The following is a 56,674-nucleotide window of genomic DNA, read 5'->3' as shown; positions in this document are numbered from 1 at the left end:
CGAGCCCGACCAGCGTGACCGAAACCTGGACGCTGACCTGTACCGCAGCGGCGGCGAACGGCGGCACGTTCAGCGTCAGCGGGTCGGTGTCCGGGGCGCAGGTAGCGGCCACGGTCGGCGTGGCGTACAGCGTCGCGCGTATCAAGTTCACGATCAACGACGGCGCGACCGATTACGCGGTGAACGATACGTTCACGCTCCCCGTCACACAAGGCCCGGCGGCGGCGGCGGGCATTGCCTACGATGTGCTGCGCTATACCACGGTCGACGGCACGCTCAGCGGGCATGAGTTAATCATGAAAGCCAAGGGGCTGGATGGGTTGCAGGAAATCTACTGGGGCATCCGCACCTATCACGACGTCGGCGCGGATTACTACAACCTGCTGGCGGGCGTGTTTACTGGGTATATCGCTGGCAACACATTCGATACCCAGCCCGGCGCGGCGCTGGTGGGCTGCCCGGCGCACAATAACCGCATCGACTACTGGTTGACGATGAACGGCCAGCGCATCGCCCTGGCGATGAAAGTTGGCACGCCGGTGTACGAGCATCTGTACCTGGGCAAGATGCTGCCCTATTCGCGGCCCAGCCAGTTTCCCTACCCGGTCGTCGCCGGCGGCATGCTGGTCGGCGCGGCGGCCACGCGGTTCAGCGAAATCACCCACGATTTCTATTTGCGCGGCGCCAGCGCGCGCGGGCAGCTACGCACGCCGGGCGGGTATGTCAACATGTACTGCTATCCGTGGGGGAATACCTACATCACCGGGAATTCGAGCGCCGCCGCGCAACTACAGGCGCGCGACACCGAGGGCCAGTACCCGCTGCTGCCGGTGGAGTTGCACGACAACAGCGCCAACCTGTACGGCCAGCTCGACGGCATTTTTCACGTCAGCGGTTTCAACAGCGCTGTGGAAAACACCCTCGTGATCGGCGGCGTGACCTACGTGGTAATGCAGAGCGTGGCGCGCACCGGCCATGCCGACTACTACGCGCTGCGGCTCGACGTTTAAAGGAATCACAACATGGCCTATTACTCCGGCACCGCCGCCAGCCTCTCCGCCCTGCGCACCAACCTGCTCACCCATGCCCAGGCCGACGGATGGGCGCTGGTGTCCACATCCGTTACCGGCTCGATCAGCGGCACGACCCTGACGGTCAGCGCTGTTGCGGCGGGGTCGTTGTCGATTGGCGAGGTGATCAGCGGCACCGGCATCACAGCCGGGACCACGATCACCGCCCTCGGCACCGGAACCGGCGGCGTCGGGACTTACACCGTCAGTGTGTCCCAGACCGTCGCCAGCACCACCATTACCACCGTCGGGGGGGTGCTGTCCAAGGCGGGCGTATTTTTCAAAATCTCGGAGACGGCGATCAACATCATCTGCCTCGGCTGCGAGAGCAACGCCGTTTTAAACCCTGCGCCGGGCGTCGTGTCGATCGGGCGTATTTACGAGTTAAGCGGCTACCCGACACGCGAGATTTCATTCCCTTGCAATTACGAGGTGTTCGGATTCGCCCAGGAACTATACATGGTTGCCAATTACGACGTCGATGCCTATCAGTGGATGGCGTTCGGCAAAAGCACCGTGCCGGGACTGATCGGGCAGGGTGGATGGTGCGCGGCGACCATCGGCGTGTTTGGCATTTCAAGTGCCGCAGACGCAATTGAGATTGCCCAGACTGGTGGTGGCAGTTATTCAACTACCGCTGCAGCGTTCTGGAAAACGCAATATGGCGGATACATAATTTCTAACAATGCGTGGGTAAACAGCGGCTTGGACGCGCATGGATGGACATATAACGGTTCGATCCTTGATTTTCCGATCGGAATCCTACATTCGACTACATTGATTACTTTACAGCCGAGTGTGTGGAATAGCGAGTCTGTGCTTTTACCGTTGCGCTGCTTTAAAGCGCGCCCATCTTATAAATCCAGCCTGATTGCCGATCTGGCAAACGCACGGCATTTCCGCATCGACAATTTCACGCCGGGCGATATTCTGATTATCGGGTCTGACAAGTGGAAAGTTTTCCCGTGGTACCGCAAGAACGTGACTGCACGCAACGGCGGCAACTACATCAACCACACCGGCACCTTCGGCTGGGCGATTCGCTACCAGGGACCGTAAATGGCGCTGCTCACCGGCTTTCTCGCCGCATCCTCGGTTTACGGCTACGACCGGCTCTATCTCACCGGCGATCTGGACGATTACGCCGCCACGTGGATCAACAATCTCGTTTATTGGGCCGCCGTACCCAGCCCAGGCGCCGCGCTGCTCGCCAGCAATCTGCCGGTCTCGACCACGCCCTATGCCAAGTCCGGCGCCATCGCACGCAGCTACTTCGACGATTTTTACAACCGCGTCCATGTCGCGCCTGCGGTGCTCAACATCGGCAATCTGCTGTCAGTTCAAACGCGCCAGGTGACGGTGTGGAACGCCTATTTCACCAGCCAGGCGCTGGCCAGCATCGGCGAATCCGGCACCGTCGGGCTGACCGAATCGGGCATCGTCGCCCCCACCACCTTCGCCCCGCTCGAGGAGCGCACCTATTCGGTTACGGTGGCGACCGAAGGCCCGGCCACCATCGGGGCGCTCTACACGTTTGCGTTTCCGCTGGAATCGCCCACGCTGGCCGTCACCGGCCGCCGCGTGGTGATATTCGGCCATGCGCCGAACTGGGCCGCGCCGGTGACGGAAAAACTCAACTGGCTGACCGATGTGATGCTCGCCCAGGGCGGCATCGAGCAGCGGGTGGGCTTGCGCGATGCGCCGCGCCGCGCGCTGGCCTACGATCTGGCGACGCTCGACCGGCATCAGACCAATGTACTGGAAACCATGCTACTGGGCTGGCAGGCGCGGCTGTGGGCGGTGCCGGTATGGACCGATGCGCAGAATCTGGCGGCCGACCTCGCCGCCGGCAGCCTGGCCATCCCTGCAACGACCAGCGACTATGAGTTTGCCGCCGATGGCCTGGCGCTGCTGTGGGCAGCGCACGACCGGCACGAGGCGGTCGAGGTCGCCAGCGTCGGCGGGGCATCGCTCACGCTCAAGACCGCCACCGTGGCCGCGTGGCCGGCCGGCACCCGGCTCTACCCGATCCTCCTTGGCCGCATGCCGCCGCGCCAGAAATTTACCCGCGAAACCGGGCACCACCTGAGCGGCGGGGTTGAGTTCTCGTTCGACGACAACGTGGCCATCGTCGCTGCCGACAGCGGCGACCTGTACGCTGGCTACTATGTCTATGCAGGCCGCACCAACTGGGCCGATCCGACCGAGGTGGAATTCGTGCGCCAGGTGGACGAGCTGGACTACGAAACCAGCCATGCCTGGGTGGATGATCTGTCCGGCCTGGCGGCGATCCTGAAAAGCTGGCACTGGCTATTCAAAAACCGCGCCGAGATCGTGGCGTTTCGCGGATGGCTGGCGGCCCGCGCCGGGCGGCGGGTGCCGTTCTGGTCGATTTCGCAGGCGGTGGACATGGAAGTGCTCACCGCCATCGGCGCCAGCGCCACGACTATCACCGTGCGCAACATCGGCTATGCAAGATACCTCAACGGCCGAGCCGACCGGCGCCACATCGTCATCCGCACCACCAGCGGGACGCTGTACTACCGTAGCATCACCGCATCGTCCGAGATCGACGCCGGCAGCGAGGATCTGGCGATTGACAGCGCGCTGGGCGTCACCCTGCAACCCGCCGATATCGAGTCGGTGCGTTTCATGCACCTGACCCGGCTGGATGGCGACGCCATCGAGATCGACTGGCAGCACCTCGGCGTCGCCGAGTGCTCAACGATGTTGAGGAGCTTGCCGCAATGACCTATGCAGCGGTTGAGACCAGTACTCACGGCGGCCAGCCGGTCGAGCTGTACCGGTTTAGCCAGGGCACGCGCAAGTGGCTGTATACCAGCGCCGACGCGGCGTTCGTCTACGCCGGTGAAACCTACGAGCCCTGGCCGCTCAAGCGCAGCGCGTTTCGCCAGACGCAGGAGCTGGCCAAGGCCGGACTGGAGATCAACACCGCGCGCGATCTGCCGTTTGTGGCCGACAGCATGGCCAGCCCGCTGATCGGCGTGATCGCGCTGACCGTTTATCGCCGCCATCGCAGCGATGGCGAGGTTCAGCAGTGGTGGAAGGGCCGTGTCAAGGGTGTGCGCTTCGCCGGCAGCGAGGCGATCATCAGTTGCGATCCGCGCGGCACCTCGGTGCGCCGCATTGGCCTGCACCGCCCGGCGCAGCGGCAGTGCCCGCATGCGCTATACGAAATCGGCTGCAACGTGGCCGGGGCGAGCTTTTCTGCAGCCGGCACGCTGTTGAGCCATACCGGCGCGGTGGTCACTTCCGGCGTATTCGCCACCCAGCCCAACGGCTGGTGGGTGGGCGGCAAGATTGTGCTGGATGGCGTGCTGCGCTTCATCATCGCCGACGCGACCGATACGGTAACGCTGTCGTCCGGCATCCCCGGGCTGGCGCAAAACGCCGGGTTTGTGGTGTATCCGGGCTGCGACCATACGCCGGGGACCTGCAATATCAAGTTCGGCAACATCCTCAACAACGGTGGCGCGCCGTGGTGGCCGAAGAAAAATCCCTTCACCGGAGACAGCGCCTTCTAATATGTGGGTTCAACTTATCCTATTCGTTATTTCGGCTGTCATCAGCTACCTGCTGACGCCGAAACCGCCGCAGGCCAAACCGGGCAAAGTCGAGATCCCCACGGTGCAGGAAGGCCGCAAGCTGGGCGTGCTGTTCGGCTCGCGCTGGATCAAGGGCCCGCATGTTTACTGGTGGGGCGACGTGGCCACCACGCCGATCAAGAAGTGATCATCACCCGCAGCCACATGGATGAGCTGGGCTACTGCGCCCGGGGCGCGCGCCGCTGGTTTGCCCGCATGGGACTGGACTGGGCGGTATTCGTACGCGACGGCATCGATGCCGATGTGTTGCTGGCCACCGGCGACGCGATGGCGCTGCGGCTGATCGACCATATCAAGGATAAGAAATGAGCTTTGGCAGCAAGCAGACCGTCGGCTTTCGCTACTACATCGGCATGCACCATGTGTACGGCCTGTCTCCCTCGGCCAATCCGGTCACCGCGGTCAAGAAGATCAAGGTGGGCGAGAAGGAAGCCTGGAGCGGCAACATCACCAGCAACGCCACCATCAGCATCAACCAGCCCGATCTGTTCGGCGGCGAGGACAAGGAGGGCGGCATTGTCGGCGACATCGACATCGAGTTCGGCGGCATCGCGCAGGGCGTGAACACCTATCTGGCGGCCGTGCTGACCGGCATGCCGGTGCCGGCGTTCCGTGGCCTGCTGGGGCTGGTGCTGCGCCGCCCGATGGTGAGCGCGATGTCGCCCTACATCAAGCCCTGGAGCATTTACGCCAGCCGCATCAACGGCGGGTTTTACCCGGCCAAGGCGGCCATCGGCGACAACCTGAACCCGGCGCACATGATCTATGAGCTGCTCACACTGCCCGAGTTCAGCATCCGCGCGGCCTCATCCGACATCAATGTGGCCAGCTTTACCGCGGTGGCCGCCGCCCTGTATGCCGAGGGCCTGATGCTGAGTTTCTATTGGGAGGACGAGCGCCCAACAGAGGAATTCATCGGCGAAATCCTGCAGCACATCGACGGCAGCCTGTACCCCGACCCGGCCACCGGCCAGCTCACGCTGAGGCTGGCGCGGGATGATTACACCATCGCCAGCCTGCCGATTCTGGACGCCTCCAACATCCTGCGCGTCGATGGCTTCAGCCAGCCGCTGCCGGGCGAGCTGACCAGCGAGGTACAGGTCAAATACGAGGATCAGGCAACCGGCGCGGCCGCCAGCGTGACAGTGCAGGACATCGCCATCCAGGAAATGCAGGGCGGCGGCAGCGTGCCGGTGGTGCGTGACTATCAGGGCATCCCCAACGACACCATCGCCAGCAAGATCGCGCTGCGCGAACTGCGCACCCTGGCGGCGCCGCTGGCACGCGGCGAGATCATCTGCAACCGCACCGTTTACGATGCCCATATCGGCAAACTTTACCGCCTGCAATGGCCGCCGCTTGGGATTGCGGACATGGTGGTGCGCGTAGCCGAGATCGACTACGGCACACTCACCAGCGGAAAAATCACCCTGGTGGTGATGCAGGACGTGTTCAAGGCCGCCAGCACCGTGATTGGCGTGCCGAGCGCAAGCGGCTGGGCCAATCCGGTCAGCGCCCCCGCGCCCAGCCCGCAACGGCTGGCAATGGAAGCGCCCTACTGGGTCGTGGCGCGCGAGCTGCTCTCCGATTCGGACGCCCTGATCGATGCCGTCGACCCGCTCAACGGCATTTTGCTGGCCACCGGCAACCGCCCCAGCGGCGATGCCTATGAATACCGGCTCAATACCCGTACCGGTGCGGCCGCCTATGTCGACCGCGCTGCCGGTGCGTTCAGCCCGACCGCCGTGCTGGTGGGTGCGGTGGGGCGCACCGATACCGCATTTTCGATCACCAGCGGGGTGGATCTGGGTTTTGTCGAGCCTGATACCTGGGCGCACATCGATGGCGAGCTGGTCAAGATCGTGGCAGTCAGCAGCAGCGCCGTCACCGTCAAGCGCGGCGTGCTGGATACCGTGCCTGCCCCGCACGCGGATGGCGTGGTGATCCACTTCGCCGATGATTTCAAGGCGCTCGACCCGACCGAATGGAGCAGCGGCCAGACTGTAAACGCCAAACTGCTCACCCGTACCGGCCTCGGCAACCTGCTCGAAGCCGCCGCCCCAGCCGACAGCGTCGTCATGGCGCAGCGCTTCATCCGCCCCTATGCCCCCGGCAAGGTCCTGATCAACACCGTCAGCTATCCCACTACCGCCACCGGCGACCTCACCATCACCTGGGCGCACCGCGACCGCCGCCTGCAAACCGCCTACCTCGTCGAGCAGTCCGAGGCCAACATCGGCCCCGAGGTCGGCACTACATACACCGTCCGCATCTATAACGCCCAGACTGGCGGCACCCTGATTCGCACCTATAGTGCGCTTACCGGCACCAGCCAGATTTACACCGCAGCCCAGGCCGCCACCGACAACGGCGGAACTGCGCCTGCGAATATCCGAATCGAGATCGAATCGGTGCGCGATGGGTATCTGAGCTGGCAGCTGCAGGTGGTGCCGTTTGCGTGGAGTTGATAAAAACCGCCCGTGGGGTGTGAAATAGTAGATACCTGTCTACTATTCTGTCTAATAAGCCTGAGAAATGAAACGGGGCATTCGTCTGAATGCCCCGTATTTATTGGCTCCCCGACCTGGGCTCGAACCAGGGACCTGCGGATTCGGGCGGGGTTGATGCCCGGCTGCGGCTGGGGTTCGCGTTCTAGGAAAACTGGCCCGCCAGAATTGGCGAAGTGAGGCGTTCTCGGGGTGGCCTATACTGCGCACATCCAAAAAATAGAACAGCACAGCGGCCCGTTAAATCGCCCTGTGCAATCCCGGTGTAAAACACTGCCGATTTACACCCGTTCACGCTCATCAGCTCACGCAGCGGCGCGGGTTTGCGGCTCGCCTGGACCGTTCACACGCCTTCACACGGCGGAGGTCACAGGTTCAAGCCCTGTACTGCCCACCAGCCCGAACACTGCGTCATGCAAACAAAAAGCCCCGATTTTTTCGGGGCTTTTTGTTTTGGGGCGATGGCGACCGTCGCCTGGTCAAAGTCATTTTATTCTGCTTCGCCAGCGTGAGCCGGGCGGCCACCCGGCTCGATCAGCACCGCCGCGCCGACGTTGCGGCCTTCGGCGATCAGAATGTTGTAGGTGCGGCAGAGCGCGCCGATGTCCATCACTTCCAGCCCGATGCGGGATTCCGTCAGCGCCCGCGTCAGCGAAGGGTGGGGGAAGCGCAGCCGGGTGCCGGTGCCCAGCAGCAGGATATCCAGTTCGCGCAGCGCGACCCACTCGAAATGGGCGGCGGTCATCGCCTCGAAACCGAGGCCGGCCCAGGGGGCAATCTCGACGCCGCGCGGGGTCAGCAGCAGGCTGGATTCGTGGCGATGGCCGTTGATGAGGACGTGATCGTCGCCATAGCCGGTGAACAGCCGCTGATTGGCGTCGTTGTTTAGGTGCAGTTTCATGATGAAACCATAGCAGATTCAATGAAATCCCGGTGTGCCTGCCGCAACGGCGTTTGCCGGGGCAGGGCGGCTCCGGTAAAATCGCGCGCTTTCCAAGGCATTGTTTTGCCTTGATTGTTGCCCTGTTTTTTCTTTTGCCCACCGGGAAAATATTGTGACGGCTGACACGCCATGCTTACGCACCCTCCGCAAATCGTCGAAGCTCGACAACGTCTGCTACGACATCCGCGGCCCGGTGATGGCGCGCGCGCGGCAGATGGAGGAAGAGGGCCATCGCATCATCAAGCTGAACATCGGCAACCCGGCGCCGTTCGGCTTCGAAGCACCGGAAGAAATCGTGCAGGATGTGATCCTGAACCTGCCGAACGCCTCGGGCTACAGCGATTCCAAGGGGCTGTTCTCGGCGCGCAAGGCGATCATGCACGAGACCCAGCGCAAGGGCATCCCCGGGGTGCAGATCGACGATATCTTCATCGGCAACGGCGCCTCCGAGCTGATCGTGATGGCGATGCAGGCGCTCTTGAACAACGGCGACGAGGTGCTGGTGCCGGCGCCCGACTACCCGCTGTGGACGGCGGCGGTGAGCCTCGGCGGCGGCAAGCCGCGCCACTACCTGTGCGACGAGGGCGCCGGCTGGCTGCCCGATCTGGACGACATCCGCGCCAAGATCACTTCCAGCACGCGCGCCATCGTCATCATCAACCCCAACAACCCGACCGGCGCGCTGTATCCGACCGAGCTGCTGCTGGAAATCCTGGAGATCGCACGCCAGCACCAGTTGATCGTGTATGCCGACGAGATCTACGACAAGGTGCTGTTCGACGGCGTGGTGCATACCTCGATCGGCTCGCTGGCCGAGGATGTGCTGATCGTCACCTTCAACGGCCTGTCGAAAAACTACCGCGCCTGCGGCTACCGCTCGGGCTGGCTGATCGTGTCGGGCGACAAGCGTCACGCCCGGGATTATCTGGAAGGCCTCAACATGCTGGCGTCGATGCGCCTGTGTTCCAACGTGCCGGGGCAGTATGCGATCCAGACCGCGCTGGGCGGCTACCAGAGCATCAACGACCTGGTCGCGCCGAGCGGGCGGCTGACGCGCCAGCGCGACCTGGCGCACGAGCTGCTGACCCTGATTCCCGGTGTGACATGTGTCAAACCCAAGGCGGCGATGTACCTGTTCCCGCGGCTCGACCCCAAGCTGTATCACATCAGCAACGACCAGAAGTTCATCCTCAACCTGCTGGAAGAGGAGCGCGTGCTGGTGGTGCAGGGCAGCGGCTTCAACTGGCCGCATCCCGACCACATCCGCGTGGTGTTCCTGCCGCACGAAGAAGATTTGACCGAGGCGATTTCACGCATCAGCCGCTTTCTCGATCGCCAGCGCGCGCATCGTTAAGAACTGTATGAAAATGCATTTCACCACAGAGACACAGAGACACAGAGACACAGAGACACAGAGACACAGAGACACAGAGAAATTCAGTTAGCTCAAGGTTGGTTTTTCTCTGTGCCTCTGTGTCTCTGTGGTGAAGATTTTAGGTTTTTGTCTGAGACTAAAAAATGAAACCCATCAACGTCGGCCTGCTGGGCCTGGGAACAGTCGGTGGCGGTACGCTCACCGTGCTGCGCCGTAATGCCGAAGAAATCACCCGTCGCGCCGGGCGCGAAATCCGCGTGGTCCGTGCGGCGGTGCGCGACCTGGAAAAAGCCAAATTGCTGGCTGGTGATCTGCCGCTGACGACCAATCCGTTCGATGTGGTCGACGATCCCGACATCGACATCGTGGTCGAACTCATCGGCGGCCTGGAGCCGGCGCGCGAACTGGTAATGCAGGCGATTGCCAACGGCAAGCACGTGGTCACCGCCAACAAGCACCTGGTCGCCAAATACGGCAACGAAATTTTCGCGGCGGCACAGGCCAAGGGCGTAATGGTCGCGTTCGAGGCGGCGGTCGGCGGCGGCATTCCCATCATCAAGGCGCTGCGCGAAGGCCTCACCGCCAACCGCATCGAGTGGCTGGCCGGCATCATCAACGGCACCAGCAACTTCATCCTCACCGAGATGCGCGACAAGGGCGCGGCCTTCGAGGACGTGCTGAAGGAAGCGCAGCGACTGGGTTACGCCGAGGCCGACCCCACCTTCGACATCGAGGGCATCGACGCCGCGCACAAGCTCACCATCCTATCGGCGATCGCCTTCGGCATCCCGATGCAGTTCGACCGCGCCTACACCGAGGGCATCTCGAAACTGACGCGCGAGGACGTGCAGTACGCCGAGGAGCTGGGCTACCGCATCAAGCTGCTGGGCATCGCGCGGCGCGCTGAAAACGGCATCGAGCTGCGCGTGCATCCGACGCTGATTCCCGAGCGCCGCCTGATCGCCAACGTCGACGGCGCGATGAACGCGGTGCTGGTGAAGGGCGACGCGGTCGGGCCGACGCTGTATTACGGCGCCGGCGCCGGTGCCGAGCCGACCGCCTCCGCGGTGATCGCCGATCTGGTCGACGTCACCCGCCTGCACACTGCCGACCCGCACCACCGCGTGCCGCATCTGGCGTTCCAGCCGGATCAGTTGTCCGATACACCGATCCTGCCGATGGACGAAGTGCGCACCGCGTATTACCTGCGCTTGCGTGCCTTCGACCGCCCCGGCGTGCTGGCCGACATCACCCGCATCCTGGCCGACGGTGATATCTCCATCGACGCCATGGTGCAGAAGGAACCCGCCGAGGGCGAGGAGCAGGTGACCATCATTCTGCTGACCCACATCACGGTGGAAAAGAACATCAACGCCGCGATCGCTAAAATCGAGGCGCTCGATACCGTAGCGGGGCAGGTGATGCGCATCCGCCTCGAAGAACTGGCGGCCAAATGACCTACCTCAGCACGCGCGGTCTGGCGCCGCAACTCCGCTTCTCCGAAATCCTGCTCGGCGGACTGGCCAGCGACGGCGGCCTGTACGTGCCGGAAAGCTACCCGCGCTTGACCGCAGCCGAACTCGAAGCGATGCGCGGCATGAATTACCGCGAACTCGCCTTCGCCGTGCTGTCGCGCCTGATCGATGACATCCCGCATGATGACCTCGCCAAGCTGATCGACAAGACCTATACCGCCGACGTCTATCGCTATACCAACCCGGGCGAGAACGCCGAGGACATCACCCCGCTGAAAACGCTGGAGCCCGGCCTGCACGTGCTGGCGCTGTCGAACGGCCCGACGCTGGCATTCAAGGACATGGCGATGCAGCTGCTCGGCAATCTGTTCGAGTACGTGCTGGCGAAAACCGGCGGCGAGCTCAACATCCTCGGCGCCACCTCGGGCGACACCGGTTCTGCCGCCGAATACGCGATGCGCGGCAAGCGCGGCATCCGCGTCTTCATGCTGTCGCCCGAGCACGGCATGACGCGCTTCCAGCAGGCGCAGATGTATGCGCTCACGGACGCCAACATCCACAACCTGGTGATTCGTGGCGTGTTCGACCAGTGCCAGGACATCGTCAAGGCCGTTTCCAACGACCTCGATTTCAAGGCCAAACACCACATTGGCGCGGTCAACTCGATCAACTGGGCGCGCGTCGCGGCGCAGAGCGTGTACTACTTCAAGGCCTATTTCTCGGCGACGCACAGCAACGACCAGAGCGTGTCGTTCTCGGTGCCGTCTGGCAACTTCGGCAACGTCTGCGCCGGCCACATCGCGCGCCAGATGGGCCTGCCGATCAAGAAGCTGATCGTCGCCACCAACGAAAACGACGTGCTCGACGAGTTTTTCAAGACCGGCGTCTACCGCCCGCGCCCGGAAACCAGGCACACCTCCAGCCCGTCAATGGACATTTCCAAGGCATCAAACTTCGAGCGCTTCGTGTTCGATCTGGCGGGGCGCGACGCGGCCAAAGTCCGCAGCCTGTGGGCTGCGGTGGAATCCGGCGGTAGTTTCGATCTCAACGCAGACGGCCTGTTCGACCGCGTCGCCGGTTTCGGCGTGGTGTCGGGTTCGAGCAATCATGCCAACCGCATGGACACCATCCGCACCGTATACGAGGTGTACGGCACGATGATCGACCCGCACACCTCCGACGGCCTCAAGGTCGGACTCGAGCACCGCGAGCCCGGCGTGCCGCTGATCTGCATGGAAACCGCGCAGCCCGCCAAATTCGAGGATGCGATCCGCGAGGCGCTCGGCATCGAGCCGGTACGCCCGGCCGAACTGGTCAATCTCGAAGCGCAGCCGCAGAAAAAACACGTCATGGATGCTGACGTCAATGCGGTCAAGCAGTTCATCGTTGACCACGCCCGCTGACCCGACCGGCGCATTTGCCGACCTGCTGGCGCGGGTGCAGGCCTGCACGGTCTGCGCCGCCCATCTGCCGCATCCGCCGCGCCCCATCCTTCGTGCCTCGCCCACTGCGCGCCTGCTGATCGTTGGCCAGGCGCCGGGACGGCGCGTGCACGAGACCGGCATCCCCTGGAACGACCCGTCGGGCGACCTGCTGCGGCAATGGCTGGAAATGTCCCGCGAGCAGTTCTACGATGCCTCGCGCATCGCCATCGTCCCCACCGGCCTGTGCTACCCCGGCACGGTGAACGGCAGCGACCTGCTGCCGCGTCCGGAATGCGCGCCGCTGTGGCATCTGCCGCTGCGCGCGGCGATGCCGGACATCCGGCTGACCCTCCTGATCGGCGCCTATGCGCAGGCCTATTACCTGGGCAAACGCCGTGGCCGCACGCTGGCCGACACCGTTGCCGCCTGGCGCGATTTCGCCCCGGAATTTGTACCGCTGCCGCATCCCAGCCCGCGCAATCGTCTATGGTTCAAGCAGCATTCCTGGTTCGAGGCCGAAGTCATCCCCATGATGCGCGAACGGGTTGGAGCCGCGCTGGCAACAGGCGATAATGGCGGCGCTCGATAACCAGATCAGACAAGACAGGACTTCAGGGAACCCGTATGAAACTCGTCACCTCGCTCACCAGCCCCTACGGCCGCAAGGTCCGTGTGGTGCTGCTTGAAAAGAAAATTCCGTTCCGGCTTCAGGTGGAAAACCCCTGGCTACCCGACAGTCCCGTTTCCAGCCTCAATCCACTCGGCAAGGTTCCAGTGCTGGTGCTGGAAGATGGCGAATCCGTATTCGACTCACGCGTCATCGTCGAGTACCTCGACCACGTCAGCCCGGTCGCGCACCTCATTCCTGGCGAACCGAAAAGTCGCATGATGGTGCGCGGTGTCGAAGCGCTGGCAGATGGCATCACCGACGCCGCGGTGGCGGTTTATCTGGAGAAGAAACGCTCGTCCGAACAGCAGAGCCGTGACTGGCTGGTGCTGCAGGAAAAAACCCTGTTCCGCGGGCTGGAAGCCCTGTCGGAAGCACTCGGCGAAAAGCCTTGGTATCTCGGCAACAGCATGACGCTGGCCGATGTCGCCTGCGGCTGTACGCTCGGCTACCTGAATCTGCGCTTCCCTGAAATCGACTGGCGTACCGCGCACCCCAATCTGGCGAGGCTCGCCGACAAGCTGGCGACGCGCCCATCGTTCATGGAAACGGTACCCGTCATCTGACCGGAGAAATGACATGACCCACGCGGTAGCGACCCTCGCAGGCGGCTGTTTCTGGTGCATCGAAACGGTGTTCAACCGGCTGCACGGCGTCGAATCCGCGGTGTCGGGCTACATGGGTGGCCACACGGCGAGCCCCACTTACAAGGATATCTGCAACGGCGACACCGGCCATGCCGAAGTGGTGCAGGTGAGCTTCGATCCGGCCGTGATCCCGTATCGAGACCTGCTTGAAATCTTCTTTAGCCTGCACGATCCCACCCAGCTCAATCGTCAGGGCAACGACGTCGGCACCCAGTATCGCTCGGCGATTTTTTGGCACACCCCGGAGCAGAAGGCCGAAGCACAAGCGGCAATCGCCGAACTCACGGCGACCAAACAATTCGGCGCGCCCATCGTCACTGAAGTGACCGCGGCGACAACGTTCTATCCCGCCGAGGATTACCACCAGGCCTACTTCGATCAGAATCCAAACCAGCCCTACTGCCAGTTCGTGGTGGCGCCCAAGGTAGCCAAAGCGCGCGAGAAATACGCCGCGCACCTCAAGGAAAGTCGACCTTCTCCCGAATAAGCTTGCCGCATCCCCGCTCCGGTAAACAACGGGAATAGCCTGTTGATGGGATGGGGTGCTATTTGGCGCACCCCCGGGGGGGCGCTATCAGCCGGTTCGCGGCCTTGCCTGATTCAAGCTTGGCGGCTTTTTGCCGATACATCCTTTACGTATCAAAATCACCTCCGGCCTGCTGAAACCATGAATCGGAATCCCGCCCTGTTGCTGGCCGCGCTGGCCTGTTGGCTGATCGCCTTGCCATCATTCGCGAGCCAGAGTGGCCTGGTCGAAGCCAGGCTCCCTTCCGGCAAGATCGCCAGCGCAAACTTTCAAGCGGGAAAAAGTGGTCAGCCTGCTGTGCTCATCCTGCACGGCTTCCTTCAAACCCACACGTTTCCAACCATTGTCAGCACGATGGATGCGTTGTCCACGGCCGGCTATACCGTGGTGGCCCCCACGCTTTCACTGGGCATTTCGCGACGCAACAAAAGCTTGCCTTGTGAGGCGGTGCATCTGCATGCGCTGGACGATGACGTGGCAGAGGTCGCGTTCTGGGTTCGCTGGCTGATGCAGAAAGGGCATACACGCATCGTTCTGGTGGGCCACAGCTTCGGCAATCTGCAGTTGCTGGCTTACCTGGGCCGCAGCCCGGCGCCTGCCGTGAAACAGGTCCTGATGATCAGCCTGACCGACGTGGAAGTGAAGCAGAACGCCCAGCAGCGTGCCGGGCTTGCGCAGGATTTGCGCGATCGCGTGTCCCGTCGGGACCACGCGCTGGCCGAAGTTGAATTCGGACATTGCAAGAAATACGTCAGTCCGCCCGCGGGCCTGCTTTCCTACATGCGGATCAGCCGTCAAACCATACTCGATTCCCTCGCAAAATCCGCAGTGCCGATCGAAGTGATCATGGGGGGCAAGGATGACCGCATGGGGGCTGACTGGGTGGAAAAACTGGTTTCGCGCGGCATCGCGGTACGTGTGATTCCCGGCGCCTCGCACTTTTTCGATAACCAGTATGAATTTGATTTGCAGGAAGCCGTGTTGCAGGCTTTGCCAGGGCGCTGACGCATGCTGTTTTCGTTAATGCGAGCACGACTTTCGCCGCGTCCCATTGCCCACTACGCCCTGCTGCTCTTGTTCGTGCTGGTGGCGGCGTTGGCGGGGCTTGCGGCCTTTGTCTTTCAAGACACCGCCCGTCTCAAGGAGCAGGTCGCGCAATCCGACCAGACGCTTGCCCATCAGGAACTGGAAGGGGTGATTGCGCTGCTCACCCAGCAGGCGGAAAGCGCTGCTCAGGCCTTGATGCAGTGGGACGAGGCGCGGCAGCAACTGGAAAATCCGGTTTATTACGGCTACTGGCGACATTCGCGCGCGCTGACAGCCGGCGTGCTTCCGGAAAGCCTCGATGCAGTCGACCTTTATGACCTCCAGGGGCGAAATCTGGCGGCCGTCAGCCCAGGCAAAGCCGGCATGCCGGCACAGGTCGTCACGCAGAACATGCGGCCTTTTCTGGTGCGGGAAAACGGGAATAATTACCTGTATTACTTTTTCCCGTTTTATCAGAATACCGACCAGACCCATTTGATCGGCTATGTGGGTTTCAGATTCGATTTCATGAGACAACTCATGCAGCTGCGCAAATTCCGCTATGTGGATATGGCGAGCGTGCGTGTCGAAGCCCGCGAGGGGGAGCGCATCCTGCTCCAGGACGTCGTGCCTGCCCTGCAATTCCGCACCACCGCCAATCCGGAAATTCGTGCGCTCGAAAAGCTCATCATTCGCTCGTTCTATGAAATCGCCATCCTCATTGCGGCCATTTCTCTGCTTGGCTATCTGGCGCTGATATCTTTTGTCATCAAACCGCTGCGGCGGCTGTCGGGGCACATCGGCGCCATGGGGCGTGGGCAAGGGGAACTGCTCGACGAGTCTTATCGGGGCGCGCTGGCGGTGACGGAACTCGAGAATATCCGCCAATCGTTGAACGACTATCAGCAGCAGCTCGATGACATGCATGTCAGCCTGGTGCACAAGAATCAGGAGCTTTGGACCCTGGCGCACCATGACCCGTTGACGGGCTTATTCAATCGCCGCGCCTTTGACGACGACTGGCGTGCCATGCACCGCGCGCATCGCGATGTCCCCTTCGGGGTGGTTCTCCTGCTGTTCGATTGCGATCACTTCAAGGCCATCAACGATACCTACGGACACCAGGTCGGCGACCAGGTGATTCAGGGGCTGGCCGAGTCGCTGCATGGCGCACTGAGGGCAGACGACCGTCTTTATCGCCTGGGCGGCGACGAGTTTGCGACCATCCTGTTTTCCGCAGACATCGAGCGCGCCAGACAAGTGGCGGAGCGCTGTTTGGAACACGTTCTCCGTTATGATTTTTCGGCCTATGGGGTCAAGGAGCCGGTCCGCATCAGCGTCGGCATCGCGCACCTCGATGACGCCACCGACGATGCACTGCAACAGGTGCATCGCCAGGCCGATATCGCCATGTATTACGCCAAGCGGCCGGGACAGAGCAAGATCGCGATTTATTCGCCGGAGATGGGCACAGGTCAGGAGGCCCTGGTGTCCAACGCCGAAACCAGCGCGATCTACGATGCGATGGCCGACCCCGACCGGCTGGAGATGCATTACCAGCCAGTGCTGGCATTGTCCACGTCGCGGATCGAATACTACGAAGCCCTGGTGCGTATCCCCGGCGAGCATGGCCTGATCATGCCGGCAAGCATTTTCCCGGTCGTCGAACTGCGCGGGCTGGAATGCGAATTCGATCTGGCCGTGCTGGAACGGGTGCGGCGCGATCTGGCTTCGGGCCGCGTTCCTGCGGGCGCAGGCGTATCGCTCAACGTGTCAGGACCGGGTATCGTCAATGCTCGCGTCAACGAAAAACTGATGCAATACGTGCCCTTGCTGTCAACGCACAAACTGGTTCTGGAAGTCACTGAAACCGCACTGATTACCCAGATCGCTCAGGCCTCGGCCAACCTCAAACGGCTGCGCAAGCAAGGCTTCATCATCGCGCTCGACGATTTCGGCAGCGGTTACTCTTCCCTGGGCTATCTGTCGAGCATGCCGGTGGATCTGGTGAAATTCGACATTTCCCTGGTGCGCAGTCTTGAGGAATCGGGGCGCCAGGCGGTGTTCGTCGGGGACCTGGCACGCATGATCAAGGATGCGGGCTACCAACTGGTGGCCGAGGGGATCGAGTCCGAGGCCTTGCTGCAAAGGGTGACTGCACTGGGTTTCTCGCATGCCCAGGGTTTCCATATCGGTCGCCCCGCGCCGCTGGCAAGTCTGCGAACGGTCAGCTTGCGCGCTGTAAACTGATTGATGCCAAGGCACCAACATGGGCGCTTCGACGTCAGTCCAGGCTGTTTGAAGTATTTGCTTAGTGCACGACATCATGGCGATGCCGCAGCCAGATCGCGGTCATCACGCTGCTGATGAACAGGCCGAATATCCAGATGATGGTGTGGATGTGCCAGTCGGCGCGCACCATCAGGGCGTAGGCGCCGGTCAGCAGCAGGATGCTGATGTTCTCGTTGAAATTTTGCTGGGCAATGGAGTGCCCCGCGCCCATCAGCAGGTGACCGCGATGCTGCAGCAGGGCGTTCATCGGCACCACGAAATAGCCCGCCAGCGCCCCCGCCAGCACCAACAGCAAGAGGGCGGGGATCAGGCTTTCCACCCAGATCAGCGCAATCGGGACAAAGCCCAGGAGGATGCCGGCGGGCAGGACGCTGACTGCGCGCTGCAGGCTGACGAACTTGCCGGCCAGCACCGAACCGATGGCAATGCCAAATGCGGTGGCGGCGGTGAGCTGGGTCGCCTGGTCGAGCCCGTATTTAAGGTTGAGCGCGGCCCAGGCGATGATGAGCAGACGCAGGGTGGCGCCGACGCCCCAGAACAGCGTGGTGACGGCGAGTGAAACCTGGCCGAGCGGGTCGCACCACAGGAGTTTGAAGCTGTGCCAGAAGTCATGCAGGATGAACAGCGGCGATCGGTTGGGGAGCTTGTGATCGATCGGCAGGCGCGGGATGAACAGGTTGACGATGGCGGCGCCGAGATACAGGCTGGTGATGGCGACGATGGCAAATTTCGGCGCGATCAGCCGGCTGTCCAGGCCGATGTTGAACAGAATGCCTTCAGCCAGTTGCGGGTTGATGAGTGCGCCGCCGATAATGGCGCCAAGCACGATGGCGGCAACGGTGGTGCCCTCCATCCAGCTGTTGGCGACGATGAGTTTTTCGGGCGGCAGCAGCTCGGTGAGGATGCCGTATTTGGCGGGCGAATACATGGCCGCGCCGATGCCGACAATGGCGTAGGCCAGCAGCGGGTGCAGACCGGCTAGCATAATGAGGCAGCCGGCGAACTTGACCGTGTTGGCGATCAGCATGACGCGGCCTTTGGGCAGGGCGTCGGCGAATGGCCCGACCAGCGGCGCCAGCACAATGTAGGCAACGACGAAAACCGTCTGCAGCAGCGGTGAGAACCATTCCGGCGCCGAGAAGAACAGCAGCAGGCCGATGGCTGCGAAGAGCAGGGCATTGTCAGCCAGCGCCGACAGGAACTGCGCCGACAGGATGATGTAGAACGCGCGGTTCACAGGGTGGCCAGGTCAGAAGCGGCGGGGCGGGGCATCGGGCTAGTGCTCGCGCGCTGACGAAAGATCTGCGAATACAGGGAGTTGGTGATGGGAATGTTTCAACACGGGCGGGTTTGTGGTTGAATAAAAATCTTTTTTGACCCCGGAACGGGAATTTATGGCCGACCGCAGACTTCAAGTATTCTACACCGTCGCCAAGCAGCTCAGCTTCACCAAAGCCGCGGATGTCCTCTATATGACCCAGCCTGCGGTGACCTTTCAGGTCAAGCAACTGGAAGAGCATTTCAACACCCGTTTGTTCGAGCGCAGCCACGGCAAGATTTCGATGACGCCCGTAGGCGATCTGGTGCTGGGCTACGCCGAGCGCATTCTGGACCTGACCGCCGAGATGGAGGCGCGCGTAGGCGAGCTGACCGGGCAGGTGACGGGCCCCTTGATGATCGGTGCCTCCACCACCATTGCCGAATATTTGCTGCCGCGCATCCTGGGCGAATTCAAGGAGCGTTTCCCACAGGTGCAGGCGCGTCTGACCGTTGCCAACTCGGAAACCGTGGCGGCGAAAGTGAGCGACCATTCGCTCGATGTCGGCTTGATCGAAGCGCCGTCACACAACCCCAACCTGACCACGCTGGCGTGCTGCGAGGACGAACTGGTGATGATCTGTTCGCCCAATCATGCGCTGGCCTCGCGTTCGAGCGTGAACGCCCGCGATATCGCCGACCAGCCCTACGTGTCGCGCGAGCACGGCTCGGGCACGCGCGAGGTGGTGGACGATTTCTTCAAGAACCATGGCGTCAACCCAGACGACCTGCACATCGAAATGGAGCTCGGCAGCCGCGAGGCGATCAAGGGCGCGGTCGAGGCCAATCTCGGCGTCGCCATCATGTCAGCCTCCACCGTCACCAAGGAAATCCAGCTCGGCACGCTGGTCGCGGTGCCGCTGAATCCCCGGCTGACGCGGGAGCTGACCATGGTCTACGCACCGGAAAAATTCCGCAGCAAGCTGCTCGATGCCTTCATCAGCTTTGTCGACAACAAGTTTCAGCAGTGCAATGTCGATGTCGTTGCGCTGAAACGCCCGCTCAAGGGGCGCAGCCGCTGATGCGCGACAGCAAGCGCCTGCTGTCCATTTTCAGAAATTTGTCGGAAACGCGGCAACAGGCCTTGCTCGAATACGCAGCGTTTCTGGCGGGCAAGGAAGGCGCCGAGATCGCAGCGGCGCCCCCCACCGAGCCGCTGCCGATTCCGCGTCCCGAGCAGGAAAACGTGGTCAAGGCGATTCGGCGCCTGATGCAGACCTACCCCATGCTGGAGCGCAACCGGATTTTCCATGAGGCCTCGGCGCAGATGACCCGACACCTGATCCATGGCGTGGCGGCGGTCGAGGTAATCGACGAACTGGAGCAGATTTTTGCGCGCCAGTATCAGCAGCACCTTGACGCGCTGAAACAAGACCTGCTGTCGTCCTGACCTCGAGCGGCTCAGTCAGGCAACGCGCGCCCACACTGCCAGCAACTCAGAAAATTCCCGGGATTGGGCTCGCCGCAATGGGCGCAGGTTTTCTCGTCGCGCGGCGGTGCGTCGCGCAGTCCAGCCAATGCCTCGCACGCACGCGCTTCCTGCGCATCGTCGTCGACCCACACTTCGGGCTGCACCTGCATGAACGGCACTTCGCCCAGTGCGCCGGCGGCATTGACGTTGAAGATGTGGGTGACGATGCCGAGGCTGGACAGCGCATCGACAGCCAGCTTGGCGTCAAGCAGGGAGGGGGCGATGAAAACCCGTTTCATCGACGGGCGGGGACGTCAGCGGGTGCGGCGGACGCGCACGATGAGGTCGATGCCTTCGGTCACCATGCCGGCAGGCAGCGGCGGCAGGCCGGAAATGACGACATGCTCGGCATCGATGTCGGACAACTTGCCGCTGTCGACTTCGTAGAGGTGATGGTGCGGGCTGGTGTTGGGGTCGAAGAACACCTTGCTGGGATCGACGATGACTTCGCGCACCAGGCCTTTTTCGAGAAACAGCTTGAGTGTGTTGTAGACCGTGGCCTTGGAGGTCTCGGAGTGACGGGTGTTGACGACCGCCATCACCTGGTCGGCCGAGAGGTGTTCCTGCCGCGAAAACAGCGCATGCGCAATCTCGATCCGCTGGTGGGTCGGATTGATGTCGTGGCTGCGCAAAAGGCCGGCCATGTTGTCGCGCGTGTAATGCATGCGCACATGATAATCGTCGATCTGGACTTTGTCTAATATCCGGAATCAGTATGACTTTCAACCGGGAAGCCTCTACGGGGCGCGATCAGGCACCAAAAACCGGTACAATTAAAACCATACTCTGTCCTATTTTTGAAGCAGGAATCCCGTGGTTACGCTCACCCGCCTCGATAGCGCGCAGCCTGATTTTCAGGCCCGCCTTGCCCGCCTGTTGCAATTCGATGATGCCGCCGATGCTGCCATCGAGCAGACGGTGGCCGCGATCCTGCATGACGTCAAAAAGCGCGGCGACGCTGCTGTGCTTGAATACACCGAGCGTTTCGACCGCCTGCCCGCGGCCTCGCTGGCAAGCCTTGAGATCAACGCCGCGCAACTCCAGGCCGCGCTCGAACACTTGCCCGCCGACACCCGCCAGGCACTGGAAGCCGCGGCGGAACGCGTGCGCCGCTATCACGAGAAGCAAACCCTGGCGTCGTGGACTTACACCGAGGACGACGGCACCGTGCTGGGGCAGAAGATCACCCCGCTCGACCGTGTCGGGCTCTACGTGCCGGGCGGCAAGGCCGCGTATCCCTCGTCGGTGCTGATGAACGCGATTCCGGCCAAGGTCGCCGGCGTCGGCGAACTCATCATGGTGGTGCCGACACCGGGCGGCGATCAGAATCAACTGGTGCTGGCGGCCGCGGCGATTGCCGGGGTCGATCGCGTGTTCACCATCGGCGGCGCGCAGGCGGTGGCGGCGCTCGCATATGGAACAGCGACCGTGCCGCAGGTCGACAAGATCGTCGGCCCCGGCAACGCCTATGTGGCGGCGGCCAAACGCCGCGTGTTCGGCACCGTGGGCATCGACATGATCGCCGGCCCGTCCGAAATCCTGGTGATTGCCGACGGCAACACGCCGCCGGAATGGGTGGCGATGGACCTGTTCTCGCAGGCCGAGCACGACGAAATGGCGCAGTCGATCCTGCTGTCGCCCGACGCGGCTTACCTCGATGCGGTGGCGGCGGCGATCGACAAGCTGATCGACGAGATGCCGCGCAGCGAAGTGATCCGCACCTCGCTCACCAACCGCGGCGCGCTGATCAAGACGCGCGATCTTGACGACGCGGTGGCGATCTCGAACACCATCGCGCCGGAACACCTGGAACTGTCGGTGACCGATCCCGATGCGCTGTTGCCCGGGCTGCGCCACGCCGGCGCGATCTTCATGGGCAAGCACACCTGCGAGGCGCTGGGCGATTACTGCGCCGGGCCGAATCATGTTTTACCCACCTCGCGCACCGCACGCTTCTCGTCGCCGCTGGGCGTGTACGACTTCCAGAAGCGCAGCAGCCTGATCAACGTGTCGCAGGCCGGCGCGCAGACGCTGGGGCAGATCGCCGCCACGCTGGCCTACGGTGAAGGCCTGCAGGCACACGCGCGTTCTGCCGAATATCGCCTGGTCCATAAGTGAGCCCGCTATTCCAATGAATCGCTATTGGAGTGCCGTGGTACACGGCCTGACGCCCTATGTGCCGGGCGAGCAGCCGAAGCTGGCCAATCTGGTCAAGCTTAACACCAATGAAAATCCCTACGGCCCCAGCCCGCGGGTGCTCGATGCCGTGCGCGCCGAGGCCGCCGACACCCTGCGTCTGTATCCTGATCCGGGTTCCAACCGGCTGCGCGCCGGCATTGCCGCATTGCACGGCGTCGCGGCCGATCAGGTGTTCGTCGGCAATGGCTCCGACGAAGTGTTGGCGCACGCGTTTCTGGCCTTGCTGAAGCACGAGCGGCCGATCCTGTTTCCCGACATCACCTACAGCTTTTATCCGGTCTATTGCGGTCTGTACGAGATCGCCTTCCGCACGGTTCCGCTCACCGAAGCATTCGAGATCTGTGTCGACGATTACCTGACGCCCAACGGCGGGGTGATTTTCCCCAACCCCAACGCGCCCACCGGGCGCCTGCTGGAACTGGCGGAAATCGAGCGCCTGCTGGCCGGCAATCCGGACTCGGTCGTCGTCATCGACGAGGCCTACATCGACTTCGGCGGCGAATCGGCGGTGAGTCTGGTGGCGCGCTACCCGCAGCTGCTGGTCACCCGCACCCTGTCTAAATCGCACGCGCTGGCCGGCCTGCGCGTCGGCTACGCCATCGGACAGGCGCACCTGATCGAGGCGCTCAACCGGGTGAAGGACAGCTTCAACTCCTACCCGCTCGACCGCTTTGCCCAGGCCGGCGCGCTGGCGTCGATCGAAGACCGTGACTATTTCGAATCCATCTGCGCGAAGGTGGTGGCAACCCGCACCCGGCTGGTGGCTGAAATGGAAGCACTCGGCTTCGAGGTGCTGCCATCAAGTGCCAATTTCATTTTGGCCCGCCATCCGGTACATGACGGCGCAGAACTGGCCGCCGCGTTGCGCGAACGCAGCATCGTCGTGCGCCATTTCAAGAATCCGGCCCGCATCGCGCCGTTCCTGCGTATCACCGTTGGCACCGATGCGCAATGCGATGCGCTGCTTGCCGCGTTGAAAGCGCTGTGCTGAAAACGATAGCGGCCTGCTAGAATCCGTTTACAGCCTTATTTTTAGACGCCATGCGCACCGCCCAAGTCACCCGCAACACCCTCGAGACCCGGATCACGGTCACCCTCAACCTCGATGGCACCGGCATATCCAAGCTCGCCACCGGCGTGCCGTTTCTCGACCACATGCTCGACCAGATTGCGCGTCATGGCCTGATCGATCTCGATATCCAGGCCGAGGGTGACCTGCACATCGATGCCCACCACACGGTGGAAGATACGGGCATTACGCTGGGGCAGGCCTTCGCGCAGGCGCTCGGCGACAAGAAGGGCATACGCCGCTACGGCCATGCCTACGTGCCGCTCGACGAGGCGCTGTCGCGCGTGGTGATCGACCTGTCGGGACGCCCCGGGCTGGAGTACCACGTCGACTACACCCGGGCACGCATCGGCGAGTTCGACGTCGACCTGTTCCTCGAATTTTTCCGCGGCTTCATCAACCATGCCGGGGTGACGCTGCACATCGACAACCTGCGCGGTATCAACGCGCACCATCAGGCCGAGACGATTTTCAAGGCCTTTGGTCGCGCGCTGCGCATGGCGGTGGAAGCCGACCTGCGCATGGGTGACATACTGCCGTCGACAAAAGGCGCCTTATGAATTCCGACGAGAGGGCTGCGCGGTGAGCGTCGACATCGCCGTTATCGACTATGGCATGGGCAATCTGCGTTCGGTGTCCAAGGCCATCGAGCACGTTGCGCCGGCGGCGAGCGTGGTCGCCACTTCCGACCCCGCGGTGATTGCCGCAGCAGGCCGCGTGGTGTTTCCGGGGCAGGGCGCCGCGCCCGACTGCATGCGCGAAATCGAGGCGCGCGGCCTGCGCCAGGCGATTGTCGACGCCGCCCGCAGCAAGCCTTTTCTGGGCATCTGCATGGGGATGCAGGTGCTGTTCGAACACAGCGAGGAAGGCGATACCGCGTGCCTCGGCATATTGCCCGGTACGGTGCAGCGCTTCCCGCACGAGGCGATGCACGACGATCAGGGAAATAAACTGAAAGTGCCGCACATGGGCTGGAACAACGTCCATCAGGCGGCCCCGCATCCGCTATGGGTGGGAATTGAGGAGGGCGCGCGCTTCTACTTCGTCCACAGCTACTTTGTGCAGCCGACCTCGCCCGACGTGATTGCGGGGTTTTCGCATTACCCCTTCCCGTTCACCTGTGCGGTGGCCTCCGGGAATATCTTTGCGGTCCAGTTTCATCCGGAAAAAAGTCAGAATGACGGTTTGACGCTGCTGGGCAATTTTTTAACCTGGAATCCGGGCGAACGCGACACCGCCTGCGATATGTCTGGCGCTGCCTGCGCCTAATTTCTCATCTGTACGCCCCTGCTGATCAGCCATGTTAATTATTCCTGCGATCGACCTTAAAGACGGCCACTGTGTGCGCCTGGAACAAGGCGAGATGGACACTGCCACCGTGTTTTCCGAGGATCCGGCAGCAACCGCCCGCCACTGGAAGGAACTCGGCGCGCGCCGCCTGCATCTGGTCGACCTCAACGGCGCCTTTGCCGGCAAGCCGGTCAACGACGCGGCGATCCGTTCGATCGTCGATGCGGTGGGCGACGACATGCCGGTGCAGCTGGGCGGCGGCATCCGCGACCTCGCCACCATCGAGCGCTATCTCGACGATGGCGTGCGCTACGTCATCATCGGCACCGCCGCGGTGAAAAACCCCGGCTTCCTGCATGAGGCCTGCGACGCCTTCCCCGGCCACGTGATGGTCGGGCTCGACGCCCGTGACGGCAAGATTGCAGTCGAAGGCTGGTCCAAGATCACCGGCCACGACGTCATCGATCTGGCCAAGCGTTTCGAAGGTTACGGCGTCGAAGCCATCATCTACACCGACATCGGGCGTGACGGCATGCTGACCGGCGTCAACATCGAAGCCACCCAAAGACTGGCGCAGGCGCTCTCCATTCCGGTCATCGCCAGCGGCGGCGTCACCAACCTCGACGACGTCAGGGCGCTGTCCACCGTCGCCAAGGACGGCATCATCGGCGCGATCACCGGCCGCGCGATTTATCAGGGCACGCTTGATTTTGTCGAGGCACAAAAACTCGCCGACGATCTGGCGGGCGGTGTGTTCGGAGTCTGATCTCAGACTGACCATGCTTGCAAAACGCATCATTCCCTGTCTCGATGTCACCCATGGCCGCGTGGTCAAGGGAATCAATTTCGTCGAACTGAAAGACGCCGGCGATCCGGTCGAAATCGCGCGGCGCTACAACGAGGCGGGCGCCGATGAACTGACCTTTCTTGATATCACCGCGTCGTCCGACGACCGCGATCTGATTCTGCACATCATCGAGGACGTTGCCGCCGAGGTATTCATTCCGCTCACGGTCGGTGGCGGTGTGCGCGAAGTGGGCGATGTGCAGCGTCTGCTCAACGCCGGCGCCGACAAGGTCAGCATCAATACTTCGGCGGTGATGAACCCGCAGCTGGTGAAGGATGCCTCCGACCGCTACGGTAGTCAGTGCATCGTCGTTGCCATCGATTCCAAGCGGGTGGGTGACCACTGGGAAGTCTTCACCCACGGCGGCCGCAAGGCCACCGGCCTCGACGCCATCGAATGGGCGAAGAAAATGGAAAGCCTCGGCGCGGGCGAACTGCTGCTGACCTCGATGGATCGCGACGGCACCAAGAGCGGCTTCGACCTGGAGCTGACCCGCGCGATATCCGACGCGGTCGACATTCCCATCATCGCAAGCGGCGGCGTCGGCAACCTGCAGCATCTGGTCGATGGCGTCAAGGAAGGCCGCGCCGATGCGGTGCTGGCTGCAAGCATTTTTCACTTCGGCGAATACGGCGTGGATGAAGCCAAGCGATACATGAAGCAGCACGGCATCGAGGTTAGGCTGTGAGCGACTGGCTCGACGCCGTGAAGTGGGACGCGCAGGGCCTGGTGCCGGCGATCGCCCAGGACGCCGCCAGCGGCGAAATCTTCATGGTGGCGTGGATGAACCGCGAGGCGCTGGAGGAAACCGCGCGCACCGGACGCGGCGTCTACTGGTCACGTTCGCGCAACAAGCTGTGGCGCAAGGGTGAGGAATCCGGCCACGTGCAGACCGTCAGCGAAATCCGCCTCGATTGCGACAACGACGTGGTGCTGCTGAAAATTGAACAACTTGGCGGTATTGCCTGTCATACCGGACGACGCTCGTGCTTTTTCCAGAAGCTGGACCGTGATAGTCAGGGCGGCGGCCATTGGGTCACGACGAGCCCTGTCCTCAAGAACCCCGACGAGATCTACCGTAAATGAGCGACATCCTGGACCGTCTCGCTGAAACGCTGGAGGCACGCAAGCAGGCGGCGCCCGACAGTTCCTACGTGGCCAGGCTGTACGCCAAGGGCACTGACGCCATTCTGAAAAAGATCGGCGAGGAGGCGACCGAGACCGTCATGGCGGCGAAGGACGACCAGCCCGAAAAGATCATCTACGAAGTCGCCGATTTGTGGTTTCATACCCTGGTGCTGCTGGCGCACAAGGGGCTCAAGCCGGCGGATGTGCTGAACGAACTGGCGCGCCGCGAGGGCCTGTCCGGGCTGGCTGAAAAAGCGAATCGACATGAGTGACTGCATTTTCTGCAAAATCGCTGCCGGCCAGTTGCCGAGCAGCAAGGTCTACGAAGACGACGAGGTGCTGGCGTTTCATGATATCCACCCATTCGCGCGGGTGCATATCCTGATCATTCCGAAGCTGCATGTCGCGACGCTCGCCGACTGCACCCCCGAGCATGAGCGACTGCTCGGCAGGATGCTGCTGCTGGCGCCGCGTCTGGCGAAGGAACAGGGGCTTGACGCAGGCTTCAAGACGCTCATCAACACCGGGCGCGGCGGCGGGCAGGAAGTGTTCCACATTCACGTTCACGTATTTGGCGGCGGCGATCCCGTTGACCGCAGTTAACTTAAAGGAGATTGATCATGGGTAGCTTTAGCATCTGGCATTGGCTGATTGTTCTGGTTGTCGTCTTGCTGATTTTCGGCACCAAGAAACTGCGCAACATCGGCAGCGATCTCGGTGGCGCGGTCAAGGGCTTCAAGGACGGCGTGAAGGAAAAGGACGATGCCCCCAAGATCGGCGAAAACGCCGATCGGGACAGTCGCACCATCGACGTCGAAGTCAAGGACAAGCAGCAGAGCTGAGGCCCAAGAGGCAAAGTGCACCTGACATGGTGCCCTCTCTTGTCACTTGAGGCTTGAATCCGCTACCTAAATCATGTTCGACATCGGTTTTACTGAACTCATCGTCATCGGCGTGGTGGCGCTGATTGTCATTGGTCCTGAGCGCCTGCCCAAGGTGGCGCGCACGGCCGGGCATCTGTATGGCCGCATGCAGCGTTATGTGTCATCCGTGAAGTCGGACATCAGTCAGGAAATTCAGCTGGATGAAATGCGCCGTGCCGGCCAGGACTTCAAGGCGTCGGTTGAATCGGCGGTGTCGGGCATCGAGCAGCAGGCGACCGTGGTCGATGACTATCTGCGCGACGAGGCGAGCAGCGTCAACAAGGTGGTGTCAGCCATGGCGGTGACTGAGGGCGAGCGCCCTGTCACCGAGCCTGCCACGAAGCAGATCGAGATGGAACAGGCGCCGCAGCAGAGCCTTCCGCTCGACGAGCCTGACCAGAACACAGTCACACCCACGCTATCTGCCGTGGTGGAAACGGCACGCGCCGAGCCCGCCGGAAAATCCCCATGAGCAATTCAGAAGACACCTTTATCTCGCATCTCATCGAAATGCGAGACCGTCTGCTACGCGCGGTGATTGCGGTGGTGGTGCTGTTTGTGCTGCTGTTTCCGTGGGCGCAGGATCTTTACGCGCTGCTCGCCAAGCCTATGCTCGCCGCCCTGCCGCAAGGCGGGCAGATGATCGCCACCGAGGTCACCACGCCTTTCTTCGTGCCGATCAAGGTCACCATGATGACCGCCTTTTTGCTGGCGATGCCGTGGGTGTTCTATCAGATGTGGGCGTTCGTCGCGCCCGGCCTCTACCAGAACGAAAAACGCATCGGCGTACCACTGGTGATCGCCAGCGTGATTCTATTTTTGCTGGGGATGGCGTTCGCCTATTTCCTGGTGTTTCCGGTGGTGTTCGGTTTCGTCGTCGGCGTGGCGCCCGAAGGCGTGGCGGTGATGACCGATATCAGCAAGTACCTCGACTTCGTGATGACCCTGTTCATGGCTTTCGGCATTGCCTTCGAAGTCCCGGTCGCGGTGGTGCTGCTGGTCAAAATGGGCATGGTGTCGATTGCCAAGCTGCGCGAAATCCGGCCTTACGTCATCGTCGGTGCGTTTGTCGTTGGCGCGATCTTCACGCCCCCCGACGTGATTTCGCAGTTCATGCTCGCGGTGCCCGTGTGGATTCTGTACGAACTGGGCATCGTCGTTGCTTCGCTCATTACCAAGCCCAGGCCCGAAGCCGAGGTGGAATACGCGCCTCTGTCCGAGACCGATATGGATGCCGAACTCGACCGCATCGAAGCCGGCCAGGCTGAATCCGAGTCGCGCGACCCGAAATAACGCACGATGACGGTGCGCAACGCACCGTCATGCACTGATGTGGTGCTATTAATCCAGCCTGTCATATCGTCTTTTATTTAAAATCAGTGTTTTAGATAGCTGGAACGTTGCTTGCTTATTTCCACCGGATTCAACTGGGAACTGGGACATGGAAGCGTTGAGATCAGGCAATGATGTGTTGTTCGTGTTGCTCGGCGGCATCATGGTGCTGGCCATGCACGCGGGGTTTGCCTTTCTCGAACTCGGCACGGTGCGCAAGAAGAACCAGGTCAACGCCCTCGTCAAAATCCTCACCGATTTTTCGGTCTCCACCATCGCCTATTTTTTCATCGGCTACAGCGTCGCCTACGGCGTCAGCTTCTATTCCAGCGCCGAGGTGCTGTCAGCCCAAAATGGCTACGAGCTGGTCAAGTTCTTTTTCCTGCTGACTTTTGCGGCCGCGATCCCCGCCATCGTGTCGGGCGGCATTGCCGAGCGCGCCCGATTCAATCCGCAACTGGCCGCCACGTTTGCGCTGGTGGGGCTGGTTTACCCCTTCTATGAAGGCATCGTGTGGAACGGTAATTACGGCATTCAGGACTGGCTGGCCGCGACCTTTGGTGCCCCTTTCCATGACTTTGCAGGCTCGGTGGTGGTGCATGCCATGGGCGGCTGGATTGCCTTGCCCGCGGTACTGTTGCTGGGTGCGCGGCGCGGCCGCTACACCAAGGATGGCCTGGTCTTGGCGCATCCGCCGTCGAACATTCCGTTCCTGGCCCTCGGCGCATGGATCCTCACGGTGGGCTGGTTCGGTTTCAACGTGATGTCGGCACAGCTGATCGAGGCGGTGTCGGGGCTGGTGGCGGTGAACTCATTGATGGCGATGGTGGGCGGCACGCTCGCCGCACTGGTGATCGGCCGCAACGATCCCGGCTTCATCCACAACGGCCCGCTGGCCGGTCTGGTTGCGGTGTGCGCGGGCTCGGACCTGATGCATCCGCTCGGTGCGCTCGCCACCGGCGCGATTGCCGGCGCACTATTCGTGTGGATGTTCATGGTCACGCAGAATAAATGGAAGATCGACGACGTGCTGGGGGTGTGGCCGTTGCACGGCCTGTGCGGCGCATGGGGCGGGATTGCCGCGGGCATCTTTGGCGCCAAGGCACTGGGCGGAATCGGCGGCGTCAGCCTGGCGTCGCAGGTGATTGGCACGCTGGGCGGCGTGGTAGTGGCCACGCTCGGCAGCGTGCTGGTGTATGGCATCCTGAAACAGGTTGTGGGCCTGCGGCTTGACCCGGAAGCTGAATTCACTGGCGCCGACCTCAGCATCCACAAGGTGTCCGCAACCGCCGAGCGCGAGACTAACTGGTAGTCGGCCTAGTTTTTCTGCAACTGCTGCAGATATCTGCGCCGTTCGATGCGCAGTTGTTCGAGCTGCCGATCCACTTGCATTACGTCGGGATGCTGCTCGGTGTATTGCAGCAGCAGTTCGGTGCGCATGATACGCAACTCAACCTGTTTTTTGTCAAGGCCAGTCAGGTAGGCGTCCGCTTCACCGGGCAGTTTTTGCGTCGGGCGGGCGGTCTCGGTCGGTCCAGCTGACGGCTGGCTGTCCGTTGCCGCGTCTTCAGCCGGCTGTGGGGCGGCATCCTGCGAGTCGCTGACGGGCGGCGACGTGGGGGGGGACACCGGTTGCGGTTGCGGGGCGGGGGCAATGAAGTAGCCAATGACGATGATGCCCACCCCGATCAGCAGGAACACGGCGACCGGTGTGCCAAATGCCAGCATGGGTAGCAGGCGCGAGATGCGGTTGGAGGGGAGGGGCGCTGGCACGTGTGGTGCGGCCGGGACCAGCGCATGGAGGGCGTTGACCAGGGCGCGGGCATCCGGCCGCGTCTGTGGATTCTTGTCCAGCATGCGCGTCAGCAAACTGGCCAGTGCGCCAGGCAGCTGGGCGCGTAGCGACGTTGCAGGTGCGGGTGCCTCATGGATCACCCGATACACGATGGCCGGCAGGCTGCCACCGTCGAAGGCGTATTGCCCTGTGAGCATTTCGTACAACACGGCACCTAGCGAGAAAATGTCCGAGCGTCCATCGATCTCACGCCCCATCGCCTGTTCCGGCGACATGTAGCGCGGCGAGCCGAGCATCTGACCGGTCTGGGTGTGCTCACTGTTGAGGAGATGCGCGATGCCGAAATCGGTCAGCTTGACGCGCCCGCCCCGGCCGGTGACGACGACGTTGGAGGGTTTTATATCGCGGTGAATGACGCCGTGCTCGTGGGCGAACGCCAGCGCCCCGGCCATCTGCGTGGCAGTATCGAGCACCAGATCGAGTGGCATCGGCCCCTTGTCCATGATGTCGCGCAGCGTCGCGCCGGGAAGATACTCCATGGCGATGTAGGCGAGCCCGTCGGTTTCGCCGACGTCGTAGATGGTCACGATGTTGGGGTGCGACAGCCGCCCGGCGCTCTGCGCTTCGCGCAGGAATCGCGATTCCGCGTCGGCGCCTTCCTGGCGCAACTGTGCGATGGGCACTGTCTTGATGGCAACCGTCCGTTCGATCAGCGGGTCGCGCGCCCGGTAAACGGTGCCCATGGCGCCCTGGCCCACTTCATCGAGTATTTCGTAGCGGCCGATTTTCATCGGCGCGCGGATATCAGGACTGGCATTCAATAATCTGGCCTCGCAGCGTGCGGCTGTCCTCACCCATCAGATACAGATACCACGGCATCAGGTCGTCCACGCTGGGCAGGGTTCCGGGCGCCAGCCCGGGATGGGTGCGCGCGCGCAGGGTGGTCGCCACCTGTCCGGGAATCAGGGTGTTGATGCGCAGGTTTTCGTCCGCGCCGAGTTCGGCGGCCCAGATGCGGGTGAGGGTTTCCAGACCCGATTTCGCCACCGCATAGCCGCCCCAGTATGCGCTGGGTTGATGGCCATGGGTTTCGCCGGTGAACATCACCGAGGCATCCGGCGCCTGTTTCAGCAGCGGCAGGCAGGCACGGGTCAGTGCGAACGGCGCAATGAGATTGACCCGCATCAGGGTTTGCCACTGTTCCAGCGTCTGCAGTTCCAGCGGGGTCAGGCTGTAGAACTGGTGCGCGCTGTGCAGCAAGCCGTCGAGCCGCTTCAGGTGCTGCGCGATGGTGCCGGCCAGCGCCTCCAGGCTGCGGTCGTCGGCAGCGGCGAGGTCATACGGAAACATCGCAGGCTCCGGACCGCCTGCGGCCAGGATTTCGTCGTACACCGCTTCGAGCCTGGCTTCGTCGCGTGCCAGCAGGGCGACGGTGGCACCGTGGCGCGCAAACGCCAGGCTGGCGGCGCGGCCGAGCCCCGAGCTGGCGCCGGTGACGAGGATGACGCGGCCTGCGAGCAGATCAGGGCGAGGAGAGTAGTCTTTCATAGCTGTTCGAGTAAAGCGCGAGCCGATTGTACTCCGCTCAGTGTTGCACTTTCGAGGGTGGCGGGATAAGGACCGGCGGTGTAATCGCCTGCCAGAAAAATGCGCGGGTGCGCAGTGCGAACGGCGGGGCGCGCCATGTTGGGCACGCAGGCATAAGTCGCCTGCTTTTCGACGATGTGTTCGCGCCAGCGCGGCGGGCCGGGGCGGGCAATGCGCTGCAACTGGGCTGCGGCCTGATCCACCCAGTCCGCAGACAGGTTCGTCGCAGCGCTGGCAACCAACGCCAGCAAACCCGGCTGGCCATGGCTCTGGCCACGGTCGAACACGAATTGCGCGGGGCCGTCCGTCAGGGCGAACAGCGGTTTGTGCAGTCGAAAAGCCGGGTCGTATTGCACGTAAGCGGTGGCAATCGGCTGGTAGGCGTAGGCCGCCACCCCATGCAGCACGGGGCCGAGTTGCGGGATCGCGACAGCCAGCCCCGTCAGATGCTGCGGCGCGACGGCGAGGATGACGTGGCTGTAGGCAGCCGACCCATCGCGCGTTCCGACGGTGACGGCATCCGTTGCGGCCTCGAGCGTGGTCACCCGGCAGGGCAGGCGCACTTCGCCGCCGAGTTCGATGACCCGCGCGGCAGCCGGCGCGGGAAACAGCGCAGTCAGATCGCGGCGCGGCAGCAGTAGATCGCTGTGATGGGTGCGTCCGCCGAAGGCGGCGCGGATCATGTCGTGGAAGACCTTTGCGCTGGCCATGTCCGGCGGCGTGTTGAGGGCGGACACACAGAGCGGATGCCACAGCAGACGATTCAGTTTTTCGGGCTGGCTGCGGGTGAGCTGGCCGACGCTCAGATGGTCCGGCGTATCCGTGTTGTTCAGCAAGCCATGTGCCCAGCGGGCGGCGGCCAGCTTCTCGCGCCAGTTCAATCCCCTGGCACCGAGCAGCCCCGCCAGCAAATGCAGCGGGGCGGGCAGGCGCGGGCAGGCCAGGCTGAAATCCGGCGGCTGGTCGAGGGTGAGCGGCAGGCGCCACAAGCCCTCATGCGTCGTGGCGGGCTGCAGGCGGGCGATCAGCTGCAGCGTCTGTTCATACGCGCCGAGCAGGATGTGCTGACCGTTGTCGAGCCGCTGACCCTCGAGTTCGACTGCCCGGGCGCGTCCGCCCAGGGTGCGGCTGGCTTCAAACAGGGTGACGGCCACCCCCGCTTCGGCCAGCGTCAGCGCGGCAGCACAGCCCGCCCAGCCGCCGCCGACGACGGCGACGCCGGACTTCATGGCGCCAGATTTCATGGAAACAGCCAGGTTTTGCCGGCCAGCCACAGCTTGCGCATCGGCGTGAGCGAGACACGTGCGCGCAGCACGGGAAAATTGTCGCGGCGGATTTCGTCCAGCAGGGTGCGGTAAATCGCCGCCATCACCAGCCCCGGGCGCTGCGCACTGCGCGCGCTGGCGGGCAGTGCGGCGAGCGCGCTTTCGTAATGCGCGCTGGCGCGCTCGAACTGGAACTGCATCAGCGCCTGGAATTCGGGCGTGCTGCGGCCATTCAGAATGTCGGCCTCGGCGACGCCGAAGCGTGCCAGTTCATCCTGCGGCAGGTAAATTCGCCCGCGCCGCGCGTCTTCGCCGACATCGCGGATGATGTTGGTGAGCTGGAATGCGAGCCCCAGTTCGTGCGCGTAGCGGCGGATGTCGCGGTCGTCTTCGCTGCGCGGCCCACCGAAAATCGCTGCCGCAACTTCGCCCACCACACCCGCCACGCGGTAGCAGTAGAGGTTGAGCGACTTGAAATCGGGATAGCGCAGATAGTCGAGATCCATCGCCATGCCGTCGACGATCTCGAGCAGCAGGGCGACCGGGGCATTGCGGCCCTGCTGGGTGTCGAGCAGCGCGCGGGTCGCCGGATGCTCCGGTACGCCTGCCGCGAAACGGCCGATTTCAGCGCGCCACCAGTCGAGCTTGGTTTCGGCGATCTGGCGCTCATGGCATTCGTCCACCACGTCGTCGAGTTCGCGGCATAGCGCGTAAAACGCGGTGATCGCGCGCCGCGTGTCAGGTGGCAGAAAGACGAAGCTGTAGTAGAAGCTTGAGCCGCTGGCCGCGGCGCGTTCCTGGCAATACTGATGGGCGTCCATGCTTAGAAAATCCCGCGTCCGAGCATGACGATCCAGTCCTTTTTTGTCAGCACCGGACGCTTGTGGAACACGCAGCCGGGGTCGGCGTGCAGCTTGCGCAGGATGGTTTCACCGCCGAGGATGGTTACGCGCAGCTCGAGTCCGATGCGCCCCTTCAGGTGTCGGCCGAGCGGCGCGCCGGCCTGCAATAATTTGCGCGCGCGCTCGATCTGCTTGTGCATCATCATGTGCCACAGGCCGTGCGTGTCGCCCCGGGCGATTTGCGTTTCGCTGACGTGGTGCATGGCGAGCTCGTCCTGCGGCAGATAGATGCGGTCTTTCCGGTAATCGACCGCGATGTCCTGTAGAAAATTGATCAGTTGCAGGCTGCTGCAAATGGCGTCCGAATAGGCCAGGTGACGCGGGTCGCGGTCGCCGTACAGGTGCAGCATCAGGCGCCCCACCGGGTTGGCCGAGCGGCGGCAATAGTCCATGATTTCGCCGAAATTGGCATAACGGGTTTTTTCCACGTCCTGCGCGAAGGCCGACAGCAGGTCGCGAAAAGGTGAAATCGGAATGGCGTAATCGCGGATGGCTGCCGCAAGCGGAACAAAAACCGGATGGTGGGAGGGCTCGCCGCGCTCGATGCGATCCAGCTTGGCGTGATAGGCCGCCAGCTGTTCCAGGCGCGTGGCGGCAGGGGCATCGCCTTCGTCGGCAATATCGTCCGCGCTGCGGGCAAACCGGTAGATGGCTTCGACCGGCTTACGCAGCCGTTTGGGCAGCAACCAGGACGCAACAGGGAAATTTTCGTAGTGTTCGACCGGCACCGGCAACAAAAAAACGGAATGGGAATAATGACTTAGCTTGGATGCCGGGTTAGCTTGGGTGACAGCATCACCTTGATTATATTACACTTATTAGTTGATGGTTTTGCGGCTAAGCCGCGAGAGTGGCGGAATTGGTAGACGCACTGGATTTAGGTTCCAGCGCCGCAAGGCGTGGGGGTTCGAGTCCCCCCTCCCGCACCATCGGTTTTTTTGCGCTTCACCCATCCTTAAATTCAGCCAGGAAGTATTTTGATGCAAGCAAATCTTGAAGTTCTCGAAGGACTGGTCCGTCGCCTGGACATCAGCGTGCCCATGGACCCCCTGGAAACCGAAGTGCAAAGCCGCCTCAAACGCCTGGCACGCAACGTCAAGATGGATGGTTTCCGTCCCGGCAAGGCGCCGCTCGCCGCAGTGGCGCGTCAGCATGGCCCCGGCGTGCGCCAGGAAGTGCTGGGCGAAAGCCTGCAGGCCCGCTTTGGCGAGGCGGTGCAGGCCCACCAGCTGAAGATTGCGGGCTATCCGCGATTCGAGCCGAAAGCGGGGCAGACTGATACGACAGAAATGACATTCAGCGCCCGCTTCGAAGTCTATCCTGAAGTGAAGATCGACGATCTGGGCACGGCCAAGATCAGCCGTCCCGTCGTGGACCTGGGCGAAGCCGAGGTGGCGAAGACGCTGGAAGTGTTGCAGAAGCAGCGCCGTACCTTTGAGTCCACCGATCGCGCAGCGGCAACAGCCGATCTGGTCAAGTTCGACTACCAGGGGACGGTCGATGGTGCAGCGTTCGAGGGCGGCCAAGGCGAAGACTTTGCTGCGCTCATCGGTGAAGGCCGTCTGCTGCACGAGTTCGAGCAGAACCTGATTGGCACCAAGGCCGGTGACAGCAAGGGCTTCGACCTGACCTTCCCGGCTGAGTACCCTGCCAAGGACCTCGCGGGCAAGGTCGCGCATTTCGAAGTGCAGGTCAAAGACGTGCAGGCCCCCGTGATGCCGCCGGTGGACGCGGAATTTGCCAAGGCGCTGGGGGTCGAGGACGGCGACGTCGAGAAACTCAAGACCGAGGTGAAGTCCAACCTGGAGCGCGAGGTCAAACGTCGCGTGCAGGCGAAGCTGAAAGAGCAGACGATGGAACTGCTGTTGCAGAAAAGCACGCTGGATCTGCCGCAAAGCCTGGTGGCGGTTGAAACCGAGCGTCTGATGAAAATGACCGAAGCCGACATGCAGTCGCGCGGGGTTCAGACTGTGAAGCTTTCTGCCGATATGTTTACCGGACAGGCAGAACGTCGCGTGCGTCTCGGGCTGATCCTGGCCGAAATCGTGCAGGCGCATAAATTGGTGGCGCAGCCCGAGCAGATTCGTGCCCTGATTCAGGAGCAGGCGCAAAGCTACGAAGACCCGGATCAGGTGATGCAGTGGTACTACCAAAACCTGGAACGGATGCACGAGATCGAGTCCCTGGCGCTGGAAGAGAATGTGGTAGCATGGGTTGCAGGTCAGGCCCAAGTGGAAGACGTGACAACCTCCTTTGAAGAACTGATGGGACGTGCCTGATGCACATTGATTTTGAACGCGGTATTTCCAATTCGCAGCCCATCGAGCCGCAGGGTTTGGGGCTGGTGCCCATGGTCGTCGAGCAAAGCGGCCGGGGTGAGCGTGCCTACGACATCTACTCGCGCCTGCTCAAGGAACGAGTCATTTTCATGGTGGGCCCGGTAAACGATTCAACGGCCAACCTGGTGGTCGCGCAGATGCTGTTCCTGGAGTCGGAAAACCCCGACAAGGACATCTTCTTTTATATCAACTCGCCAGGTGGTTCGGTTTCGGCCGGGTTGGCGATCTACGACACCATGCAGTTCATCAAACCGGATGTGTCCACGCTGTGTATTGGCCAGGCGGCCAGCATGGGCGCATTCCTGCTGACCGCGGGCGCCCATGGCAAGCGCTACTGTCTGCCGAACTCGCGCGTGATGATTCACCAGCCGCTAGGCGGTTTTCAGGGGCAGGCATCGGACATCGCCATCCACGCCAAGGAAATCCTCTATTTGAAAGGGCGCCTCAACGACATGCTGGCCAAACACACCGGACAGAGCTTGGAAGTGATCGACCGTGACACCGATCGCGACAACTTCATGAGCGCGGACGAATCGGTGAATTACGGTCTGATCGACAAGGTGCTGACCAGCCGCATCGAAGCATCAGGCAATTAAGCAAGGAACGGGTATGGCAGACAAAGGCTCGAGCGACAAACTTCTTTACTGCTCCTTCTGCGGCAAAAGCCAGCACGAGGTGCGCAAGCTGATTGCTGGGCCGTCGGTATTCATCTGCGATGAATGCGTCGAGCTGTGCAACGACATCATCCGCGAGGAAATTCAGCAGGCCGACACCCATAAGAGCGGTGGTTCAGACTTGCCGACGCCGCACGAAATCAGCGGCATGCTCGATCAATACGTGATTGGTCAGGGCCAGGCGAAAAAATCGCTGGCGGTTGCGGTCTACAATCACTATAAGCGTTTGCGCAGCAACGCCGGCACGGGCGAAGTCGAGCTGGCCAAGAGCAACATCCTGCTGATCGGTCCGACCGGTTCGGGCAAGACCCTGTTGGCGCAAACCCTCGCCCGCACGCTGAACGTGCCGTTCGTGATTGCCGATGCCACCACCCTGACCGAGGCGGGTTATGTCGGTGAGGATGTCGAGAACATCATCCAGAAGCTGCTGCAAAAGTGCGATTACGATGTCGACAAGGCCAAGCAGGGCATTGTTTACATTGATGAAATCGACAAGATATCGCGCAAGGCTGATAACCCCTCGATTACCCGCGACGTGTCCGGCGAAGGCGTGCAGCAGGCGCTGCTGAAGCTGATCGAGGGCACCACCGCTTCGGTCCCCCCGCAGGGCGGGCGCAAGCATCCGAATCAGGAATTTGTCCAGGTCGACACCAGCAACATCCTGTTCATTTGCGGTGGTGCGTTCAGCGGGCTGGAAAAAGTGATTCGCGGTCGTACCGAAAAAGGCGGCATTGGCTTCGGTGCGCAGGTCAAGAATGTCGACGAAACCAAGCGCGATGTCGAACTGCTACATCAGGTCGAGCCCGAAGATCTCATCAAATACGGCCTGATCCCTGAATTTGTCGGGCGTTTGCCGGTTGTCGCAACCTTGGACGAACTGGATGAGGCCGCGCTGGTACAGATCCTGACCGAGCCGAAGAACGCGCTCACCAAACAGTTCGTCAAACTTTTCAAGATGGAAGGCGTCGATCTTGAATTCCGCGAGGAGGCACTGAATGCCATCGCCAAGCGTGCGCTGGCGCGCCGCACCGGCGCCCGCGGCCTGCGTTCGATCATCGAGCATGCACTGCTCGACACCATGTACGACCTGCCCTCCCTCAAGGGGGTCAGCAAAGTGGTGGTGGACAATGGGCTGATCAGCGGTGACGGCAAGCCCTTGCTGATTTATTCCGACCAGGGCGGCGAACAGCCGCTGGCTGCCGGCGCCTGAACATAGAATGGCTGACGGGGAACCTGTCAGCCATCTTGAATTCCAAACTATGCTCCCCAAGTATGGATGAGCGTGGTTGTTGCCGATTGATCGGCCATACAGCCGCGGCCTTCCCCTTGTGGGTGGAGCGTGGTTGAATGCCGCGCATCCTTTCCTCAACCTTTACCAGGAAATTATGATGAGCGACAACGTATCCAAGGAACAGGTCGATCTGCCGCTGTTGCCGCTTAGGGATGTGGTGGTGTTTCCCCACATGGTCATCCCCTTGTTTGTCGGCCGGCCCAAATCGATCAAGGCGCTGGAAACCGCGATGGAATCCGGCAAGAGCATCCTGCTGGTCGCGCAAAAGACAGCCGCCCAGGACGACCCCACGCCGGAAGACTTGTACGACACCGGCAGCGTCGCTACTGTCCTGCAGATGCTGAAGCTGCCAGACGGCACCGTCAAGGTGCTGGTGGAAGGCAATCAGCGCGCTCGCGTGCTGGACGTCACCGATGCCGAGACCCATCTCACCGCACGTGCCGAAATCCTGCCCGCCGAAGGCGAAGAACTGGTGGAAGTGGAAGCGATGCGTCGCGCCTTGCTGACGCAGTTCGACCAGTACGTCAAACTGAACAAGAAGATTCCGCCGGAAATCCTCACCTCGCTGTCGGGGATCGACGAGGGTGGCCGTCTGGCCGACACCATCGTTGCGCACCTGCCGCTGAAGCTGGAGCAGAAGCAGGAAGTGCTGGAGATGATTGGCGTCAACAAGCGCCTCGAACATCTGCTCGGCCTGCTGGAAGGCGAACTCGACATCCTGCAGGTGGAAAAGCGCATCCGCGGCCGCGTCAAGCGGCAGATGGAGAAGAGCCAGCGCGAGTATTACCTGAACGAGCAGGTCAAGGCGATCCAGAAGGAACTTGGCGATATCGAGGAAGGCGCCGAGTTGGAGGAGCTGGAAACGCGCATCAAGCAGGCCAGCATGTCCAAGGAGGCCGAAGCCAAGGCCATGGGCGAGCTGAAAAAGCTGCGCATGATGTCGCCGATGTCGGCCGAAGCCACCGTGATCCGCAGCTATATCGAGGCCATGGTCGGCCTGCCGTGGAAGAAGAAAACCAAGATCAGCAAGGACCTTGTCAAGGCCGAGCGCATCCTCGACGAGGATCACTACGGCCTCGACAAGGTCAAGGAACGCATCCTCGAGTATCTTGCAGTGCAGCAGCGCGTCGACAAGGTCAAGGCGCCGATCCTGTGCCTGGTGGGGCCACCCGGCGTCGGTAAGACCTCGCTCGGCCAGTCCATCGCGCGCGCGACCAACCGCAAGTTCGTGCGCATGGCGCTGGGCGGTGTGCGCGATGAATCCGAGATTCGCGGCCACCGTCGCACCTACATCGGTTCGATGCCGGGCAAGATTCTGCAAAGCCTGACCAAGGTCGGGGTGCGCAACCCGCTGTTCCTGCTCGACGAAGTCGACAAGATGGGGCAGGATTTCCGCGGGGACCCGTCTTCGGCGTTGCTGGAAGTGCTCGATCCCGAGCAGAACCACACTTTCCAGGATCATTACATCGAGGTCGAGTACGACCTGTCGGATGTGATGTTCGTCGCCACCGCCAACTCACTCAATTTGCCTGCGCCCCTGCTGGATCGTATGGAAGTGATTCGTCTGTCGGGCTACACCGAGGACGAGAAAATCAATATCGCAATGCGCTACCTGGTGCCCAAGCAGCTCAAGGTCAATGGCATCAAGGAAAGCGAACTTGCTATCGCCGAATCGGCCATTCGCGACATCGTGCGTTACTACTCGCGCGAAGCCGGCGTACGCAGCCTTGAACGGGAAATTTCAAAAATCTGCCGCAAGGCTGTCAAGGCCTTGTTGCTGAAGAAGCAATCGACCCGAATCTCGGTTACGTCGCGTAATCTGGAGAAGTACCTCGGCGTGCGGCGCTTCAGCTTCGGTGTCGCCGAACAGAACAACCAGGTGGGGCAGGTGACGGGGCTGGCGTGGACCGAAGTGGGCGGCGAATTGCTGACCATCGAGGCGGTTTCGCTGCCCGGACGCGGCAAGATGACCACGACAGGCAAGCTTGGCGAGGTGATGCAGGAATCCATCCAGGCCGCGTTGTCCGTGGTGCGCTCGCGTGCGCGCAAGTTGGGGATCCAGGACGACTTCTACCAGAAGCGCGACATCCACATCCACCTGCCGGAAGGCGCAACACCGAAAGACGGTCCGTCGGCCGGTGTCGCAATCTGCACGTCGATGGTGTCGATCCTCACCGGGATTCCGGTGCGTGCGGATGTGGCAATGACCGGCGAGATCACCTTGCGGGGCGAGGTGCTGCCGATCGGTGGGCTGAAGGAAAAGCTGCTGGCCGCGCATCGCGGCGGCATCAAGATGGTGCTGATCCCACAGGAGAACGTCAAGGATTTGACCGAGATTCCTGACAACATCAAGAACAAGCTCGATATTCATCCGGTCAAGTGGATCGACCAGGTGCTTGAATTGGCACTGGAACGTGCGCCCGAGCCCTTGCAGGATGAGCCTGAAGCGGAAACACCAGCAATCGCTGTGCCAGAAGAGAAAAAAACCACTGCCACGGCTATCAAACACTGAGTATTTTTCAAGCACTCTCCGCAATCCCGCGCCAGTCGCGGGATTTTTTCGTATGTGCCCGGAATACCGCTTGACACAAGGTTTTGCGAGTTGCTATAAAAGCGTCCACAGGGTTTTCCTGTACCACTTGAGTGAAGGGGACAACACGTGAACAAATCCGAATTGATTGATGCCATCGCCGACTCGGCTGACATTTCCAAGGCCGCTGCCGGCCGTGCGCTGGATGCAACGGTTGAAGCGGTCAAGAAAGCCCTGAAGAAGGGCGACATGGTGACGCTGGTGGGTTTTGGCAGCTTCTACGTCGGCAAGCGTGCCGCACGCACGGGTCGCAATCCCCGCACGGGCGCCGCCATCAAGATCAAGGCGGCCAAGGTGCCGAAGTTCCGCGCCGGCAAGGGCCTGAAGGACGCCGTCAATTAATAAAAAACGCAGATTGCATTTGGCAAGGCCCGGAATTTATTGTAGAATCTTGGGCTTCGTCGGGTGCTTAGCTCAGCTGGTAGAGCGTCGCCCTTACACGGCGAATGTCGGGGGTTCGAGCCCCTCAGCACCCACCAGCTGGGCATTAGAACAAGCCGCCGGATCTCAGGCAGCATAGCGTTTTACGCTGACGATTTTTGCAGTACCAGGGAGTGGTAGTTCAGTTGGTTAGAATACCGGCCTGTCACGCCGGGGGTCGCGGGTTCGAGTCCCGTCCACTCCGCCAACACCAAAAAGGCGAACGCGAGTTCGCCTTTTTTCATTTCACCCAGCGTCTTTTCATCACAACAAGGCGAGACGCAGGACGCAAAGTGCGCGAAAATTCGCGCTGGCTTTTTTTTCGGAGTAGAAGACCGTGCTCGAAGCAATCCGCAGGCATGCAAAAGGCTGGCTGGCAAAAGTCATACTGGCCTTGATCATCGTTACCTTCGCCCTGTTTGGCGTGGACTCCTACATGTCGGGCGACAAGAGCGGCGGGGTGGTCGCCGAGGTCGGCGATGTGGGGATTTCGCGTGAAGATCTGACGCAGGAAATCCAGGCACAGCGTGACCGCATGCGCGAGACGCTCGGCCCCGCGTTTGATCCCGCCGTCACCGAAACAGTCGAATTCCGCAGGCAGGTGCTCGACAGCCTGGTCGAGCGCCGTGCGCTGCTGCTGGACGCACAAAAACTCAAGTTCCTGGCACCCGATGCGTACATTGCATCGTTGCTGGGGCAGATTCCTGCCTTTCAGCAGGACGGCGCGTTTTCACAGCCGCGTTATGAGGCGGTATTGCGCCAGAATGGCCGCACGCCCGCCCAGTTTGAAAATGAACTGCGCCAGTCCTTCATGCTCAAGGCCATCACCAGTCCGGTTTCGCTCGCGGCCTTCCCCTCGAACACCTCGATGACACAGATTGCCCGCTTGGTGGCGCAGCAACGTGAAATCGCCTGGACGGATCTGCCGGCATCTGCGGTGGCATCGCAGATCCAGGTGACGCCCGCCGACGTGGAGCAGTATTACGCAGCCAACCGGGCCGAATTCACCGAGCCCGAGCAGATTCGTGCCGAATACCTGATGCTGGACATCGACAGCGTGGCGGCGGGAATCACGGTGAGCGACCAGGCAGTGGCGGATTATTACGCGGCCAACGCTGCGCGGTTCGGGCAGCCCGAAATGCGTAGCGCGAGCCATATCCTGATTGCCGCGGATAAAAATGCGGACGCGGCCACGCGCGCCCAGGCCAAGGCAAAGGCGGCCGAGTTGGTTCAAATCCTGCTGCAGGCTCCGGGACGCTTCGCCGAACTGGCCCGTGCCGAGTCGGCGGATCCTGGCTCGGCTGCGCAGGACGGCAGCCTCGGCAGCTTTGGTCGCGGCATGATGGTCAAGCCTTTCGAGGACGCCGTGTTCAGCATGAGACCCAATGAAATCCGCGGACCGGTAGAGAGCGATTTCGGCTATCACATCATCCGCCTGGATGTCATCCAGGCTGCGCAGACCGCGCCGTTGTCGGCGGTGCGCGCAGGGGTAGTGGACGAGCTGCGCAAGCAGCAGGCGCAGAAGGCTTTTGCCGATCTGGCTGACAACTTCAGCAACCTGGTGTATGAAAACGCGGCATCCTTGCAGCCTGCGGCGACAGCGGCCAAGCTGACCGTTCAGCAAAGCGACTGGATGACCGCCATGAATGCGCCGCCGCCCTTCAACCATGCCGGGCTGTCGGCCGCGCTGTTCAGTCCTGAGTCGATCAATTCCAGGCAGAACACCGAGGCCATCGAGGTGCAGCGCGGCAGCCTGGTGGCGGCGCGGGTGGCGGAGCATCGCCCGGCACGGCTGCGTCCGCTGGCCGAGGTGTCGGCGGCGATCGAGGCCAGGCTGCGCGCTGCGCAGAGCGGGCAGCTGCTGGCGAGGAAGGGCGAAGCCATCATCGAGGCATTGGCCAAGGGCAACGAGGCGGGTTTGAGCTGGTCAGCCTTTCAGGTGGTGAGCCGTCAGCCTTCGGCCGAACTGGACGCCGCCGGCGTCAAGGCGGTGTTCCGGGTGAACGCGGACAAGCTGCCGGCCTATACCGGCTTTGCGCGCGCAGACGGTTTGTATCGCATCGTGCGGGTGAGCCGTGTGCTGGAGGCGCCTGAGCTGGACCCCATGCTGCTGGCGTCGATCGAGTCCGGCGTCATGCAGGCGCAGCAGCGCGCGGACATGGAGGCGATGGTTGCGCTGATCACTGCAGGGCAGAAGGTGAAAATCAAGCCGGGCGCGATCGAAGGCAGATAAGCCGAATTGCCCCCAATAAAAAACGCGCCTTCGTGGCGCGTTTTTTATTGGGGGGCAGGAAACGAGTCAGTTCTCGGCGCCGGCGGTGGAATTGAAGCCGGCGTCGACATAGGTGATTTCGCCGGTGATGCCCGAGGCCAGGTCGGAAAGCATGAAGGCCGCCACGTTGCCGACTTCGTCAATCGTCACGTTGCGGCGCAGCGGTGCATTCTTGGCAACCATGTCGAGCTTTTCGCCGAAGTTGGCGATGCCGCTAGCGGCCAGCGTCTTGATCGGTCCGGCCGACAGCGCGTTGACGCGGATGCCCTTTGGACCGAGGCTTTGCGCCATGTAGTACACGCTGGATTCCAGGCTGGCCTTGGCCAGGCCCATGACGTTGTAGTTGGGCACGGAGCGAATCGCGCCGAGGTAGGTCAGCGTCAGCAGCGCGGCCTGGCGGCCTTCCATCATCGGCAGCGCGGCCTTGGCCAGCGCGGCGAAGCTGTACGAGCTGATGTCGTGGGCGATGCGGAAGTTTTCGCGGGTCACCGCAGAGAGAAAATCGCCGGCCAGGGCTTCCTTGGGCGTAAATGCGATCGAATGCACCAGGCCGTCGAGGCCGTCCCAGTGTTTGCCGAGTTCGGCAAACAGGGCGTCGATCTGCTCGTCGCTGCCGACATCGCACGGGAAGACCAGGCTGGAACCGAATTCCTTGGCGAATTCGCTGACGCGATCCTTGATGCGCTCGCCCTGGTAGGTAAAGGCCAGTTCGGCGCCTTGGCGCTTGCATGCGGCGGCGATGCCATACGCGATCGAACGATTGGAAATGACGCCGGTGATCAGCAAACGTTTACCAGCAAGAAATCCCATGATGGTCTCGAAGAAGTTGTGTAATTCGGGATTATAACGGCTGACGCTGGCGGCGCGCTTGGGTACACTTGCGCCATGGTGCGCATCGGGGAAATTTTATTGAGGGCATGGCTGCTGGGCCTGGGCATGAGCCTGATGGCAGGCTGCTCCGACAGCTGGAACAACCCCTACCCGGGCAGCGAAGCCAACGCCAATGTGCTTTACAGCGCATTTTCCGAGCGCCCCAAGCACCTCGATCCGGCACGCTCCTACAGTTCGAACGAAGTGGAGTTCACCGGGCAGATCTACGAGCCGCCGCTGCAATACCACTTTCTCAAACGGCCCTACACGCTGATTCCGCTGACCGCCGAGGCGGTGCCGAAGCCGCAGTATGTGGACGCGGCGGGCCACGCGCTGCCGGACGACGCGCCGGCAGCGAGCATTGCCGAAAGCGTCTACGAAATCAGCATCCGCCCAGATGTCCGCTACCAGCCGCATCCGGCGTTCGCGCGCGATGCGGCTGGGCGTCTTCGCTATCACGCGCTGGATGCCGCCGCGGTGGCGGGCATCACCGGTATCCATGATTTTGCGCACACCGGCACCCGTGAACTGGTGGCGGCGGATTACGTGTACCAGATCAAGCGGCTGGCCAATCCCCGGCTCAGCTCGCCGATTTTTGGCCTGATGAGTGAGCACATCGTCGGCCTGAAGGCGCTGGGCGAGGCGCTGGAGAAATCGGCCCGGGACAACCCCGATGCGGAACTGAAGCTCGATGATTTCCCGCTCGTCGGTGCCGAAGTGGTGGATCGGCACACCTACCGCATCCGCATCAAGGGCAAGTACCCTCAATTCACCTACTGGCTGGCGATGCCGTTCTTTGCCCCGGTTCCGTGGGAGGCCGAAGTTTTCTACGCGCAGGCAGGCATGGCCGACAGGAACCTCACGCTCGACTGGCAGCCGGTCGGCACCGGGCCCTACTATCTGGCCGAGAACGACCCCAACCGACGCATGGTGCTGAAGAAGAATCCCCATTTCCACGGCGAAACCTATCCCGCCGACGGCGATGCGGAAGACCGCCAGGCCGGGCTGCTGGCGGACGCCGGCAAGACGCTGCCGTTTGTCGAGGAAGCCGTCTACAGTCTGGAAAAGGAAACCATTCCCTACTGGAGCAAGTTCCTGCAGGGCTACTACGACAGCTCCGGCATCAGCTCCGACAGTTTCGACCAGGCCGTGCAGTTCTCGTCGGGCGGCGATCCGCAGCTTACAGACAGCATGCGCGAGCAGGACATCCACCTCATCACTGCGGTGGCGGCTTCGCTCTGGTATGTCGGCTTTAACATGCTCGATCCGGTGGTGGGGGGCTTGAGCGAAGACCGCCAGAAACTGCGGCAGGCGCTCTCCATCGCGTTCGACTACGACGAATTCATTTCGATTTTTCTCAACGGCCGCGGCATTCCCGCGCAGGGGCCGATCCCGCCCGGGCTGTTCGGCTATGTCGAGGGCGTGGCCGGGCTGAATCCCTACGTGTACGAGGCGCGCGACGGCGTCATCCAGCGCCGCTCGATCGAGACCGCCCGGAAACTGCTGGGCGAGGCGGGTTATCCGAACGGCCGCGACGCCAAAACCGGCGCCCCGCTGGTGCTGTATTTCGACACCATGGCGAGCGGGCCCGATGCCAAGTCGCGGCTCGACTGGATGAAGAAGCAGCTCGACAAGCTCAACGTGCAGCTGGTGGTGCGCGGCACCGACTACAACCGCTTCCAGGACAAGATTCGCAAGGGCAATGCACAGCTGTTCGAGTGGGGCTGGAACGCCGACTATCCCGATCCGGAAAATTTCCTGTTCCTGCTGTACGGCCCGCACAAGAAAGTTGGCAGCGGCGGCGAGAACGCGGCCAACTACGACAACCCGGAATTCAACCGCCTGTTCGAACGCATGAAGGACATGGACAACGGCCCCGAGCGCCAGCAGGTGATCGATGCCATGCTGGAAATCGTGCGCCGCGACGCCCCCTGGATCTTCGCCTATTATCCGAAGTCCTTCGGCCTGCGCCATGGCTGGGTGCACAACGTCAAGCCCAACCTGATGGCCAACAACACGCTCAAGTACCGCCGGATCGACCCGGGTCTGCGCGAGGCCCGGCGCGACGAATGGAACCGCCCGGTGCTGTGGCCGATTGTGCTGCTGCTTGCCGCGCTGGTCGCTGTCATCGCGCCGGCGGTGATCGCGTGGCGGCGGCATGAAAGGAAAACCGCCTGATGCTGGCCTACATCCTGCGCCGTCTGCTGTACGCGATCCCGATCCTGATCGGGGTGAACCTGTTGACCTTCACGCTGTTCTTCGTCGTCAATACGCCGGACGACATTGCACGGCTGCAGCTCGGCGCCAAGCACGTGACGCCGGAGGCGATCGAGCGCTGGAAGGTCGAGCACGGCTACGACAAGCCGCTGATGCTGAATGCTGCGGCTGCGGGGAGTGCGCAATTCACTGACACGATTTTCTTCAAGCACTCGGCCGCCATGTTCGTCTTCGAGTTCGGCAAGGGCGACGACGGCCGCAACATCGGCAACGAAATCCGCACCCGCATGGGGCCGAGCCTGGCGATCGCGCTGCCGGTGTTCGTCATCGGCCTCTTGGTCAACATCACCTTTGCCCTGCTGATGGTGTTCTTCCGCGCCACCTATCTCGACCTGTGGGGGGTGGTGCTGTGCGTGGTGCTGATGTCGATTTCGGGGCTGTTCTACATCATCGCCGGTCAGTATTTCATCGCCAAGCTGTGGAACCTGCTGCCGATCTCGGGCTTTGCCGGCGGCATCGATGGCATCCGGTTCATCCTGCTGCCGGTGCTGGTCGGCGTAGTGGCGGGCATTGGCAGCGGCTCGCGCTGGTATCGCACCATCTTCCTTGAAGAAATCGGCAAGGACTATGTGCGCACTGCGCGCGCCAAGGGCCTGGGCGAGGTGCGCGTGCTGTTTCGCCATGTGCTAAAGAACGGCATGATTCCGATCTTGACCGGTGCGGTGGTGGTGCTGCCGCTCCTGTTCATGGGCAGCCTCATCACCGAATCCTTCTTTGGCATTCCTGGGCTGGGCAGCTACACCATCGACGCGATCCAGGCGCAGGATTTCGCCGTGGTGCGCGCGATGGTGTTCCTCGGCTCCTTCCTCTATATCGTCGGCCTCATCCTCACCGATATTTCCTATTCCTGGGTCGATCCGCGGGTGAGGCTGCAATGAATCAAAAACTTTTACCACAGAGACACAGAGGCACAGAGAAGGGCTTTAAGCGCTTGAATTGTGCTGGGAATGGTCACGGAATAGCGGGCAATCGCACGGTGTCGTCGCATTGTCACGGTTTTTCTCTGTGCCTCTGTGTCCCAAGGGATACCGTCCCTGCGGGACATATCTCTGTGGTGCAAGGGTTTTCTTCAAAATGACCATCCACCCTGTCATCCTGTGGACCGATGCGCTGATTTTTGCGCTGCTGGCAGCGGTGCTGGTGCTGGTGTGGCTGATCCGCCGCCAGGAACACCTGCGCGCGCCGTGGCGGGTGGTGGCACAGCGCCCGATGGCGATGGGGGCGGCGCTGGTGCTGGGCGTGTTCGTGAGCATCGGCCTGCTCGATTCGCTGCATTACCGCGCGCAGCTGCCCGACAGCCCGGCCGATGCACCGCAGTATTCGGTCGAGGTGCTCTCCGTCTTCGACGCGCTGGTGGACGGGCTGCGCGCGCGGCAGGAAAAAACCTACTCGGCGCCGCTGGCGATGCAGCTGTACGCCAAGGAATTCGTGCAGCGTGACGGTGTGACGGTGCGCGACTCCTCACGCCTGCAACACGGCGGCGCGCACCTCGCGCAGGCGGACGCGCGCCTGCCAGACATCACCCGGCGCGCGCTTGCCGGCGCCGCGCAGGGTGCGCTGGCGAGCCTGCTGGTCTTTGCCGGGCTGGCCGTGTGGCAGGCGCGTCGCATGCAGACGTCGCCGGGTGCGTGGCTGGCGGCCTGGCGCGGCGGGCGCCTCGACTGGCCGGCGCGGACGGTCGTTCTGATGGTGGCGACGATGCTCATGCTGGGCGGGGTCATGATGCAACTTGCGGCCGGCTACCACGTCTTCGGCACCGACAAGGTCGGGCAGGACGTGCTCTACATCAGCCTCAAGAGCATCCGCACCGGGCTGGTGATCGGTACCCTGACCACGCTGGTCACGCTGCCGCTGGCGATCGGTTTCGGCATCGCCGCCGGATATTTCCGTGGCTGGGTGGACGACGTCATCCAGTACGTCTACACCGTGTTGAATTCGATTCCCGGGGTGCTGCTGATTGCGGCGGCGGTGCTCATCGTGCAGGTCTACATCGAATCCAACCCCGATATTTTTGATACCGCCGCCGCGCGCGCCGACATCCGCCTGCTGGCGCTCTGCCTCATCATGGGCGTGACCAGCTGGACCGGTCTGGCGCGTCTCTTGCGCGGCGAATCGCTGAAGCTGCGCACCCTCGATTACGTCGAGGCGGCACGCGCCTTCGGCGTATCGAATGCGCGCATCATCAGCCGCCATATCTTTCCCAACGTGTTTCACCTGGTGCTGATCGCCATCGTGCTCGATTTCTCCGGCCTGGTGCTGGCCGAAGCGGTTTTGTCCTACATCGGCGTCGGTGTTGATCCCGCTATGTACAGCTGGGGCAACATGATCAATGGCGCGCGCCTTGAGTTGGCGCGCGAGCCCGTCGTCTGGTGGCAACTCGGGGCGGCGTTTGCCTTCATGTTTACCCTGGTGCTGGCCGCCAACCTGTTTGCCGACGGCGTGCGCGATGCCTTCGATCCACGCCTGGGAGGCCGGCGATGAAGCCGCTGCTCGAGGTCCGCGATCTTGTCACCGACATCGGCCCGGCACGTGTGGTCGATGGCGTGTCGTTCCACGTCGCGGCGGGGGAAACCTACGCGCTGCTCGGCGAATCGGGCTGCGGCAAGTCGATGACGGCGCTATCCCTCATGAGATTGCTGCCGGACGGCGGGCGCGTGAGCTCGGGGGCGGTCGAGCTGGGTGGGGAAAACGTGCTGGGCCTGCCCGAACGCGACATGCGGCGCGTGCGCGGCGGGCAGATGGCGATGATTTTTCAGGAGCCGATGCTGGCGCTGAACCCGGTCATCAAGGTGGGCGAGCAGATCGGCGAGGCGCTGGCGCTGCATCAGAACCTCGGCGGACAGGCCGCGCGCGAGGCCGCGCGCGGCCTACTCGATGCGGTGGGCGTGCCGGATGCGGTGCGCCGGCTCGACACCTATCCGTTCGAACTCTCGGGTGGTCTGCGCCAGCGGGTGATGATCGCGATGGCGCTGGCCGGCCAGCCCCGACTCCTGATCGCCGACGAGCCGACCACGGCGCTCGATGTGACCATCCAGGCGCAGGTGCTCGATGTGCTGCGCAGGCTCAAGACCGAGCGGCAGATGGGCATGCTGCTGATCACCCACGACCTCGGCGTGGTGGCCGAGAACGCCGATCGTGTGGGCGTGATGTACGCCGGCGAGCTGGTGGAGGAGGGCGGCCGCGACACATTTTTCGCGTCTCCGCAGCATCCCTACAGCCGCATGCTGTTCGACGCGCTGCCGCGCCCCGGCGACGGCGGCCGGCTGACCACGATTCCTGGCCAGGTGCCGCCGCTCGACGGATCGCTCGTCGGCTGCCGCTTTGCGCGGCGCTGCCCGTTCGCGATTGCGCGCTGCCGCGACGAATCGCCGGACTGGCAAACGATCAACGACCAGCGCGTACGCTGCCATCTGGCGGGTACGCTGCCGGCGCGCATCGAGCGCGAGGTCACCGCGCAGACGACGGCCCGGGCAGCCAAAGCGCTGCTGCAGGTGGAGGGCCTCAAGGTGCATTTCCCGATCCGGCGGGGCCTCATCCAGCGCACCGTCGGTCATGTGCGCGCAGTCGACGACGTGGCATTGAGCATCCAGGCGGGCCGCACACTGGCGCTGGTGGGCGAGTCGGGCTGCGGCAAGACCACGGTGGGCAAGGCGCTGCTGCGGCTGGTCGAGCCGACCGCGGGCAGCATCGTGCTGGGCGGCGAGACGATCACCGCGAAGAATGCGTCCACTCTGCGGCGGCAGGCGCAGATGGTGTTCCAGGATCCGTTCAGCTCGCTCAATCCGCGCATGCGGGTGGCGGATATTTTGCTGGAAGGCATGGACGCCCTAGGCGTCGGCGCGGCCGGCGAACGCCGCGACGCGGTGGCGCAGCTGCTGAATCGGGTGGGGCTGCCGGACGATGCCGGCGGGCGCTATCCGCATGCGTTCTCCGGGGGGCAGCGGCAGCGCATCGCGATTGCGCGGGCGCTTGCGGTATCGCCGCGGCTGGTGATCTGCGACGAGCCGACCAGCGCGCTCGACGTGTCGGTGCAGGCGCAGATTCTGAATCTGCTGAAGGACTTGCAGGACAGCCTGGGGCTGGCCTACCTCTTCATCACCCACAACCTCTCGGTGGTCGATTATCTGGCGCACGACGTGGCGGTGATGTACCTCGGGCGCATCGTCGAACACGGCGCCGCCGTCGCCGTGCTGCGCGCGCCGCGCCATCCCTATACCCTGGCGCTGGTCAGCGCGGTGCCGCGCATCGAGGCGCAGACCGGGCCGGGCATCATTCGCCTGGCGGGCGACCAGCCTTCGCCGCTCAACCCGCCGGACGGCTGCCATTTCAATCCGCGTTGCCCATACGCAAGCGAGGTATGCCGGCAAACGTATCCCGGGCAGACGGATCTTGGAAATGGGCATTGGGTGCGCTGCCACTGGGTAGCGGGACAGGTTTAGAGATTTTGGTACGGAGATTCAATTGAAAACCAGCAAACGCAGTCACAATTTCTGGATCGGCAACGGTGTTCTGACCGTAGCGATGCTGACGCTGTTTTTCATGGGCACTCTGTCTGAAGCGCTGGGCATCTGGGCGGCGGTGCTATGGATGGTGCTGGCGGCCGTGGGCATGGCGCTGGTGATGTCGGACAAGCGCGAAGAACCGCCTGCGCCCGACTGAATCGGGACCTGCCCCGCTTACGAAGCCGCGCCGGCTTCGACGCGACGTTGATCAGGGCTGACTGATGACGACCGTCTGCCCCACGCGGATCGTGCTGCTCTTCTTGAAGACCGGATTCCACGCCTTGATGTCAGCCAGGCTGATCGCGAAACGCTGCGCAATGGCGAGCAGGGTATCGCCGCGCTTGACGGTGTAGCGAGCCGGCTGAGCCGGTTCGCGGATACGCGGCGTGTAGGCGACGGGCTGGATGGCGCCGGTTTCGCTGGCGGCCGGCGCGTGCAACGGCAGGCGGATGGTTTGGCCGACTTTGACCTGGGTGCCGAGTCGGGGATTGGCCGACTTCAATGCCGCCATGCTCAATCCATAATGGCGGGCGAGGCCAGACAGGGTGTCGCCACGCTGTACGACATGACGGGTCGGTGCCGCTGCAGAGGCAAGCAGGCCGTCTTTCGCCGTGATTGCGCCGCGGCCCTTGACCGGAACCAGGATGGTCTGCGCGCTCACCAGTTTGCCGTTTTTCGTGTGCAACTGGTTGTGTTCTTCAAGGCGGCCGAGGCTGACGTCAAAGCGCTTGGCAATGGCTGCGGGGCGCTCGCCCTTTTGCGCAGCGTAGGGCCGCCAGGTGTCCCAGCTGCCGGTTTCCAGGTTGCGCTGGAAGGTGTCGGCCTTGCCGACCGGCAGCAGCAGGTTGACCGGGGTGTCGGAACGGATGAGTTTGCGCAGGAAGGCGGCGTTTAGCGCAACGAACTCGTCGCTGCTCATGTCTGCCAGGCGCGCGGCGGAATGAACGTCCATGTCGGCATGGACGGTGACCTGGTTGAAGTAGGGCTGGTCCGGCAGTTGCTCGATGGCGATGCCGTACGGTTCAGGCTCACGTATCAGGCTTTTCAGCGCCAGCAGTTTGGGAACATAGTGCCGGGTCTCGTTCGGCAGCGTCAGGCTGGCGTAGTCGGTGGGCAGTCCCAGCTGCACATTTTTCCGGATGGCGCGGGCGACGCAGCCCTCGCCACAGTTGTAGGCCGCCAGCGCCAGCTGCCAGTCGCCAAAGTCGAGAAAAAGCTTGCCCAGGTAGTCGAGCGCGGCATCCGTGGCCGCGGTGAAGTCGCGCCGGCCGTCGTACCAGGTGTCCTGCCTGAGCCCATAGTGAAGCCCGGTGGAGGGGATGAACTGCCAGATGCCGGAGGCGGCGGAGGATGACAGCGCAACGGGATTGAATGCGCTTTCGATCATCGGCAGCAATGCGATTTCCATCGGCATGGCACGCCGGTCGAGCTCCTCGACGATGTGGTACAGAAAGGGCCGCGAACGCTCGGCCAGACGGCGCACGTTTTCCGGCCGGGCGGCGAACCAGGATTCGTGAACGGCAACCAGCGGGTTCTGGGAGGCGGCTTCGTCGACCCCGAAACCGCTGCGGATGCGCTGCCAGACATCGTTGTGGCTGGCTTCGGCGGTGGTTTCGTTGTCTCCCGTGACGCTGGCGGTATCGTCGTGCCACACCGGAACCGGAATTACTGGGGGGGCTTCGTGTGCGTCCAGCGTTTGCGGGCTGGCGCTGGATTCTTCGGCATGCGCCGGACAATTGAATAGCAGCGCCAGCACAGCCAGGCTGAACAGGTTTGATTTGATGTCGGCCAACTTGATTCCGGGCAAGGCGGTCTCCCGTACTCAGCAAGGCCTTCATCCTAAATGCCCGGATGGGGATCGGTCAACCGTCCCAGGCGTCCTTGGCGGCGCGAATCGCGCCGAACACCTCGGCGGGGGCGGGATGCGGGCGTTTCAGATAGCGGGTGGCAAAAGCCGTCATGGCGGGGTCGTGAAAGCGCAGGAACGGGTTGGTGGCTTTTTCCAGCGCCAGGGTCGAGGGCAGGGTGGGACGGTTTTGCGCGCGCAGGGCGCGGTCGGCGCGTTCGCGTGCCAGCAGCGCGAGATTGTCGCCATCGATGGTTTTGGCAAAGTCAATATTGCTCAAGGTGTATTCGTGCGCGCAACAGACCCGGGTAGTATCGGGCAGCGCTAAAATGGCATCGAGGCTGGCGGCCATCATCGCGGGGCTGCCTTCGAACAATTTGCCGCAGCCGCAGCCGAAAACGGTATCGCCGCAAAACAGGCAGCCGTGGCCGACATAGCTGATATGGTCGAGCGTGTGGCCCGGCGTGGCCAGTACCTCGAAATGCAGGCCCGGCTCCGGGATATCCACTGAATCGCCGCCGCGCACGGTGTGGGTGACCGCGGGAATGCGCGGGTTGTCGGGTGCGTAGATAGCACAGTCGTAACGTTGACGCAGGGGGATGTTGCCGCCAGTATGGTCGCGGTGGTGGTGGGTGATCAGCACCGCGGTCAAGGCGAGTTGATGGGCGTCGAGAAACGCGATCAGCGGCGCCGGATCGCCAGGGTCGATCGCAACCGCGTGGTGCTCGTCGTGCCACACCCAGATGTAGTTGTCTTCGAACGCGGGCAGGGAAATGAGTGTCAACATGTTAGGTCTGCCGGACAGGAGGAGTCGCTATGTTATCCAAGCTGGATGGCGAATGGTTTGAAACGCCGCTGGGGCAGCATCTGCTGTTCCGCGAGCAACGCTATTTCGATAATGCCGTGTCGGATGTGTTCGGTTTCAACGCGGTTCAGGTCGGCCTGCCGCACATCGACTTCCTGCGCAACAGCCGCATTCCGTTGCGCGTGACCTGCGCGGTGGAAACCCCTGCCCAGGTACGGGCCGATCCCATGTTCATGCCGTTCGAGAGCCAGTCGCTCGATCTGCTGCTGCTCCCGCATGTGCTCGAATTCAGCGCCAACCCGCATCAGGTGCTGCGCGAGGCCGAGCGCGTTTTGCGGCCGGAAGGCCGCCTGGTGCTGGCCGGCTTCAACCCGCGCAGCCTGTGGGGTCTGGCGCGCGTGTTGCTGGGGGGCGAACGCGGCTATCCGTGGAATGGGAACTTCCTGAATATTTCGCGGGTGAAGGACTGGATGGCCTTGCTTGGATTCGAGGTGGCGGCAGGCAGCATGTGCTGCTACCGCCCGCCGATCAACCGCGAATCCTGGCTGCGGCGGATGCGTTTCATGGAGCCGGCGGGCGACCGCTGGTGGGCCATGGGCGGCGGCGTGTATTTCCTGCAGGCGGTGAAGCGCGTGCAGGGCATGAATATCATTTTGCCGCAGTGGAAAACGCCAGTGGCACGACGGCTGCTGGCGCCTGCGGCGAAGGTGATCAATCTCAAACACTATCGGACACATCGTGAACGCTGACACCATTTACATATACAGCGACGGCGCCTGCAAGGGCAATCCCGGCGCCGGCGGCTGGGGCGCCCTGTTGGTGACGAACGGGCATCGCAAGGAAATCTGCGGCGGCGAGGCCAACACCACCAACAACCGCATGGAGATGACAGCGGTCATTCGCGCGCTGGAGTCGCTGAAGCGCCCGTCCACGGTCGAGGTTCACACCGATTCGCAATACGTGCAAAAAGGCATCAGCGAATGGATGACCGCTTGGAAGCGGCGCAACTGGCGCACCGCTTCTGGCCACCCGGTGAAGAATCAGGATCTGTGGCTGCAACTGGATGCCTTGAGCCAGTTGCACCGCATCGAGTGGAAATGGGTGCGCGGACACAACGGCCATCCGGAAAACGAGCGTGCCGACGAACTGGCCAACCAGGGCGTCTTGCAGGCGCAACAACCCTAAACATGCGACAAATCATTCTCGATACCGAAACCACCGGCCTCGACCCCAAACAGGGGCATCGCATCATTGAAGTGGCGGCAGTGGAAATGGTCAACCGGCAGTTCACCGGCAACCACCTGCACCGTTACGTGAATCCGGATCGCGACATCGACGCCGGGGCGATGCAGGTGCACGGAATCACCCCGGAATTCCTGCAGGACAAGCCGCGTTTTGCCGACATCGCGCACGAGTTCGTCGATTTCATTCAGGGCGCCGAACTCATTATTCACAATGCGCCATTCGACGTCGGCTTTCTCAACATGGAACTGCGCCTGCTGGACATGGCGCCGCTGTCCAACTGGTGCGACGCCGTGACCGACACCCTGGCGATGGCCAAGGCGCTGCACCCCGGCCAGCGCAACAACCTGGATGCGCTGTGCAAACGCTATGGCGTGGACAACGCGGCGCGTACGCTGCACGGCGCATTGCTCGACTGCGAACTGTTGGCGGCGGTGTATCTGGCGCTGACGCGCGGACAGGAAAGCCTGTCAATCGGGCTGGAGGCGCGCAGCGCGCAGGCCGATCAGGCAGCCGCGCGCGCGCGCCCCAAGCCCGTGCTGTTGCAGGCGTCGGGTGACGAGCTGGCCGCGCATGCCAGCCTGCTTGAGGCCATTACCCAGGAAAGCAAGGGCGCATGTCTGTGGCGCGCGGAGCAGGGGGTGGCTTGACAGCTTGCTTGTCGCGCAGATGACCACACTCCAGCGTATCGTGCGAATGGGGCTGACTTGCGTCTGTCTGGCCCTGGTGTCGGCGCAGGCTGTCGCTGCACGGGTGGCGGTGGTCTTGAGCGACGATTCGGCGCCGTATCAGGAGGTCTATCAGGTCATCCGCGCCTATCTGGACGACACGGCCCATGAGGTT

Annotated in this window: 56 protein-coding genes and 3 tRNA genes (1 of these 59 only partly in view); 47 read left to right on the top strand and 12 right to left on the bottom strand. The window is 62.5% G+C overall.

The features are described from left to right. The 7 genes in view from ABW22_RS09150 to ABW22_RS09120 are tightly spaced (at most 12 nt apart) and all read left to right on the top strand, a layout consistent with a single transcriptional unit that may run on beyond the window. Positions 1–1,010 carry the 3' portion of a hypothetical protein gene (locus ABW22_RS09150; RefSeq protein ID WP_059755227.1) on the top strand. Its footprint begins 436 nt before the window's first position, so the window shows 1,010 of its 1,446 coding nt (coding positions 437–1,446); its start codon lies off the left edge, out of view; the stop codon is at positions 1,008–1,010. A 12-nt stretch (positions 1,011–1,022) separates the two neighbouring features. Beyond that, positions 1,023–2,129: a hypothetical protein gene (locus ABW22_RS17045; protein WP_059755224.1), complete on the top strand. Its 1,107-nt coding sequence runs from the start codon at positions 1,023–1,025 to the stop codon at positions 2,127–2,129. Next, the gene (locus tag ABW22_RS09140; protein ID WP_059755221.1) at positions 2,130–3,821 is read left to right on the top strand and encodes a hypothetical protein; all 1,692 of its coding nucleotides are present in this window, start codon (positions 2,130–2,132) and stop codon (positions 3,819–3,821) included. Further along, on the top strand, positions 3,818–4,615 hold the full coding sequence (locus ABW22_RS09135) for a phage BR0599 family protein (protein ID WP_059755218.1): 798 nt from the start codon (positions 3,818–3,820) through the stop codon (positions 4,613–4,615). The genes ABW22_RS09140 and ABW22_RS09135 overlap by 4 nt, the downstream gene beginning before the upstream one ends. Position 4,616: 1 nt before the next feature. Continuing rightward, complete coding sequence (locus ABW22_RS09130; RefSeq protein ID WP_059755215.1) at positions 4,617–4,823, top strand: hypothetical protein; 207 nt, start codon at positions 4,617–4,619, stop codon at positions 4,821–4,823. Further along, the gene (locus tag ABW22_RS09125) at positions 4,820–5,005 is read left to right on the top strand and encodes a hypothetical protein (RefSeq protein ID WP_059755211.1); all 186 of its coding nucleotides are present in this window, start codon (positions 4,820–4,822) and stop codon (positions 5,003–5,005) included. The genes ABW22_RS09130 and ABW22_RS09125 overlap by 4 nt, the downstream gene beginning before the upstream one ends. Then, the gene (locus ABW22_RS09120) at positions 5,002–7,164 is read left to right on the top strand and encodes a hypothetical protein (RefSeq protein WP_059755207.1); all 2,163 of its coding nucleotides are present in this window, start codon (positions 5,002–5,004) and stop codon (positions 7,162–7,164) included. Before ABW22_RS09125 ends, ABW22_RS09120 begins: the two co-directional genes overlap by 4 nt. A 529-nt stretch (positions 7,165–7,693) precedes the next feature. Here the strand turns inward: ABW22_RS09120 and ABW22_RS09115 are convergent. Further along, positions 7,694–8,104 (bottom strand): Mth938-like domain-containing protein, encoded by a 411-nt coding sequence (locus ABW22_RS09115; RefSeq protein ID WP_059755204.1) that lies wholly within the window; start codon positions 8,102–8,104, stop codon positions 7,694–7,696. Positions 8,105–8,258: 154 nt separating this feature from the next. On the opposite strand from ABW22_RS09115, the gene ABW22_RS09110 reads away from it, so the two are divergent. The 8 genes from ABW22_RS09110 to ABW22_RS09075 all read left to right on the top strand — a co-directional run bounded on the left by ABW22_RS09110 (position 8,259) and on the right by ABW22_RS09075 (position 17,536). Continuing rightward, positions 8,259–9,500, top strand: a complete 1,242-nt coding sequence (locus ABW22_RS09110; RefSeq protein WP_059755201.1) for a pyridoxal phosphate-dependent aminotransferase — start codon at positions 8,259–8,261, stop codon at positions 9,498–9,500. A 164-nt stretch (positions 9,501–9,664) separates the two neighbouring features. Further along, on the top strand, positions 9,665–10,978 hold the full coding sequence (locus tag ABW22_RS09105; RefSeq protein WP_059755198.1) for a homoserine dehydrogenase: 1,314 nt from the start codon (positions 9,665–9,667) through the stop codon (positions 10,976–10,978). Beyond that, positions 10,975–12,399: a threonine synthase gene (gene thrC, locus ABW22_RS09100; protein ID WP_059755195.1), complete on the top strand. Its 1,425-nt coding sequence runs from the start codon at positions 10,975–10,977 to the stop codon at positions 12,397–12,399. Before ABW22_RS09105 ends, thrC begins: the two co-directional genes overlap by 4 nt. Further along, positions 12,383–13,009: a uracil-DNA glycosylase family protein gene (locus ABW22_RS09095; RefSeq protein WP_237763286.1), complete on the top strand. Its 627-nt coding sequence runs from the start codon at positions 12,383–12,385 to the stop codon at positions 13,007–13,009. Before thrC ends, ABW22_RS09095 begins: the two co-directional genes overlap by 17 nt. A 35-nt stretch (positions 13,010–13,044) precedes the next feature. Next, positions 13,045–13,653 carry a glutathione S-transferase gene (locus tag ABW22_RS09090; RefSeq protein WP_059755188.1) on the top strand — a complete coding sequence of 203 codons (609 nt, stop codon included), beginning with the start codon at positions 13,045–13,047 and terminating at the stop codon, positions 13,651–13,653. A gap of 13 nt (positions 13,654–13,666) precedes the next feature. Further along, on the top strand, positions 13,667–14,221 hold the full coding sequence (gene msrA / locus ABW22_RS09085) for a peptide-methionine (S)-S-oxide reductase MsrA (protein WP_059755185.1): 555 nt from the start codon (positions 13,667–13,669) through the stop codon (positions 14,219–14,221). Between the two features lie 201 nt (positions 14,222–14,422). Next, entirely contained in the window at positions 14,423–15,265 is an 843-nt protein-coding gene (locus tag ABW22_RS09080; RefSeq protein WP_157648585.1) for an alpha/beta hydrolase, read from the top strand. Between the two features lie 18 nt (positions 15,266–15,283). After that, entirely contained in the window at positions 15,284–17,536 is a 2,253-nt protein-coding gene (locus tag ABW22_RS09075) for a putative bifunctional diguanylate cyclase/phosphodiesterase (RefSeq protein ID WP_237763285.1), read from the top strand. A gap of 61 nt (positions 17,537–17,597) precedes the next feature. On the opposite strand, the gene lplT is transcribed toward ABW22_RS09075, so the two are convergent. Beyond that, entirely contained in the window at positions 17,598–18,815 is a 1,218-nt protein-coding gene (lplT, locus tag ABW22_RS09070; RefSeq protein WP_059755177.1) for a lysophospholipid transporter LplT, read from the bottom strand. A gap of 157 nt (positions 18,816–18,972) precedes the next feature. Here lplT and ABW22_RS09065 point away from each other — a divergent pair, with 157 nt between their 5' ends. Both ABW22_RS09065 and ABW22_RS09060 read left to right on the top strand, forming a co-directional pair. Continuing rightward, positions 18,973–19,917 (top strand): LysR family transcriptional regulator, encoded by a 945-nt coding sequence (locus tag ABW22_RS09065; protein ID WP_059755174.1) that lies wholly within the window; start codon positions 18,973–18,975, stop codon positions 19,915–19,917. Then, a complete protein-coding gene (locus tag ABW22_RS09060) occupies positions 19,917–20,285 on the top strand; it encodes a hypothetical protein (RefSeq protein WP_059755171.1) in 369 nt (122 codons plus the stop codon). Before ABW22_RS09065 ends, ABW22_RS09060 begins: the two co-directional genes overlap by 1 nt. 11 nt (positions 20,286–20,296) lie before the next feature. Here ABW22_RS09060 and ABW22_RS09055 read toward each other — a convergent pair whose 3' ends face one another. Together ABW22_RS09055 and ABW22_RS09050 are read right to left on the bottom strand one after the other, a co-directional pair. After that, a complete protein-coding gene (locus tag ABW22_RS09055) occupies positions 20,297–20,605 on the bottom strand; it encodes a putative signal transducing protein (protein WP_059755168.1) in 309 nt (102 codons plus the stop codon). 15 nt (positions 20,606–20,620) lie between these two features. Continuing rightward, complete coding sequence (locus tag ABW22_RS09050; protein ID WP_059755165.1) at positions 20,621–21,031, bottom strand: Fur family transcriptional regulator; 411 nt, start codon at positions 21,029–21,031, stop codon at positions 20,621–20,623. A gap of 148 nt (positions 21,032–21,179) precedes the next feature. On the opposite strand from ABW22_RS09050, the gene hisD reads away from it, so the two are divergent. From hisD to ABW22_RS08985, 13 genes are all read left to right on the top strand, one after another. Continuing rightward, positions 21,180–22,484 carry a histidinol dehydrogenase gene (gene hisD, locus ABW22_RS09045; protein ID WP_059755163.1) on the top strand — a complete coding sequence of 435 codons (1,305 nt, stop codon included), beginning with the start codon at positions 21,180–21,182 and terminating at the stop codon, positions 22,482–22,484. A gap of 13 nt (positions 22,485–22,497) precedes the next feature. Beyond that, positions 22,498–23,556, top strand: coding sequence for a histidinol-phosphate transaminase (gene hisC / locus ABW22_RS09040; protein ID WP_059755160.1), 1,059 nt, complete (start codon positions 22,498–22,500; stop codon positions 23,554–23,556). A gap of 50 nt (positions 23,557–23,606) precedes the next feature. Continuing rightward, entirely contained in the window at positions 23,607–24,194 is a 588-nt protein-coding gene (gene hisB, locus ABW22_RS09035; protein ID WP_059755157.1) for an imidazoleglycerol-phosphate dehydratase HisB, read from the top strand. Positions 24,195–24,216: 22 nt separating this feature from the next. Beyond that, positions 24,217–24,903, top strand: a complete 687-nt coding sequence (gene hisH / locus ABW22_RS09030; protein ID WP_082708655.1) for an imidazole glycerol phosphate synthase subunit HisH — start codon at positions 24,217–24,219, stop codon at positions 24,901–24,903. A 31-nt stretch (positions 24,904–24,934) separates the two neighbouring features. Continuing rightward, positions 24,935–25,690 (top strand): 1-(5-phosphoribosyl)-5-[(5-phosphoribosylamino)methylideneamino]imidazole-4-carboxamide isomerase, encoded by a 756-nt coding sequence (gene hisA, locus ABW22_RS09025; protein ID WP_059755156.1) that lies wholly within the window; start codon positions 24,935–24,937, stop codon positions 25,688–25,690. Between the two features lie 13 nt (positions 25,691–25,703). Next, positions 25,704–26,459, top strand: a complete 756-nt coding sequence (gene hisF, locus ABW22_RS09020; protein WP_059755153.1) for an imidazole glycerol phosphate synthase subunit HisF — start codon at positions 25,704–25,706, stop codon at positions 26,457–26,459. Continuing rightward, entirely contained in the window at positions 26,456–26,857 is a 402-nt protein-coding gene (gene hisI, locus ABW22_RS09015; protein ID WP_059755151.1) for a phosphoribosyl-AMP cyclohydrolase, read from the top strand. Before hisF ends, hisI begins: the two co-directional genes overlap by 4 nt. Continuing rightward, complete coding sequence (locus ABW22_RS09010) at positions 26,854–27,171, top strand: phosphoribosyl-ATP diphosphatase (RefSeq protein WP_059755148.1); 318 nt, start codon at positions 26,854–26,856, stop codon at positions 27,169–27,171. The genes hisI and ABW22_RS09010 overlap by 4 nt, the downstream gene beginning before the upstream one ends. Further along, positions 27,164–27,502, top strand: a complete 339-nt coding sequence (locus ABW22_RS09005) for a histidine triad nucleotide-binding protein (RefSeq protein WP_059755146.1) — start codon at positions 27,164–27,166, stop codon at positions 27,500–27,502. Before ABW22_RS09010 ends, ABW22_RS09005 begins: the two co-directional genes overlap by 8 nt. Before the next feature lie 17 nt (positions 27,503–27,519). Continuing rightward, positions 27,520–27,741, top strand: coding sequence for a Sec-independent protein translocase subunit TatA (gene tatA / locus ABW22_RS09000; protein WP_059755261.1), 222 nt, complete (start codon positions 27,520–27,522; stop codon positions 27,739–27,741). Positions 27,742–27,814: 73 nt separating this feature from the next. Continuing rightward, positions 27,815–28,294 carry a Sec-independent protein translocase protein TatB gene (gene tatB / locus ABW22_RS08995; RefSeq protein WP_059755143.1) on the top strand — a complete coding sequence of 160 codons (480 nt, stop codon included), beginning with the start codon at positions 27,815–27,817 and terminating at the stop codon, positions 28,292–28,294. After that, positions 28,291–29,115, top strand: coding sequence for a twin-arginine translocase subunit TatC (gene tatC, locus ABW22_RS08990; protein WP_059755138.1), 825 nt, complete (start codon positions 28,291–28,293; stop codon positions 29,113–29,115). The genes tatB and tatC overlap by 4 nt, the downstream gene beginning before the upstream one ends. Positions 29,116–29,263: 148 nt before the next feature. Next, a complete protein-coding gene (locus ABW22_RS08985; protein WP_059755135.1) occupies positions 29,264–30,466 on the top strand; it encodes an ammonium transporter in 1,203 nt (400 codons plus the stop codon). A gap of 5 nt (positions 30,467–30,471) precedes the next feature. Here ABW22_RS08985 and ABW22_RS08980 read toward each other — a convergent pair whose 3' ends face one another. The 5 genes from ABW22_RS08980 to hpnC are packed head-to-tail and all read right to left on the bottom strand — an operon-like array spanning position 30,472 to position 35,389. Then, complete coding sequence (locus ABW22_RS08980; RefSeq protein ID WP_237763284.1) at positions 30,472–31,770, bottom strand: serine/threonine-protein kinase; 1,299 nt, start codon at positions 31,768–31,770, stop codon at positions 30,472–30,474. Beyond that, positions 31,754–32,497, bottom strand: a complete 744-nt coding sequence (locus ABW22_RS08975) for an SDR family NAD(P)-dependent oxidoreductase (RefSeq protein WP_059755129.1) — start codon at positions 32,495–32,497, stop codon at positions 31,754–31,756. Before ABW22_RS08975 ends, ABW22_RS08980 begins: the two co-directional genes overlap by 17 nt. After that, positions 32,494–33,780 carry a hydroxysqualene dehydroxylase HpnE gene (hpnE, locus tag ABW22_RS08970; RefSeq protein ID WP_237763283.1) on the bottom strand — a complete coding sequence of 429 codons (1,287 nt, stop codon included), beginning with the start codon at positions 33,778–33,780 and terminating at the stop codon, positions 32,494–32,496. The genes ABW22_RS08975 and hpnE overlap by 4 nt, the downstream gene beginning before the upstream one ends. Then, the gene (hpnD, locus tag ABW22_RS08965) at positions 33,777–34,622 is read right to left on the bottom strand and encodes a presqualene diphosphate synthase HpnD (RefSeq protein WP_059755122.1); all 846 of its coding nucleotides are present in this window, start codon (positions 34,620–34,622) and stop codon (positions 33,777–33,779) included. Before hpnD ends, hpnE begins: the two co-directional genes overlap by 4 nt. Positions 34,623–34,624: 2 nt before the next feature. Next, positions 34,625–35,389, bottom strand: coding sequence for a squalene synthase HpnC (gene hpnC, locus ABW22_RS08960; protein WP_419184923.1), 765 nt, complete (start codon positions 35,387–35,389; stop codon positions 34,625–34,627). A 158-nt stretch (positions 35,390–35,547) separates the two neighbouring features. Here hpnC and ABW22_RS08955 point away from each other — a divergent pair. From ABW22_RS08955 to ABW22_RS08915, 9 genes are all read left to right on the top strand, one after another. Beyond that, positions 35,548–35,632, top strand: a tRNA-Leu gene (locus ABW22_RS08955). 51 nt (positions 35,633–35,683) lie between these two features. After that, positions 35,684–36,982 carry a trigger factor gene (tig, locus tag ABW22_RS08950; protein WP_059755119.1) on the top strand — a complete coding sequence of 433 codons (1,299 nt, stop codon included), beginning with the start codon at positions 35,684–35,686 and terminating at the stop codon, positions 36,980–36,982. Further along, positions 36,982–37,638, top strand: a complete 657-nt coding sequence (gene clpP, locus ABW22_RS08945; protein WP_059755117.1) for an ATP-dependent Clp endopeptidase proteolytic subunit ClpP — start codon at positions 36,982–36,984, stop codon at positions 37,636–37,638. The genes tig and clpP overlap by 1 nt, the downstream gene beginning before the upstream one ends. A gap of 13 nt (positions 37,639–37,651) precedes the next feature. Beyond that, entirely contained in the window at positions 37,652–38,926 is a 1,275-nt protein-coding gene (clpX, locus tag ABW22_RS08940; protein WP_059755114.1) for an ATP-dependent Clp protease ATP-binding subunit ClpX, read from the top strand. Positions 38,927–39,101: 175 nt separating this feature from the next. Continuing rightward, entirely contained in the window at positions 39,102–41,519 is a 2,418-nt protein-coding gene (lon, locus tag ABW22_RS08935; RefSeq protein ID WP_059755110.1) for an endopeptidase La, read from the top strand. A gap of 147 nt (positions 41,520–41,666) precedes the next feature. After that, complete coding sequence (locus ABW22_RS08930; RefSeq protein ID WP_059755106.1) at positions 41,667–41,939, top strand: HU family DNA-binding protein; 273 nt, start codon at positions 41,667–41,669, stop codon at positions 41,937–41,939. Between the two features lie 61 nt (positions 41,940–42,000). Beyond that, positions 42,001–42,076: transfer RNA gene (locus tag ABW22_RS08925), tRNA-Val, on the top strand. Between the two features lie 72 nt (positions 42,077–42,148). Next, positions 42,149–42,225 (top strand) — tRNA-Asp (locus ABW22_RS08920). A gap of 129 nt (positions 42,226–42,354) precedes the next feature. Beyond that, positions 42,355–44,250 (top strand): SurA N-terminal domain-containing protein, encoded by a 1,896-nt coding sequence (locus ABW22_RS08915; RefSeq protein WP_059755101.1) that lies wholly within the window; start codon positions 42,355–42,357, stop codon positions 44,248–44,250. A gap of 66 nt (positions 44,251–44,316) precedes the next feature. Here the strand turns inward: ABW22_RS08915 and fabI are convergent, their stop codons facing one another. After that, positions 44,317–45,099, bottom strand: a complete 783-nt coding sequence (gene fabI, locus ABW22_RS08910; RefSeq protein ID WP_059755097.1) for an enoyl-ACP reductase FabI — start codon at positions 45,097–45,099, stop codon at positions 44,317–44,319. Between the two features lie 75 nt (positions 45,100–45,174). On the opposite strand from fabI, the gene ABW22_RS08905 reads away from it, so the two are divergent. The 5 genes from ABW22_RS08905 to ABW22_RS08885 all read left to right on the top strand — a co-directional run bounded on the left by ABW22_RS08905 (position 45,175) and on the right by ABW22_RS08885 (position 52,095). After that, complete coding sequence (locus ABW22_RS08905) at positions 45,175–47,337, top strand: ABC transporter substrate-binding protein (protein WP_059755093.1); 2,163 nt, start codon at positions 45,175–45,177, stop codon at positions 47,335–47,337. Beyond that, positions 47,337–48,314, top strand: coding sequence for an ABC transporter permease (locus ABW22_RS08900; protein ID WP_059755089.1), 978 nt, complete (start codon positions 47,337–47,339; stop codon positions 48,312–48,314). The genes ABW22_RS08905 and ABW22_RS08900 overlap by 1 nt, the downstream gene beginning before the upstream one ends. A 196-nt stretch (positions 48,315–48,510) precedes the next feature. Beyond that, a complete protein-coding gene (locus ABW22_RS08895) occupies positions 48,511–49,917 on the top strand; it encodes an ABC transporter permease (RefSeq protein WP_059755086.1) in 1,407 nt (468 codons plus the stop codon). Further along, positions 49,914–51,875: an ABC transporter ATP-binding protein gene (locus tag ABW22_RS08890; protein ID WP_059755072.1), complete on the top strand. Its 1,962-nt coding sequence runs from the start codon at positions 49,914–49,916 to the stop codon at positions 51,873–51,875. The genes ABW22_RS08895 and ABW22_RS08890 overlap by 4 nt, the downstream gene beginning before the upstream one ends. Before the next feature lie 22 nt (positions 51,876–51,897). Beyond that, positions 51,898–52,095, top strand: coding sequence for a hypothetical protein (locus ABW22_RS08885; protein ID WP_082708654.1), 198 nt, complete (start codon positions 51,898–51,900; stop codon positions 52,093–52,095). A 51-nt stretch (positions 52,096–52,146) separates the two neighbouring features. Here the strand turns inward: ABW22_RS08885 and ABW22_RS08880 are convergent, their stop codons facing one another. Both ABW22_RS08880 and gloB read right to left on the bottom strand, forming a co-directional pair. Continuing rightward, on the bottom strand, positions 52,147–53,745 hold the full coding sequence (locus tag ABW22_RS08880; RefSeq protein ID WP_059755065.1) for a LysM peptidoglycan-binding domain-containing protein: 1,599 nt from the start codon (positions 53,743–53,745) through the stop codon (positions 52,147–52,149). 55 nt (positions 53,746–53,800) lie between these two features. Beyond that, a complete protein-coding gene (gene gloB / locus ABW22_RS08875; protein WP_059755060.1) occupies positions 53,801–54,571 on the bottom strand; it encodes a hydroxyacylglutathione hydrolase in 771 nt (256 codons plus the stop codon). A 29-nt stretch (positions 54,572–54,600) separates the two neighbouring features. Between gloB and ABW22_RS08870 the strand changes: the two genes are divergently transcribed. From ABW22_RS08870 to dnaQ, 3 genes are read left to right on the top strand one after another with little or no spacing between them, the layout of a single operon-like run. After that, entirely contained in the window at positions 54,601–55,338 is a 738-nt protein-coding gene (locus ABW22_RS08870; protein WP_059755057.1) for a class I SAM-dependent methyltransferase, read from the top strand. Further along, positions 55,328–55,774: a ribonuclease HI gene (rnhA, locus tag ABW22_RS08865; protein ID WP_059755053.1), complete on the top strand. Its 447-nt coding sequence runs from the start codon at positions 55,328–55,330 to the stop codon at positions 55,772–55,774. The genes ABW22_RS08870 and rnhA overlap by 11 nt, the downstream gene beginning before the upstream one ends. A 2-nt stretch (positions 55,775–55,776) precedes the next feature. After that, on the top strand, positions 55,777–56,481 hold the full coding sequence (gene dnaQ / locus ABW22_RS08860) for a DNA polymerase III subunit epsilon (RefSeq protein WP_059755050.1): 705 nt from the start codon (positions 55,777–55,779) through the stop codon (positions 56,479–56,481). Positions 56,482–56,674 lie beyond the last annotated feature (193 nt).

Origin of the sequence: Thiobacillus denitrificans (assembly GCF_001530125.1) — a bacterium.
Lineage (GTDB): Bacteria > Pseudomonadota > Gammaproteobacteria > Burkholderiales > Thiobacillaceae > Thiobacillus > Thiobacillus denitrificans_C.
The sequence above is the reverse complement of the archived record's forward strand: the minus strand, read 5'-3'. Positions and strand labels throughout refer to the sequence as shown.

What these genes read in the sequence shown, in the direction of transcription:
- ABW22_RS17045 (WP_059755224.1), top strand. Translation starts at nt 1,023, where the DNA reads ATGGCCTATTACTCCGGCACCGCCGCCAGCCTCTCCGCCCTGCGCACC.
- ABW22_RS09140 (WP_059755221.1), top strand. Translation starts at nt 2,130, where the DNA reads ATGGCGCTGCTCACCGGCTTTCTCGCCGCATCCTCGGTTTACGGCTAC.
- ABW22_RS09135 (WP_059755218.1), top strand. Translation starts at nt 3,818, where the DNA reads ATGACCTATGCAGCGGTTGAGACCAGTACTCACGGCGGCCAGCCGGTC.
- ABW22_RS09130 (WP_059755215.1), top strand. Translation starts at nt 4,617, where the DNA reads ATGTGGGTTCAACTTATCCTATTCGTTATTTCGGCTGTCATCAGCTAC.
- ABW22_RS09120 (WP_059755207.1), top strand. Translation starts at nt 5,002, where the DNA reads ATGAGCTTTGGCAGCAAGCAGACCGTCGGCTTTCGCTACTACATCGGC.
- ABW22_RS09115 (WP_059755204.1), bottom strand. Translation starts at nt 8,104, where the DNA reads ATGAAACTGCACCTAAACAACGACGCCAATCAGCGGCTGTTCACCGGC.
- ABW22_RS09105 (WP_059755198.1), top strand. Translation starts at nt 9,665, where the DNA reads ATGAAACCCATCAACGTCGGCCTGCTGGGCCTGGGAACAGTCGGTGGC.
- thrC (WP_059755195.1), top strand. Translation starts at nt 10,975, where the DNA reads ATGACCTACCTCAGCACGCGCGGTCTGGCGCCGCAACTCCGCTTCTCC.
- ABW22_RS09090 (WP_059755188.1), top strand. Translation starts at nt 13,045, where the DNA reads ATGAAACTCGTCACCTCGCTCACCAGCCCCTACGGCCGCAAGGTCCGT.
- msrA (WP_059755185.1), top strand. Translation starts at nt 13,667, where the DNA reads ATGACCCACGCGGTAGCGACCCTCGCAGGCGGCTGTTTCTGGTGCATC.
- ABW22_RS09075 (WP_237763285.1), top strand. Translation starts at nt 15,284, where the DNA reads ATGCGAGCACGACTTTCGCCGCGTCCCATTGCCCACTACGCCCTGCTG.
- ABW22_RS09065 (WP_059755174.1), top strand. Translation starts at nt 18,973, where the DNA reads ATGGCCGACCGCAGACTTCAAGTATTCTACACCGTCGCCAAGCAGCTC.
- ABW22_RS09060 (WP_059755171.1), top strand. Translation starts at nt 19,917, where the DNA reads ATGCGCGACAGCAAGCGCCTGCTGTCCATTTTCAGAAATTTGTCGGAA.
- ABW22_RS09055 (WP_059755168.1), bottom strand. Translation starts at nt 20,605, where the DNA reads ATGAAACGGGTTTTCATCGCCCCCTCCCTGCTTGACGCCAAGCTGGCT.
- ABW22_RS09050 (WP_059755165.1), bottom strand. Translation starts at nt 21,031, where the DNA reads ATGCATTACACGCGCGACAACATGGCCGGCCTTTTGCGCAGCCACGAC.
- hisC (WP_059755160.1), top strand. Translation starts at nt 22,498, where the DNA reads ATGAATCGCTATTGGAGTGCCGTGGTACACGGCCTGACGCCCTATGTG.
- hisB (WP_059755157.1), top strand. Translation starts at nt 23,607, where the DNA reads ATGCGCACCGCCCAAGTCACCCGCAACACCCTCGAGACCCGGATCACG.
- hisA (WP_059755156.1), top strand. Translation starts at nt 24,935, where the DNA reads ATGTTAATTATTCCTGCGATCGACCTTAAAGACGGCCACTGTGTGCGC.
- hisF (WP_059755153.1), top strand. Translation starts at nt 25,704, where the DNA reads ATGCTTGCAAAACGCATCATTCCCTGTCTCGATGTCACCCATGGCCGC.
- ABW22_RS09010 (WP_059755148.1), top strand. Translation starts at nt 26,854, where the DNA reads ATGAGCGACATCCTGGACCGTCTCGCTGAAACGCTGGAGGCACGCAAG.
- ABW22_RS09005 (WP_059755146.1), top strand. Translation starts at nt 27,164, where the DNA reads ATGAGTGACTGCATTTTCTGCAAAATCGCTGCCGGCCAGTTGCCGAGC.
- tatA (WP_059755261.1), top strand. Translation starts at nt 27,520, where the DNA reads ATGGGTAGCTTTAGCATCTGGCATTGGCTGATTGTTCTGGTTGTCGTC.
- tatB (WP_059755143.1), top strand. Translation starts at nt 27,815, where the DNA reads ATGTTCGACATCGGTTTTACTGAACTCATCGTCATCGGCGTGGTGGCG.
- tatC (WP_059755138.1), top strand. Translation starts at nt 28,291, where the DNA reads ATGAGCAATTCAGAAGACACCTTTATCTCGCATCTCATCGAAATGCGA.
- ABW22_RS08985 (WP_059755135.1), top strand. Translation starts at nt 29,264, where the DNA reads ATGGAAGCGTTGAGATCAGGCAATGATGTGTTGTTCGTGTTGCTCGGC.
- ABW22_RS08975 (WP_059755129.1), bottom strand. Translation starts at nt 32,497, where the DNA reads ATGAAAGACTACTCTCCTCGCCCTGATCTGCTCGCAGGCCGCGTCATC.
- hpnE (WP_237763283.1), bottom strand. Translation starts at nt 33,780, where the DNA reads ATGAAATCTGGCGCCATGAAGTCCGGCGTCGCCGTCGTCGGCGGCGGC.
- hpnD (WP_059755122.1), bottom strand. Translation starts at nt 34,622, where the DNA reads ATGGACGCCCATCAGTATTGCCAGGAACGCGCCGCGGCCAGCGGCTCA.
- tig (WP_059755119.1), top strand. Translation starts at nt 35,684, where the DNA reads ATGCAAGCAAATCTTGAAGTTCTCGAAGGACTGGTCCGTCGCCTGGAC.
- clpP (WP_059755117.1), top strand. Translation starts at nt 36,982, where the DNA reads ATGCACATTGATTTTGAACGCGGTATTTCCAATTCGCAGCCCATCGAG.
- clpX (WP_059755114.1), top strand. Translation starts at nt 37,652, where the DNA reads ATGGCAGACAAAGGCTCGAGCGACAAACTTCTTTACTGCTCCTTCTGC.
- lon (WP_059755110.1), top strand. Translation starts at nt 39,102, where the DNA reads ATGATGAGCGACAACGTATCCAAGGAACAGGTCGATCTGCCGCTGTTG.
- fabI (WP_059755097.1), bottom strand. Translation starts at nt 45,099, where the DNA reads ATGGGATTTCTTGCTGGTAAACGTTTGCTGATCACCGGCGTCATTTCC.
- ABW22_RS08905 (WP_059755093.1), top strand. Translation starts at nt 45,175, where the DNA reads ATGGTGCGCATCGGGGAAATTTTATTGAGGGCATGGCTGCTGGGCCTG.
- ABW22_RS08900 (WP_059755089.1), top strand. Translation starts at nt 47,337, where the DNA reads ATGCTGGCCTACATCCTGCGCCGTCTGCTGTACGCGATCCCGATCCTG.
- ABW22_RS08895 (WP_059755086.1), top strand. Translation starts at nt 48,511, where the DNA reads ATGACCATCCACCCTGTCATCCTGTGGACCGATGCGCTGATTTTTGCG.
- ABW22_RS08890 (WP_059755072.1), top strand. Translation starts at nt 49,914, where the DNA reads ATGAAGCCGCTGCTCGAGGTCCGCGATCTTGTCACCGACATCGGCCCG.
- gloB (WP_059755060.1), bottom strand. Translation starts at nt 54,571, where the DNA reads ATGTTGACACTCATTTCCCTGCCCGCGTTCGAAGACAACTACATCTGG.
- ABW22_RS08870 (WP_059755057.1), top strand. Translation starts at nt 54,601, where the DNA reads ATGTTATCCAAGCTGGATGGCGAATGGTTTGAAACGCCGCTGGGGCAG.
- dnaQ (WP_059755050.1), top strand. Translation starts at nt 55,777, where the DNA reads ATGCGACAAATCATTCTCGATACCGAAACCACCGGCCTCGACCCCAAA.